We start from the raw sequence: 44,995 nt of genomic DNA on the forward strand, positions 1-44,995 counted from the left end.
AAGCGTTTTTGTTCTCCCCGAAAGGAAAACTATGTAAAACAACATTAATGTGAGTGTCCACACAAATTGCATGATAACTAATTGTTAAAGAAAAGAGGTCTTAGTCGCATTCGCTAAGTACCTTCGCTCCTTGCTAACGTTGCCGTTTGCCCGAAGCAGGATGCGCATTGTACGCCTCCGAGTTTTGATGTCAACGTTTATTTTAATTAAAAGTTAAGTGTTTTAAAACACTTTAAAACGTTTGCTTAAGTTAGCTGATTTACCTTAATAAGGCAGAGATAACTTATCAAAACAGTTCGTTGATGGTTCATTTTCCCTGAACCCCTTGGAACTGGATGCGCATTCTATAGAGTTTTGAGTGTAGCACAAGCGTTAATTTTACTTTTTTGTTGGTTCGATTACAAATGACACATAAAGTACAAAATATTAACAACGTGAAGAAAGTGTCAGCTTTCTTTACATGTACCCGCATAACTACCCACAAAGAACAAAATCACACAAAGACCTGCAAAAACAACCATATAAGGTCATAATATACAATATACAGCAAGGAATTCTGACTATTATTGCACTTTAAGCAAATATTTATGTAAACTTATTTTACACTGTTTACATTGTAGCAACTCCTTTGATCCTATACCTCACCCTTAAAGTACCAAAACAACACCACTTATTAACATTTGTGTAACAAAGGCACTATTATTGCTTATATATTTTACTCGCTATTTTTCATTGCGCTTTTGCCAATGAAGATAAAGAAAGTGTAATAAATATACACAGCGAAGATATAACAATAAACCGGAGATAAATATGTATTTTAAGAAATCCATAATTGGGAGTCTGATTACATTAGCACTCACTGCTGGCGCATCCAATGCAGTAGTAGCTAATGAAATTACTGGCGATATCAGTAAGTTCAAATCAGTAGGTAGTGAAATTAATAGCAAACATAAAACTACAGGCTATATTATTCAATTAAGGGGTAAGACTGGTATTGCTCAAGCACAAGATATTGGTGAGCTGTTACCCACCAATCAATTAGTTGCAAATACAGGTAATCGCTACAACGCTTATACCCCTGCAATGAAAGCTTATACACAAGCAATGGAAAACAAACAAAAGCAAGTAGCAAGTTCAATTGACTCACTTGAAATTTTGCATTCTTTTAAACATACTTATAATGGTTTCACCGCCAAACTTAATGCTAAGCAAAAAGCACAATTAGAATCTCACCCTGATGTTATTGGTATATGGGAAGATGAATTACATGTGGTAAACACAGCAAACACTCCTGAATTCCTTGGTTTAACCGGGCCTGGTGGACAACACACCCTGAATATAAAAGGTGAAGGTGTCATTATCGGGGTTATCGATACGGGTGTATGGCCGGAAAACCCTAGTTTTGCCGATGATGGCTCATATTCAGATCCAGCCGACCTTGGTTGGCAGGGTACTTGTGATACCGGCACTGATTTAGAATTTAGCTGTAATAATAAATTAATTGGTGCTCGTTATTTTGGTGCTAGCTTTAGCAGCCAATACGATATTCAATATAGCTTAGGGGAATTTGATTCTCCTCGTGATGCTGACGGTCATGGTAGCCATACGGCTAGTACTGCTGGTGGTAATGAAGGTGTAGCGGCTATACTTTCAGGAGCTCCAGCAGGTACAGTTTCAGGCATGGCACCTCGTGCTCGTATTGCGGTATATAAGGTTTGTTGGAATAGCGACTATGTTAGTCCTGAAGGCAATAAAGAACGTGGTTGTTTCGGTGGCGATACTATGGCAGCAATCGATGCTGCGGTCACTGATGGTGTAGATGTAATCAACTACTCAATTGGTGGAAGTAAAACTGACTTAACAGTGCCTGCATCTGCAGCCATGTTAAATGCTGCCGCTGCTGGTGTCTTCGTTGCTGTTTCTGCAGGTAATAGTGGTCCTGATAAAGAAACTGTTGGTACTCCTGCTCCTTGGGTTACCAGTGTCGCAGCATCTACTTATAATGGTACTTCTACTATTATTGGCAAAACACTTGATGTTACTTCTGGCACTCTAGCCGGAACTTCACTGATGTCAGTTCCTGCAGGTTTTGCTCCGGCAACAGCAGGTCTTGCCGGTGAACTTGCTTTAGCAGAACCCGTTGAAGCCTGTAATGATGCACCTTTAACTAATGCAGATGAATTAGTTGGTAAAATAGCACTTATTGCTCGTGGTTCATGTGCTTTTACTGAGAAGTTCATCAATGCGCAAAATGCTGGCGCCATAGGTGCACTTGTTTATACTTATGACGGCACCTCACCATTTTCTATGGGTGGTGAAGATCCCGCAGTAACTATTACGGGTTCAATGATCTCCTTTGCTGATGGCCAAGCTTTGACAGCAAGTGTTCTTGCTGAAAGTACTTCAGTAATCTTTACAGACACAGCGGCTTCTGGTGAAGTGGTTGAAGTGGGTAATACCATAGCGTCGTTCTCATCACGTGGTCCAAACTTAAACACTTACGACATTATCAAACCAGATATTACTGCTCCTGGTGTTAAAATATTAGCAGCAACTACATCTGCACCAATGTTTGGTACACAAGGTGAGACATTTAAATACCTGCAAGGTACATCTATGTCTAGCCCGCATATTGCAGGTTTAGCGGCGTTATTTAAAGAGTCGAATAGCTCTTGGACGCCTGCACAAATTAAATCAGCAATGATGACAACCGCTCGTCAAGACTTAACGAAAGAAAATGGTACTACGCAAGCAGACCCATATGATTTTGGTTCTGGTCATGTAGCACCTGTTTCAGCTTTAGATCCAGGTTTATTGTTTGATATTAACCTTGCTGATTACCTAGCCTTCCTTTGTGGTCAAGATAAAGAAAGCTTTGTGGCTGGTTACAATACAACTTGTGCTGAACTAACAAGCACGGGCTTTAGTACTGATGCTAGTCAATTGAACTTACCATCAATCGCTATTGCCGAGTTACTTGAAGCTGAAACTATTTTCAGAACAGTATCAAATGCAACGCTTGCAGCATCTTCTTACTCTGCAAAAATTGAAGCGCCTGCAGGTTTTGACGTAAGTATTCAAACGTTTGATGCCAATGGTGATGAAACGCCAACAACGAGTTTAGATGTTGATGCCGACGGTAAAGCGAGTTTTGCCTTAACGTTCAGTAAAACAGAAACCACAGAACTTAATGCTTGGAAATTTGGTGCTATTACTTGGACAGACAGTGCTGGTCACTCAGTACGTTTACCACTAGCAATTAAAGCGGTACCTACCGTTAAAATTGAAGTGCCGAAATTAATCTCTGGCGATCTTAGACGTGGTCGTTTCCGCTTCCCAGTTAAGATGCTTTACTCTGGTAGAACAAGCATTAAACATGCCGGTTTAGTGGCACCATTTGGAACAGCTGGTACTGTTGAAGCAGACCCAGCTAAAGAGTTTGAATTCTTAGGTGCTGGTACTAACTACCATATGTTCCATATCCCAGCTGGCACTCAAGTAGCTCGTTTTAGCTTATCGGATGCTTTAGTAACAGAAGCAGATAGCGATCTTGATCTATACGTTTACCGTTGTGATAAATGGAATTGTATTCAAGTAGCGAACTCACTTAACGCGGGTTCAAATGAAAATGTTATATTAACTAACCCAGAGCCACGGGCAGATGTGAGTGTTGGTGATGTTTATCTAACTATGATTCATGGTTACTCAACAGGCACAGCCTCAGAAACTGATTACACTATGGTTGGTTGGATTGCAGATCAAGCTGAAAGCACTACTCGTGTTATCTCAAGCCGTAGAGCCATTACAGGTCGTTTTAATTACACTACTATTATGACGAGAGGTTTACCAACAGGTACTACTTATATGGGTGCGGTAACTTACTTTAATGCTGATGGAGAAGCTGAAGGTACTACTGTCCTTGAATTAAATAACTAGTCTTAGTTACTCATTGTTCAATGCTAACGCTATTTATGCGTTAGCTAAATAATATTAGCAAAGCCCATTTAAATCATTTAAGTGGGCTTTTTATTTGCCTTGCTATTAAATGGCTTCTTTTCTCAATCTACTACTAACCTTCTTTTCATTAGCTCTCAATATTTACTTTTACAGTAGCCTAACTTTAAAATAGCTTAACCATGGCTGAAAATTTTAAACTTAAGCCATATCATATTCTACTAACGCCAACTCGGGATAAGAACAAAATAGCGATTGTCGTCATTACGGTAGTCATTTAAGCCGGAATCTATAGTTTAAGTGAATAGATTCCCGACAATAGACCTCGGGAATGACGAAACTATGGACTTCCAAGCTTTCACATAGTAACGGAATAGCTTACAACAGGAGTAATGGTTGATAGCCCAGACAAGTTTAGCTGCTAAGTCTCAAGGGACTAGTGCATGCAATTAAGAAGGTTTAAAAATCAGAGGGGATGAAATAAGGAATATGGGGGGTTAACTTGATACTTTTAACTTGCTTGTACTTTGGCAAGATAAATAACAGGCATAAAAAAGGCCTTACCTAAGTAAAGCCTTTATTAATTAAATACCGAGTAATGATGATTGCACGATATTTAAAACACCACTAAGAGGAAATTAGCTCTTTTTACGACGTGATGCTAAACCAGCAATAGCAGTTAAGAACAATACTAAGGTAGCAGGAGTAGGTACTACAGTTGCAGCACCAAAAGTAAGGGTTTCAGAGTAATATAGAACATCATTAGGACCGCCCCACACATCTGCATAATTTTCATTAATACTAGGTTCTGACCAATATGAAGAATCCACGATACTACCCGACCACCCAAAAAAACCATCAAAATCAGTTAAATCATAATCTAAAGTTAATAAACCTAAAGAAATATCATTATGATCAAAGCTAGCTTCAAAAAGTGGGTTTTCCAAATTGTAATCAGTTAAATCTAACAGCTGAAAGCCGAAGAAAGTAAATGATTCAAAGTTTGCAACATAAGAAGTAGAAGCATCCCATACAGTTGCATTATCAATATTGATAGTGACATTACCAACAACCGAGCCATTATCAAGAATATCTTGGCTGATTAGCGTTGCATTTGCTGCACCAGTAAAGCTAAAAGCTAACGATAGTGTGAATAAAGCGCGTAAAAATAATTTATTTAACATGTTACTTCCTATTTATATTATGGCTATTTTATTTTTATAGTATTAATAGCGGTGTTACTTAAGAAGTATTAAGCGACTAGTATAAGTAACTACCGACATTCCACTGTATAAAGCAATAATCACGCCTAAATATTATTTACTCTAAATTACAATGACTTATCCAAACAATAACACTTAGTTAACCAGCGCTTAACAACTAAGCATTCGAGTGTAAAAAAAACCGACACTCGAGTCAGTAAGCTAATAAAAAAGTAACTAATTGTCATTTTATAAATAATTTGCTAGCTTATGGTGACAAAAACAAAGCTATGCTTACAGCTTACTTAGCTCGATATAATGGCTATGCTATCCGTTGTACTATTAGCTATAAGTTACAGAATAAGGTTCGAATATGAGTATTAAAAAAACATCTTTCACTGGCATTTTATTAGCGGTAACACTAATTAGCTCATCGCTTATCAACAGTGCTTACGCAAAAAATATCGCTATCTATCGTTGGATTGATAAAAATAACATTGTGAATTTTAGTCAAAACCTTCCTCAAGGATACGATTATACTGAGCTAAGCACTATATCGTCATTTAGAGCCTTATCAAAAGATGAAAGACAAGCACTTGCTGAAAAAGATAAACTGGCACAAGTCATTGCACAGCAAGAGACTCTTCAAGACGATATTACCGCAAAAAACAAAGCAACTTTTACAAAGAACTGCAAAGCTGCTCGACTTAATATTAAGATGTTAACTTCGTTAGACGATGTTCATGTTAGTGAAGAAAAAAGCGATGGTAGCATAGGCAGTCGCCCATTAACGGCCGCTGAAAAGGCAGAAAAACTGACCTTAAGTAAAAAGCATGAAGGCCTTTACTGTAGTAAAAAAACATAGCCTCTCTAGTTAGTCCTACTTATCTAAGGCTAGTAGGACTAAGTACTGGCAACAAGGGATAATGATTCACTTAATTATTTACAAGCTGACAAAAGGCTATTGGTAGGTAAAGTTCAATTGATCCTCAACAACACTCACTAATATGGTACTGCCTTTGGCAAATTCACTACTGAGTATTTTTTGGGCTAATGGGTTTTCAACCATTTGTCGAATAGCACGTTTTAAAGGTCTTGCGCCAAAAACAGCATCGAAACCTGCGGCAGAAATTAGTGAAATTGCCTCATCAGTTATTTCTAAGTTGAGATCTTGTGCCGCTAATCTTTGTGCCAAAGCTTGAATTTGTATTTTAGCAATTTGTTTAATTTGTTCAGCGACCAGCGGATGAAAAACCACAGACTCATCAACACGATTAATAAACTCAGGCTTAAAGTATTGTCCTAAAATATTCATTACTTGTGTTTTCATTTGCTGATATTGACTCTCACCGGCAAACTCTTGAATGATATCTGAACCAATATTTGAGGTCATAATAATAACAGTGTTTTTGAAATCAACGGTGCGACCTTTGCCATCCGTTAATCTGCCATCATCGAGCACTTGTAATAGAATATTAAAAACATCAGGATGAGCTTTTTCTATTTCATCAAGTAAAATGACAGAATAGGGTTTTCTGCGTACCGCTTCGGTTAAATAACCACCCTCTTCGTAACCAACGTAGCCTGGTGGTGCACCAACTAAGCGTGCTACTGAGTGTTTTTCCATAAACTCAGACATATCTACACGAATTAAAGCATCCGGAGAGTCAAATAAAAATTCGGCAAGTGCTTTGGTTAACTCAGTTTTACCAACCCCCGTTGGTCCTAAAAATAAAAAAGAACCGATTGGCTGGTTAGGATCGCTCAAACCGGCCCGAGCTCGTCTAATAGCATTAGCCACTGACGTAACTGCCTCATGCTGACCAATAACACTCTGGTGTAAGTCATCTTCCATATGTAATAACTTATCACGCTCTTGCTCTAACATTTTAGCAACTGGAATACCGGTAGCACGACTGAGTACATCAGCAATTTCAACTTCAGTTACTTTATTGGCTAACAAGGTCATTTCTTGCATTTCAGCTTGGCTAGCTAAATCTAATTGCTTTTCAAGCTCGGGTAATTTGCCGTATTGCAATTCAGACATACGATTTAAATCACCGGTTCTTCTTGCCGCCTCAAGTTCAATACGTGCTTGTTCAAGTTCTTCTTTGATTGTGTGGGCACCATAAAGTGCTGCTTTTTCCGTGGTCCACACTTCATCTAATTCATCGTACTTTAGCTGTTTTTCGATAATTTGTTGCGAGATGATAGCCAAGCGCTTAATGGAAGCTTCATCTTCATCTTTTGCTAATGCCCTTTGCTCAAGCTTTAACTGAATTAATCGTCGTTCAAGCCTATCAAGATCTTCTGGCTTAGAGTCCATTTGTAAACGAATGCTCGATGCCGCTTCATCAATAAGATCAATGGCTTTATCCGGTAATTGTCTATCACTAATATAACGATGGGATAACGTTGCTGCCGCCACAATGGCAGGATCGGTAATATTGACTGAATGGTGTAACTCATAACGCTCTTTTAGACCACGCAATATAGCAATAGTATCTTCAACACTTGGCTCTTCAACTAAGATTTTTTGAAAACGTCGCTCAAGCGCAGCATCTTTTTCTATATATTTACGGTACTCATCAAGCGTAGTAGCGCCAACACAATGCAAGTCTCCACGGGCTAACGCCGGTTTTAACATATTGCCCGCATCCATGGCACCATCAGCTTTTCCTGCACCGACCATAGTATGTAATTCATCGATAAATAGAATGACTTGACCTTCTTCTTTTGCCAATTCATTCAGCACGGCTTTTAAACGCTCTTCAAATTCACCTCGATATTTTGCACCAGCAACCAGTGCTCCCATATCCAGTGATAATACCCGCTTATTTTTCAAACCTTCGGGCACTTCATGATTAACAATACGTTGGGCTAGACCTTCAACAATTGCCGTTTTACCAACACCGGGTAGCCCGATAAGAACTGGATTATTTTTAGTCCTACGCTGTAATACTTGCAATGTACGACGAATTTCATCATCACGACCAATAACGGGATCGAGCTTACCCTGCTCAGCGAGCTCGGTTAAATCAATGGTATATTTATTTAAGGCTTGGCGAACACCTTCAGCATTTTGTTCCTCAACCTTTTGACCACCACGAATATGTTCAATCGCCGACTTTATTCGTTGTTGATTGGCCCCTAAGTCGATGAGAATTATTCCTAAGGTGCCTTTATCTTCGATAGCAGACAATATAAACATTTCTGAAGAAATATATTTATCAGACATTTTTTGTGCATGTTTATCACATAGGTTTAAAATTCGGCCTGAGGCCGCTGATAATTTAACGTCTCCGCCGCTACCTTCCACTTGCGCTAATGAAGCTAAGCCAGCTTCAATTTTCTGACGCAAAGAGCGTACATCAATACCAGCACTTTTTAACAAGGCAATAACAGAGTTACCGTTTTGATTGAGCAAGGCTAACATCAAATGAATTGGTTCAATGAACTGATGATCTTTGCCTAAGGCAAGTGATTGTGCATCGGCTATGGATTCTTGAAATGATTGGGTAAAACGATCTAAGCGCATTTTTATCTCCTTAATACCAAGTGGATTAATTAATCCAATTAGTATGACTTATTCCCCTAACGTATAGTTATGTTATAAGGCTAAAAGATTATTTTTCAATGAAATTTGGATATTAGATTGATATAAAACAATAAGCTGTCGGTTAATTAACTAAAATATAAACCAGGGTAAATGATCTTTTGTAAATTAACGCCGACAAATAACACTCGCCATACGACCCGTTATTTGCTCCTTTCGATAGGAATAATATTGCTCTGTTGCTTGGTAGGTACATTCAGCTAAACATGAAATAGCAGTAACGCCCAAAGATTGTAACTGTAGTCGGGCAATTTTCTGTAAATCAGCCAAGTATTTACCACTAACTTGCTTTATGAAAGCATGATTAAAAATCACATCTTGCTGAGTAAACGCCTCTTTAACCTCACGACCCACTTCAAAAATATCTTTACCAATACAAGGGCCAAGCCAAGCAACCAGTTCAGCTGGCTTACTGTGCATTTTCTCTAGGGTTTTTTCAATAATATTCGCGGCTAATGGACGCCAACCACCGTGAATAGCAGCAATTTCACAGCCATCTTTATTGCTTAGTAGTATAGGCAGACAATCGGCAGTCATTATTGCCAAAGCAACATTTTTCTGACGAGTGATACTGGCATCGGCAGTTATTACCTGCCCATCTACGGTAGTAATTTCTACTACTCTATTGCCATGAACTTGCTCAAGCCACTGAATTTTAACTTCTTCGATTAACTGCTTACTTGGCGTAACTTGTTTATTGATCAATTGTTGGTTAATAAATTGCTTTAACACATTGCGATGAGAAGTAACTTGCTCAGCATTATCGCCGACATGAAAAGCTAAGTTAAAGGCATCAAAAGGCGTGGCGGTTGAAACTTGCCCGTTTTTCTTTAGTGACAATGGCTGTTGTGGAGGAAGACGTGTTGTTTGTAGCGCGAGAACTTTATCGCTTACTTGAGATGAAGTGCCAGATGAGGACTTATGTTTAGTTCTAGAGGTAGGTAAAGCTGGCCAATTTACCCTCTCAAATGTAGAGTGGGTAAATTGAAATGGCTCATGTACACCATGAGCCAGTTTACTAGGACTAGTATTCGTATTCGTCTTTGGCATTAAGCTTATTATCTTCTTGTAGAAGCTCAATTAGCTCAACAAAATCTGCTGGTAAATCAGCATGCCAAGTCATTTCCTCTCCGGTTATCGGATGAAATAAAGATAACATAGCCGCATGCAATGCTTGGCGTTTAAAATTACGCAATTTCATTAACAGCTCTGGTGTTGAGTTTTTTGGTGGACGAGGACGACCACCATACACAGGGTCACCCACTAGCGGATGAGTAATATGAGACATATGAACACGAATTTGATGCGTTCTTCCTGTTTCTAAACGTAAACGTAAACGGGTATGTAAACGGTATTTCTCCAAGACCCGATAATGGGTAACCGATGGTCGACCAACAAATGACACTGCCATTTGCGTACGCTTAGTAGAATGACGACCAATTGGCGCATCAACCACACCACCTGCGGTCATAACACCACAGGCAATCGCTTCATACTCACGAGTAATTTCACGTAATTGCATCGCTTCAACTAAGTTGGTTTGCGCGGCAATAGTTTTAGCGATAACCATTAGACCGGTAGTATCTTTATCAAGACGATGCACGATACCCGCTCTTGGCACTACGTCGATTTGTGGGTAGTGATGTAATAAAGCATTAAGCAAAGTCCCATTAGGATTACCGGCTCCAGGATGAACAACTAAACCTACAGGTTTATTTATCACTAAAATATCATCATCTTCATAGACAATATTTAAGGGGATATTTTGAGGTTCAAAACGTAACTCAGCTTCAACTTTAGCATTAATATCAACAACTTCACCACCATACATTTTTTCACGAGGACGGGTAAGTACTTTGCTATTAACCTGCACTTGTCCGGCTAAAATCCACTCTTTTATCCGTGAACGTGAATAATCAGGAAACATTATCGCTAATGTTTGGTCAAAGCGTTTACCTAAACATGATTCAGGTACAATACCTTTATGTTGAATGATTTCTGACATTAAACTCTCTTTAAACTCGATTAAACCTAGCGAATTAATCAAATTACCATTTGCACTGTGCAAGGTAAGATTGCTAGGGTAGAATGCATATTCTTAAATATAGAAACATTTTACCCGTTTACGCGGTGGTTTGATATTTATTTTAATTAAAACAAAGTAGCGATAATAAATTTCATGGAAAAATTAACAGTAAAAATTATTTTAACCGTTTTAGCTTTGGCCCTAACTGGCTGTTCTTCTTCTGGTAATGACATTGAAAAAGTTCCGGATAAGTCGGCACAATCATTATTTGTTGATGCTAGATCAGCACTTGATAATGGTTTATATCAAAAGGCCATTCAAATACTTGGCGCCATTGATTCTCGCTTTCCTTTTGGTCCTATTTCTCACCAAGTACAGCTAGATTTAATTTATGCTTACTATAAAAGTGGTGATGCAGCCCAAGGTATAGCTTTAACCGACAGGTTTTTAAGATTAAATCCAAATAACTCAAATATTGATTATGTTTATTATATGCGTGCACTGATCAATATATCTACCGAAGAAAACTTATTTCAAGACTTAGCCGGTATTGATCGTACCGATCGCGATCCAGAGGCTTCACGTAGCGCTTTTAAGGATTTTAAGAGCATAGTCACTGACTTTCCTGACAGCAAATATGCAGCCGATGCACGTAAGCGCATGATTTCGATAAAGTCTCGCCTAGCACAATACGAATTAGCCGTCGCAAAATATTACCTTAAACGCGAAGCTTATGCCTCAGCGGCAAATCGTGGTCGTTATATCCTTGAATATTTCGCGCCCAGCCCAGAGATAGAGCAAGCGTTAGAAATTATGATTGAGAGTTACGATAAGTTAGCGCTAAATGATTTAAAGAAAAATGCTCTGCAAGTGTTAGCGGCTAACTACCCCAATAACAAATTTGTGAACTAGTTAGAGTAACTAAAGCTACTTTATAAAGCTGTTCGTTAAGCGGCTCATTAAGTTAGAAGACAAATCAAAACGCTGAATCACCAAGGTAATTCAGCGTTTTTTTATTAAGTAATTTAAACGGTTAGCTTAAAAGTGTCAGCTTATTTAACACTTTATGCAAACTTATTTGATCTTATATTAAACCTATACTATATAGAAGCCATCGTTTAAAGCTTATAATAACGTATGTTTACTTTTAACACGTAGCACCAACAAAGCAACAGCTAACAACATCAACATTGTAGATTTTGGTTCTGGCATTTCAGTCGTAGTGATACCTGCAGGATCTCGCACCCAAACTGAGATATGAGAGATACCATGACCGTGGAAGGTATTGAATAAATTAAAAGTACCACCTATGTTATAAGGTGACTGTAAGGCTTCTTCCGCATTGCCACCTGGGAAACTATTGAATATATCAGTAAAATTAAAATCATAGATAGCAAATTGCGGACCTTCAAGCGCATCTATACAATCATTACTATTGTCTTTACCATTACCATTACCTTCGACATCATCTCCGTCGACTTGGGATGGGTGACAAACATTACCCGTTTTAAAGACCAAGGCTAAATGATCAAAAACACCATCGCCAAAAAGCTCTTCTAACTTATCTACGATATCGAAGTCAGGCATGATAGACCAAGTACCTATAGTACAGTCTTTTTCACCCTCACTATCACTATCACCCAAATTAAAGAAGCTCAAAGGATCAGATAAATCATCAAAGCAGGTAAATTTTATGTTTAATAGGTTTTCAATAGCAATGCCGGTCAAATTATTATAATTAGAATCATTCATATCTTCAATAAGGTTATTAACGATACCAACACCGGTATCAGAATATTGAAAACCATCACCCTGACCATCTTTATTACCTTCGGAATCCTTGATGTCACCATCATCTTTACCTAAGAAAACCCAACCAGGATCTGTTTTGTTGGTATTACCATCAGTATCATCTAAGTCTTGTAAATCTGTTTCAGGGTTAATAAATAGAATATTGTTAAATACGTTGCCATCTTGGGCTAGCGGACCATTTTCATTATAAAAAGGGTCAAACAATTTGTTATCAGGACTTAACCTGGAGTCTGGACTTGGATCCCAAACAGCGCCGTTGAGTAGACCATCTTGGTAGAGACCGATATTACCTCCTTTGTCTCCTGTGCTCCCTGTGGTTCCTGAAGGTATGGGCTGATCATTACCTAATAAAATTACACAATTAGTCGCTGATTCGTCAAGAATTATTGCAGGTAAGGCTTCAGACACTAGCTGAACAAAATCTAGTTTTACATCACTGGTGCTACACATAGCTGTAGCCAGAGCGGCTGAGCTAGCAAGCAACATGATAACTAAGCTCATTAATTGAATTAAAAATTTCATAACGTTTCCTCGTGTTATTGAATCACCATTCAACTGCTTTGGCATACTTCAAAAGAAAAATTCGTTATTAAAAAAGCTGCATAAACTGCACCAAAGTACAATTTAGTATATTTATTAACCAGTTGTTAATGAGGCGAATATAGACAGTGGCAAAAGTGTAAAAGAAGCCGACACTTTTAACTATTATTCACCCAACTTCTCGTGTTTTTTTGCACTGATAAGGAACAAACAACAAAAATGATTTCAATTTTATCGGCACTAAGACAGACAAAAGAAATACAGTATGTGGCTAGTAAATAAATGGGGGAAATATGGCAGTTTATAGCGAGAAAATTCAATTATAAAAATTACGATGTGATTAAATTCAATGAAGTTAAATGCGACAACAAGATAATTGCAGTCGCATTAAATTAGATAACTTAGGTGTTAAAGCTTTAAAATATTAACGCCCTAAATGGCTTCGTGGTTCTCTTCACCCGTACGGATACGAATAACACGCTCAACATCAGTAATGAAAATTTTACCATCACCAATCTTGCCAGTTTGCGCTGTTGCTAAAATAGCGTTAACACAACGTTCAACATCTTCTTTGGCAATTACAATTTCTAATTTTACTTTCGGTAAAAAATCAACCATGTATTCAGCACCACGGTAAAGTTCAGTGTGGCCTTTTTGACGGCCAAAACCTTTAACTTCTGATACAGTCATGCCTGTTACGCCAATTTCACCGAGAGCTTCCCTAACATCGTCCAATTTAAATGGCTTAATAATCGCTTCTATTTTTTTCATTTATGTTGCTCGTTAATTAATCGTTGAACTTAGTTAAGTAAAGTTAAGTTGATTTAGTTATTACAGCGCGTTTATTGGTAGATATCAATATCCAATTGGCTTTTAATTTTGTTAAACTAGTGAAAACACCCTACTTTACCCTCAAGCCTTGTTAGGAAGTCCAATGGATCAGCAAACCATCATTGCCGAAATGAAAGTTATCCCTGAAATAGATGTTCAATTTGAAATAAACCGTCGTATTAACTTTATCAAAAAACAACTAACGCAATCTGGGCTAAGTAATTTAGTGCTAGGCATTAGTGGCGGTGTTGACTCGTCTACTTGCGGCCGTCTTGCTCAACTTGCTGTCGATGAGTTAAATGAGCAACAATCAGAAGAAAACAATAGCAAAAGCTATCAATTTATCGCGGTACGTTTACCTTATGGAGTACAAGCCGATGAAGAAGATGCCCAACAAGCGATAAACTTTATTCAACCAAGCCATTGCTTAACCACTAATGTACAAGTGGGTGTTGATGGTATTCATCATGAGGTTTTACAGGCAATGAGTAAGGCAGAAATTTTAATAGCTAATGATGCTCATATAGATTTTTCTAAAGGTAATGTAAAGGCCAGAGCACGCATGGCAACACAATATCATATTGCCGGTATTGTTGGCGGCTTGGTACTAGGTACAGATCACAGTGCTGAAAACATCACTGGATTTTTCACTAAATGGGGTGATGGTGCTTGCGATTTAGCGCCACTTTTTGGTTTGTCAAAAAGACAAGTCAGAGCACTTGCTAGAGCGCTGGGTGCACCAAGTATATTAGTTGATAAAGTACCTACCGCTGATTTAGAAGAACTAGAGCCGGGTAAAACAGACGAAGATGCCTTAGGGATAACTTATGAGCAACTGGATAACTTCTTAGAAGGAAAAGAAGTGAGCACTGTAGTTAGTGAACATATCATCAATCTTTATAAAAAAACGCAACATAAAAGACAAACAATACCAACCATTTACGGTTAATTTTTTGTTGAAATCCTTTTAGGCTTAGCTAAACCCATTTTTATTATCTATAACTGAATAACAGAAGGCAGTTAATAAAAATGGATTTTTATGCTTAATACTCAGCCGTATGGTAAAAATACTAAATCGACTAGCAACCCGCTAACGCGTTATCCAGCTAAGTTATGCCAAGGAATGACATTAATCGAATTAATGCTCAGTATAGGTATTACTTCGATACTCACTACCCTCGCCTTACCTAACTTTAACGACTTTATTGTCCAACTCAGAGTGGATAATGAAATTTCACGGCTATCACGCTTGTTACTCACCGCGCGTTATCACGCTATTAGCAGTGACACTAATGTTATAATCTGCCCAATAGCAAGCAATGGCGCATGTTCAAGCAACTGGCACGAAGAACTGAGCGTATTTATTGATAGTAATGGCCCAATAAAGTCTGGTGATGTACTAACCTATGCAAAAAACAGAACTAAAATAACCTATCAGCCAACCGGGCATTTATTTGGTTTAAGTAATGGCACACTGCGTTATTGCCCGAAAGGTTATCAAGATAAATCTAGAGCGATAGTGGTCGCGCGATCTGGCAGGTTTTACGCCACCACAGATAACAACCATGATGGTAAAGATGAAACCCGCAGTAATCAGCTCATTAAGTGTGATTAACGGTCAACAGACAAAGTTAATTTTTGTTCGCTTGTGGGACGTTAAATACCTTAGTTAAGTTTTAATCGTGAAAAATAATGGCTTATTTACTGATAAGCTAAATTGTGAAAAGTCATAATATTCTAGCTGTTTGTTATTTTGCCTCTAAGTAAAATCATGGTAAAAACAGAGATTTCACCCAATTAAAGGCATAACTAGCCTTAAGTGAGTAATTTATTTAGAAGGGGAATATTGATTAATGGTTAAGCCAGCAACTTTTGGCAAATTAACACCGTTGCTCGTTTTTTCAAATGTTGGTGTTCACAAAAATCCGTAAGTGCTTGCGCCCTACCCACTGCGCTATGAAAACATTGTCTAAACTGAGTGGTTAATACTAACCAGTTTTGGGTACTAATGCCTAAGCGGCTTAATATTTCAGGTTGGGCTTTGTCTATATAACCGCGTTTATCGGCTCGAATACAGCGGCCGGTTAAATCAAGCAATTGGATATAGTCACTTAATTCAAACGGTAAACCTGTAGGCATGTTCTTTCTTGGGTTACCGATAAAGGGCAGTAGTTGTTGGGCTTGTTGCCCTTTAACTGCGGCTTTTATCCGTCGTTGAATACTGGTGTACTTGGATGTTTCTGGGGTTTTAGCTATCTTAGCTCTAGGTAGAATAAAGGTCATTTTGATAAGACCTAAAATTTTCTACGAAGGCTATTAACAAAATAAAGCTTAAAGATAAAAAGCCCTAGCAACTTTCGTCGGCTAGGGTTTTATAGGTTATTGCTTAGCTATTTATTTGTCGCTAATTATAAGGCTCTATTTTGTATGTGCCTTTTGCTCAAGCTGTTCAATTTCATTAGCGATAGCTTGCGGTGAACTGGTATTACGACATAACCAGTAATAAGCACCCGGCACAATAAACAAGGTAAAGACACTCGCTAATGATACACCGGCAAAAATAACCACACCAATAACCATGCGGCTCTCTGCACCTGGCCCTACCGCTAACACTAAAGGAATAGCACTGGTTACTGTGGTAAATGTAGTCATCACTATCGGACGGAGTCTTTGTTTAGAAGCATTAATTAAGGCATCTTCAAAAGCAATACCTTTATCACGTAACTGGTTAGCAAATTCGACAATTAAAATACCATTTTTTGCCGCTAAACCAATGAGCATGACAATACCTATTTGGCTATAGATGTTTAAACTCATGCCCATCAATTCCAGTCCGGCCAGCGCACCTACCAGCGCTAACGGTACGGTAAGTAAAATAACGAAAGGATGAATAAAGCTTTCAAACTGCGCGGCTAATACCAAGTAAGTAATTAACAATGCCAGCAAGAAAACAAACAAGATGGAGTTACCCGATTCTTTTAGCAATAAAGACTCACCTTTATAATCAATTTGCACATGTTCAGGCAGCTTGTTTTTGGTAACAGCCACTAAAAAGTCTAAGGCATCACCCAAGGCGTAACCATCGGCTAAATTCGCTGTGATGGTAATACTACGTAATCGGTTATAACGATTTAGTCGTGACGAGGTGGCATTTTCACCAATAGTTAATAAGTTAGCTAATGGTATTAACTTACCCGTAGTGCGAGAGCGAACATAAAGGTTATCGATATCCGTTGGGCTTTGAAATTGCTTTTTATCACCTTCAACAATGACGTCATATTCTTCGCCTCTATCAACAAAGGTAGTGACGCGGCGCTGACCTAACATGGTTTCTAACGTTTCGGCGATATCACCAACTGGCACACCTAAATCATAAGCTCGTTCACGGTCGATTTGCACGAGTAACTGAGGGTATGTTTCTTTATAGTCACTATTTATATTGGACAAGTTAGGGTTCTTTTGCGCTTCGGTGAGCAAAATATCACGCCACAGAGCCAATTCAGCAAAGGTATTACCTTGTAACACAAAAGACACTGGGGTATTACCACCACCGCCGCCACCAATACCTCGACGCATAATGGCAAAGGCGCGGACATCGGTAACACTTTGCACATCGCGGTTTATTTTATTAATAAAGCTAAAGGTATCAATACTACGTTTATCCCACTCAGGTAAGCCGACAATGGCAATACCACCCGTGCCACCAAAACCGGGCACACGTACAATGACCCGGTCTAATTCGCCTTTTGCTTGGTAGCCTAAAAGTTTCTCTTCAATTTTATGCATGTTTTTTACATTACTTTCATAACTGGCGCCTTCAGCGCTTTGCATAATTAAGAAGAAATTACCGCGATCCTCTTTAGGCGTGTATTCCGACGGTAATTTATTAAACAATAAAAATACCGCTGCTAACGATAAGCCCAGTACCAGCACAATAAGCATAGGTTGATGAATACTATTTTTAAGGGCACGGCCATAAGCCGCTTCAAAGCGGGAAAAAGCACGATCAAGCTTTTGACCAAAAGAGGAACTGCGCTCTCGGTGTTTTAACAATTTTGAACACATCATGGGTGTCAGTGACAAAGCTGTTATGCTTGAAAAAACGACGGCAGCAGCAATGGCAATGGCAAATTCAGTAAAGAGTCGTCCCATATTGCCCGATAAAAATATTAAAGGCACAAACACTGAAACCAGTACTAAGGTGGTGGCAACAACAGCAAAAGCGACTTCCCTGCCCCCTTCATAGGCAGCTATTAAAGGTGTTTGACCGTTTTCGATGCGGCGGTAAATATTTTCTAATACCACAATGGCATCGTCCACTACTAGACCGATAGCCAAGACTAAAGCCAACAGTGTTAATAGGTTAATGGAAAAACCAAACCAAGATAACACCATCATAGAGCCAATTAAGGCGACAGGTACAGTAACCGCAGGAATTAAGGTGGCGCGCACATTACCTAAGAATAAAAAGATAACCAATACCACCATTAACATGGCAATAATTAAGGTGCTATAGACCTCATCAATTGAGCCTTGAATAAAAACCGAGCTATCATAACTATTGGTAATAGTTGTGCCCACAGGCAAAGAGTTACGGATAGTGACCATCTCTTTTCTAGCGGATTTAACTACGTCCAAGGTATTGGCTTTTGATTGTTTGATAACGCCCAAGCCAACCATGTTTTTACCATTGCCGCGGAACATATTTTCGTCGTTTTGCGCGCCAATGAAAACTTCGGCAACATCACCTAAACGCACCACAGCATTACTGGCTGAATTACCATCTGAGTGACTAATGACCATATTGGCAAAATCTTGCACGGTTAAGTAACTACGCTCTACTCGAATAGAGAAATCTCTGTCTATTGACTCGATACGCCCCGCCGGTAATTCCACATTTTCATCGCGTAAGGTACCTTCTATATCTTGCACGGTAATATTACGCGCGGCCATGGAGACACGATTAAGGCGTATTTTCATGGCATAAGTACGGCCACCACCCACTTGTACTCGGGCAACACCATCAACCACAGCAAAACGATCAACAATATAGCGATTAGCGTAATCGGTTAGCTCTAACGTACTCATGGTTTCGCTTTGTAATACGAACCAAACAATGACATTTTCATCGTCATTGGCTTTAGAGACTTCCGGTGGTTCAGCTTGCTCGGGTAAGTTATTTAGCGCTCGGGAAATACGGTCACGAACATCATTGGTGGCAGCATCAATATCACGGTCTAAATTAAATTCAATGGTAATACTGGAGCGACCTACACGACTACTGGAATTAATGCTTTTCACCCCTTCAATGCCACTTATTCTGTCTTCAAGTAGCTGGGTAATTTTAGTTTCAACAATGGCCGCAGAAGCCCCCGGATAATTGGTACTGATATTAACTATCGGTGGATCAATATCGGGGTATTCTCTTAATGGCAACATTAAAAAAGCAACAATACCAAAAGTGATAATAAGTAAGTTTAATACCGTGGCAAAAACCGGTCGTTTTACCGATAAATCAGATAAGATCACTCGCTCTTGCTCCCATGCTCAGCCGTAGACTTTGCTTTAGCTGATTTTTCTTCGCTATTCGCTGCTGCTTTGTCTGCAGTTTCTTCACCTATGATACTTACCGCAGAGCCATCACGCAGTTTAAGTGCCCCTTCAACGACGACTTGCTCACCAGCCACTAAGCCTGAGACAACCTCCACCATACCAGGATGACGACGGCCAATTTTTATCGCTTTACGCACGGCTTTACCGTCCTTTTCGACAAAGACATAATGTTTATCTTCAATAGGGATAATACTGCTTTCAGGTAATTGTAAGATGTTTTCGACTTGCAACAACACGCTAATATTAAGTAACATTCCAGGACGTAGTTTTAACGCTTTATTGTTGATGGTGGCGCGGACCTTAAGACTACGAGTACCGACATCAATGCGACTATCAATGGCGGAAATTTTGCCAATAAACACTTTATCACGGTAAGCACTATTAACCGCGCTGATTTGTTGACCGACATGAAGATGGGTTAACAAGCGCTCGGGTAAATGAAAGTCGACTTTTATAATACTCAAGTCATCCAAGCTAGTGATCACACTACCGGCATCAATATAAGCCCCTTTACTCACCTCACGAAAGCCAAGAACACCGGTAAATGGTGCACGAATAGTTAAGTCATTGAACTTAGCCTCAGCACTTACTAGCTGCGCTTCAATCGCCTTAGTTTTTGCTTCTTGTTGCTCCACTAAAGATTCAGAGGTGGCTCGACTGACCAGTAACTCAGCTAAACGCTGTAAATGCGCCTTTGATTCAGACAAGTTGGCTTTTAACTCATTAACCTTTGCTAACTCTTCTTGATTATTCAGCTGAACTAACACAGCACCCTTGTTAACTTTTTGACCATCGTCAAAATAGACTTCATCAACAATATCTGAATATTTACTGGTGATCATCACCTGCTCATTTGCTCGCGCTGTACCTACCGCTTCAACACTTTCAATAAACTCGGCCAGTACCACGGATACCATTTTCACCGCAACGACTCGTTTAAATGAACTTTTTTCTTGCTGGGCTTCAGGCCATTGTACATAAGTAATTAAGGCCACTAAAATGGCAATTATACTGAGTAAAGGTAAACGGCGGGTAATAGCCGAAGGGTTTGTGGCCGTAGTAGACACAGACTTATTTGACATAAAAAGGTTCTCTAATTGCATAGTAATAGTGTGGCGAAAATAGTGCGTTTGACGTATATTAGACGGATAATTACACACAAACACTATAACCTATAGGCTAGTGAATAGCATTTACCTAGCGGGTAACTTAGCTTAAAATATTAACCACTTAACGCAAATTAACGCCAAAGAGAAAAACACTTGAATAAATTAGCCCTACTAGCCTTTGCCATACTATTATTTTTAAGCAGCCTATTATGGTATCTCGCCAATGGCTCTTTAAATGAATACCTAAAAAGCCAAGTTCTTTTACAAAGTCATTACTATAGCGGCCAAAAGACCCAGTTACTTAGCGCAGACTTTTCAAATAATACTGGCATTACTCACTTTACCGACTTATCTATTGCCAATATCGATGGTTTAACTCAGCCTCAACTGATTAAAGTCGATAACATCAGTGTGCATTTAGCAGAGCTTGCTACTAGCCAATTTGACGCACCCAGCGTAGCGAAAAAAACCACTACCTTAGTACATGTTAAGCAGCTTCGTTTCAATAAGTTGCACGCTTGGTCCGAGGTGACTAAAACTGGTCAAACAAATCTCGAAGTATTGTATAAAAAAATCGAAATTCAACTAGCCACTGATTACCCCGCTTTATACCCACAACTAAGCGCGGAGCTATACGCAAAAATGTACCCTGAGCGTAGCGAAAAAGTGGCCTTGGAAAATATTGATAGCCGCCCCAAAACACCCAAAATTGAAACCAACAAAGCAATAATCGCCTCCAAGGAAGCTAAACAGAAAAAGCGCCTCTTAGGTAAGGCACAAACCCGCGTTAGCGTCAGGTCAGTACTTATTGAAGAATTAACCCTGACCATGATTAAAGATAATAAAGTGCTTACCAAACGCTTTGATAATATCGAGTTAGGCCGCCTTGGTGACGAAAATGGCTTAGATAGCAATCAGTTGGGCGGAGAATTACTTAGACGTTTACTCGGTGAGTTAATCCGTATAGAAAAAGACAACTCGATGGCAAGCTTGGCTAATGAGCTTGAGCAGCAGGAATAAATACAACGGATACATTAGCGACTGTTACTATTTCGAGATGATTTTTACCACAGTTCCCTTGATATTTAGAGTAAATATAGTATGGGTGTAGCTACCTCAACGGGCATAACCTCGAATCATATAACTTGCTATATATATGCCCGCAAACGCTGCACCTTATTTAAACCACTGAAAAGTCTTTAATTGCCGCTAATTTTTGCGGGTGTATTATTTTATTTTTAACGGCTCGCTGAAACCTGCTAGCTGGACGGATAAAATAGCACGGTGTTTACTTGACTTAAAAAATCTGGGCCTAAGAGTAGTACCTTTAGGTAACAGCAATTCCCGTTAAAAATATGGTTCGCTAAACTAATAAGGCTCATTGCTACAGTTAGCCCCTTGATTACTATGATCAGCACAAACGTTGGCTAAACGGTCTTTAGCTACCACTTCCCCCTTGCCTGTCACATTTACGTTATAAATCCTTCATCCTTCCTTCATTTTTAATTTACCAAACTGTCATTTTTAGTCACTAGCATAGCGATGATGTTAATGCCGCTGCGTTAGCAAAAATTATTACCCGAATAAATAACCTTAACTATTAACCTTTATTTTTCACTTAATACCTAACCAAAGGAAGCACTATGAAGTCAATGTGGGTTTCACTTTCAGCTTTGTCATCACTTTTACTCGCTAGCGTCGCTGACGCTGGCGTTTTGCCCAATGTGCAAAAAGAAAGTCAGTGGTTTGTTGATGGCCAACAAAGCGTTATGACTAAAACCAAGCTAACGACACGTAATAAAGCAAAAAATGTCATTTTATTTGTCGGCGACGGTATGGGATTATCAACCTTAACCGCGGCACGAATTTTAGCCGGACAAAATGAAGGAAAACTGGGTGAGGAAGGATATTTAAGTTTTGAAAGATTCCCTTATTCTGCCCAAGTTAAAACCTACAATGTAGACGCACAAACCCCAGACTCTGCAGGAACTATGACCGCAATGATGTCAGGGGTCAAAACCGATGTCGGTGTTATTGGTGTTGATGAAGATATTGTTCGTGGTGATTGCGCAACCGTTGCCGGTAATGAATTAGTCACCTTATTGGAAGCCGCTGAAATTAAAGGTTTGTCGACAGGAATTATTTCCACGGCCCGCATAACTCATGCAACCCCAGCGGCAGCTTATGCAAAGTCTGCCGAGCGCAACTGGGAAGACATATCAGATATGCCTGAAGCCGCTATAACGGCTGGCTGTACAGATATTGCTACCCAGCTCATTGATTTTGAAAAAAATTTAGAGCAGCGTTTTCCTGGCGTTGATGTCAATGGTATTGAAGTTGTTTTTGGTGGTGGACGTCGGCACTTCCTTCCCAAAGATGCAAGCTACAACAGCGCAGATGCTAGCAGTGCTATTGAAGGCGACCGTAGTGATGGTGTTGACTTAACAGCAAAATGGCAAGAGCAATATCCAAGTGGTAAATATGTTATTGATCAAGCTGGCTTTGATGCCATTGATGCCAGTAGCACGACGCGCGTATTGGGACTATTTAATGAATCTCATATGCACTATGAAGCGGATCGTAAAAATGATATTGCTGGTGAGCCTTCCCTCACTGAAATGACCCGTAAAGCTATTGATATTTTGGATAACAATGACAAAGGTTTTTTTCTAGTGGTTGAATCTGGACGCATTGACCACGCTCATCATGCGGGCTCAGCATACAATGCACTAACCGATACCATAGAGTTCTCTAATGCGGTACAAGCAGCTATCGATAATACCAACCCAGAAGAGACTTTAATTTTAGTTACTGCTGATCATAGTCATGTATTTACCATTGCTGGTTACCCCAAACGTGGCAATCCCATTTTAGGTAAGGTTGTTAATGTCGGTGAAACAGAGCCTGCACTTGCCAGTGACGGCATGCCATACACCACAGTCGGTTATACCAACGGTAAAGGCTTTCGCAATTTAGTGAATGAGACCAATGCCGACCTTACTTATAACGACGATGCGGTTGCTGGTCGCCAAGACCTAACAATGATTGATACAAGATCAACAGGTTTCCATCAAGAAGCAGCTATACCATTGGGCTCTGAAACTCATGCCGGCGAAGATATTAGCTTACATGCTATCGGTCCTGGCGCTCATTTAGCACAAGGTGTTATTGAGCAAAGTGTTATTTTTCATATCATCAACCAATCTCTTGGCTTAATTGCTCACTAACTTGCTAATCGAAAGGAATTAACAATGAAAACATTAAATTTAATATCATTAGCCGTGTTAGCCACATTAGCGGGTTGCGAAGGCAGCGACGGCAATGACGGCACTAGCGGTGATAAGGGTGTAAACAGTTTGATTAAGCAAACTTTAGTCAGTGTTGGCCATGAGCAGTGCCTGAACGGTGGCGTGAAAATTGACTCAGGCTTAGATAATGATGGCTCTGGTACTTTAGACGCTAGCGAGATTGAGGCAACTGAGTTTGTTTGTACACCAACAATTACCAAAATTCAAGGTTCAGCATTAACGGCTACCACCAATAACCTTTGGTATGAGCAAGGGCAAAGTGTGTTAGCACAGGCGAAATTGAATACTAAATCCTTGGTTAATACCCGGGGAAAAGCCAAAAATATCATATTATTTGTCGGTGATGGTATGGGCATATCAACCGTTACCGCCGCGCGTATTTTAGCTGGCCAACAATTAGGTAAATTGGGTGAAGAACATCAGTTAAGTTTTGACAAATTCCCCTATTCTGGTTTTGCTAAAACCTACAATGTTGATGCACAAACACCCGATTCTGCCGGCACAATGACAGCAATGATGTCAGGGGTGAAAACAGATGTCGGCGTCATTGGTGTTAGTGAAGCCATTAGTCGCGGCGATTGCTCGACACTCTTTGGTAATGAGTTGGTGACCGCCTTAGAACTGGCCGAACTAGCAGGAAAATCAACCGGCATTATATCGACTGCACGTATTACGCATGCGACACCAGCCGCAACCTATGCTAAATCTGCGGAAAGAAATTGGGAAGATATTTCCGATATGCCTGCCGAAGCCATTGCCGCGGGTTGTCAGGATATAGCCTCACAACTGATCAACTTTGAAAGCAATATTGAAAGTCGTTTTCCTGGCGCAGATGTTGACGGTCTTGAAGTGGTATTAGGGGGTGGCAGACGCCATTTCTTGCCAAAAGATGCGGCATTTAATAGTCCAGATGCGAGCAGTGCTGTTGAAGGTGATAGAACCGATGGTCGAGACTTAACCGCTGAATGGCAAGTGCAATATCCCACGGGCAGTTATGTTATTGACCAAGCGGGCTTTGATGCGGTTGATGCCAATACCACATCACACTTATTTGGTTTATTTAATGAATCACATATGCACTATGAAGCAGATCGTAAAAATGATATTTTAGGTGAACCGTCTTTACGTGAAATGACCAGTAAAGCTATCGATATACTGGATAATAATGAAGAAGGTTTCTTCTTAATGGTTGAAGCGGGTCGAATCGATCATGCTCACCATGCGGGCAGTGCTTATGGGGCATTAACCGATACTATTGCCTTTGCCGATGCCGTTCAAGCAGCTGTTGAGGCAACCAACCCTGCAGAGACCTTAATTATTGTTACTGCCGATCATAGCCATGTATTTACTATGGCTGGTTATCCAAAGCGTGGTAATCCAATTTTAGGCAAGGTGGTAGCGGTAGGAGAAACTGAACCAAGCCTAGCAAAGGATGGCATGCCTTACACCACATTAGGTTATACCAACGGCAAAGGTTTTAGAGATTTAGGCGCTGAAACTAATGCCGATGCAGGCTATAACGGTGATGCAGTAACTGGCCGTCAAGATCTTACCCTGGTTGATACTAATACTAGCGGTTTTCACCAAGAAACTCTGGTACCCCGAGGCTCTGAGACACATGCCGGTGAAGATGTCGGTATTTATGCCATGGGCCCTGGCGCACATTTAATTACCGGTACCAATGAGCAAAGTATTATTTTCCACGTAATGGATTATGCCGCTGACTTGGTAAAAAAAGCTGAAATGGCCATGGATTAACGAGGATTTATCAGCGTTATCTTTACTATCAGCGCTAAAAAGATAAGGAGTCTGCCCTGTTTAGCACAAAACATGCAGCTTCTTTATCTTTATTTTACTCACTGCCTTATTAGCATCAAAATGAACTTATTATGAAAATTATCACTTTATTACTGTCAACAATATTCCTGTTAACGCTATCGTTCAGCAGTAGCGCCAGTGAATGTAACATTTCGCCCAACTTACTCAGTGCTTATTATGATGTTAGCCAGCAAGTATCGAGCAAGCAGGGACGAAGAAACACACCAATGCAAGCAGTACCACAGAAAAAAACCTTTGAATTACACCGCCAGAAGAATCAAGTGCTACAACGAGATATTAGCCAAGGCATTAATGATATTTGGTCGTTAAAAGCTAATCGCTTGTCGTTAAGCCGAGCCTTTGAACAATATCAACATGCCATAGAGTATCAGGCCAATGAATTGCGCTATCAGCCACAGTGGCGAAATATTTATCAATTAGTAGTAACGCCTAAGCTCGAGGAGATGCAACTGGTCGAACAAAAAAAGTCGGGCTGTCAATTAGAGCAACACTATGTACTTAAAAGTAAACACACTGAATATCAATTAGTGTGGTTACCTAAACTGCAATTGATCAAGTTCTTCCAAGCCAAAAGCAGCACATTGACTCACCAATGGAAATTAACTAATTACCACGCTGACGCGGCACAAATCACCGCACTATTTAAGCAGTATTCTAGTTATCAAAGTACCGATTATGCTGATGTTGGTGATAACCAATCAATGCCTTTTCTAGCCGCTATGATTAATCAGGGTTTTTCCGCCTCACAAAAAACTCAAAATAGACACAAACATCAGCCTAATATTTCACGGTGAAGATGATTATATTTCCCCTCATGATGTCAGTGTTGAGCATAGTGCAAGGCAAAGTGTGCCAACATGGAATTACGCAAAAGTGCATGTTAGAGGTCAGGTTACTGAGGTAACTAACCTTGATGATAAATACCAACACATGCTGACCAGCAGTGATCATTTTGAGCAAGTAAAGGTACTACAAGGCTTAACATCATCTGAGAAAAATACCCCTTGGTCCCTTGCTGCTGCATATAGCAACGGCAGTGGCAATAGCGATGCCAATGAAAACGAAAACGCTATTAAACACATGCTACAGGCGATAACCGTTTTTACCCTCACCATTAGCAGCATTGAGGGTCACTTAAAATTTAATCAAAAAAAACCGCTTACCTTAAGAGCGCAATTAGCAGAACAAGTAGCAAGGCGAAATAAGCCTCTTTTGGCTGAGCTAATACGCTTTTTTTGACCGATAACTTATTTAGCAAACCTCCTAATAGCGAATTGGCGGCAACTTACATTTTCTGATATCTTATTTACCAATGATTAACATTTTATCCAAGTGTTAATCTTACTTATCAATAATAAATAGTTATACCAGCAATAATAATACAAAAAGGACGTTACCATGAAAAAGACATTAGTCTCTTTAACCGTGCTCATAGGGTTAATGGGCTGCAATAATAGCAATAACTTAAACGCATCAATTGATGAGAATAGCGGCCCCGTGCTTATTTCAGGGCTAAATATTACGGCCATAGATACCACAGTAAAACCTGGCGATGACTTTAACCTTTATGCGAATGGCAATTGGATAAAGCAAACCAAAATTCCAGCTGACAAATCATCTTATGGTGTAGGCACCATAGTGCACGAGCAATCTCAAAGTGACGTTAGAGCGATTATCGAAGCGGCTTCTAGTGGTGACTTTGTCCAAGGCTCAAATGAGCAAAAAGTTGGTGATTTATATCAATCTTATATTGATTGGGATACCCGTAATAAAATTGGTTTAGCACCTATTCATCATGAGTTTAGCCAAATAGATAACATTAGCAATTATGATGAATTAGCGATACATTTTGCCGTGGCGAATAAACTCGGTTATGCCATTCCATTTAATCTTGCTCAATATGTCGATTTTAAAAATCCAAACTCTTATATGAGATATACCTGGCAATCAGGTTTGGGTTTACCGGACAGAGAGTATTATTTATTAGATGACGATGCCTCAAAAGAGCTCAGAGCAAGTTACCTTACTCACATAGAAAAAATGCTAAGCCTAGCCGGATTAGCCAATCCAAAAGCAGCCGCTAAAGATATCTTTGCCTTAGAAACAAAATTGGCTAGTCAGCAGATGAAAAAAGAGCAAACGCGCGATATGGTTGCTCTTTATAATAAGATACCGACCAAAGAGTTAAGCAAACTCATGCCTGATTTCAACTGGAGCGGTTTCTTAGCACAAGCTGGCATTAGCGATATCGATGGCGTTGTTATTACGCAAATGGACTACATGAAAGCGCTGAATAACATCATCAAAGAGACACCAATATATACCTGGCATGTCTACTTAAAGTGGGGCGTTATTAATAGTACGGCAACTAGATTGACCCAAGAGATAGACCAACAAAACTTTGAATTTTATGGCAAAACATTACGTGGCGTAAAAACACAACTGCCGATGTGGCGCCGTGGTGTTAGCGTAGTGAATCAAAATATAGGTGAAGTAGTTGGCAAGGTTTATGTAAAAAAACACTTCCCACCGCAAGCTAAAGCACGTATGGAAGAATTGGTGAATAATCTAATCAAAGCGTATAAAGTTAGCATTGAAAACCTTGATTGGATGACCGCTGAAACCAAAAAGCAGGCGTTAGATAAGTTAGCTAAGTTTACCACTAAAATTGGTTACCCGGAGATCTGGAAAGATTACTCAGCCTTAACCATCAAAAAAGATGATTTGTTTGGTAACTTAAAACGCTCTGCTTTAGTAGTTTACCAACAGGGTTTAGATAAACAAAATGGCCCGGTACAAAAACATGAGTGGGCTATGACGCCACAAACGGTTAATGCTTATTACAACCCTCCGTTAAACGAAATAGTGTTTCCTGCGGCAATATTACAACCACCATTTTTCAACTTAAATGCCGAAGATGCTGTTAATTATGGGGCTATCGGCGCCGTTATTGGTCATGAAATTGGTCATGGTTTTGATGATGCTGGCAGTGCTTTTGACGGTGATGGTGTTTTACGTAACTGGTGGACAGATGCCGATAAAGCTGAGTTTAAAAGCAGAACTAACAAGTTAGTGGCCCAATACGATGAGTTTGAACCCCTTGAAAATGTTCATGTTAATGGTACTTTCACCTTGGGTGAAAACATTGGCGACCTTGGTGGCTTAAGCATTTCACTGCTGGCATATAAAATGTCCTTAGCAGATAAACCTTCGCCTGTTATTGATGACTTTACTGGTGAACAACGTGTTTTCTTGGGCTACGCACAAAGCTGGAGTAAAAAGTATCGTGAAAAAGCATTAAAACATCAAATCAGTACCGATCCCCACTCACCTGCCATGTATCGAGTGAATGGTGTGGTCCGTAATGTCCCTGAATTTTATCAGCTGTTTGATGTAAAAGAAGGCGATAAACTTTACTTAGCACCAGAGCAACGCGTGAAAATTTGGTAGTTTAATTTTTAAATTTAAAGACTAACTAAGCTCATAAAAGCGCTGCGTTGACTTAATCAACTCAGCGCTTTTATTTTCTAAACTAAGAAAAGAAAATATCATGCACTTGGAACATGAATTCGGGTGATTATACTTTTCTGCGGCAACGACCATGGCTAATAGTGCCGGTACATTCTTAAATAAATTAAAATTAGCAATATCTTAAAAATACGTTAAAAGTAATAACCAACGTTAATATTAAACCTTGTTTGCCAGTCATCACTATCCCCTGCCATGGTGCCGCCAACGAAAGGCTGATTTTTTGCTCTAACTAAATCGACATAGGTATAAAGTGCGCCGGCTGAAATAGCGACCCCTAATACGTTCATAATAGTGTCATTATTAAAATCGCCTGATTTATCAGTCATCATGTTGTAGTTGTTATAAAAATTTAATGAGCTGATGGGGCCAAATTCGACCGGCTTTAAATAGGCAACATTAACAGTATAAAGTTTAGCTTCGCTGGGAATAGAATCATAAAAACTATAAGCACCAACGGCTATTTGTGGTGAGTAACTATCAAAATCATATTTATAATCAGTATATTGTAGTTTTACATTCCAACGATTAAATTGCGCGTCAGTGTGTATGGCAAAGGCGGTACGATCACCTATTGATGATGTCGCATCTCGTATGTCTCCTGATAACCAAGAAAAACCCAATTCAACATTAGCTAACTGATAGGCATAACGTACATTGAAGGTGTTGTGCTCAGCAGCCTCTAGGCTAGGTTGCTGATAAATTCCCTCGTCACTTGCACGTACACCAACTATATCGTAAGAATACCTATCGGTTCGATTGTCTACATAACCATCTATACCGCCCATTTCATCGGTAAAGAAAAAGGCCAGCCGTAAATCATGTGTAGCCGTTTTTCTAATAAATTTGATACCGGCATCATAGTCATCTTCTAAACCAACGTAGTAATTACTACTAAAGAAATAATTGTGAGAGTTATAATTTAAGTTGCCAAATGGCACCCGTGTTATACCTATTTGTCCTTGCCAGTGCTCGTCAAAATCATAACCAAGCCAAGCATGATGAATAACATTCATGTATTGAAACCAGCGATATTGCGCAGATAATATCACCCCACCAATCTGACCATTTAAATCAAGGCGAAATAGATCAAAGTCTAAGTCTCCGCCTCGACTGGTATTGGCATCGTTGTAATCTTCATATACGTATTGAAAACGCACCGCTCCACCCAGAGTAATGCCAGCATCTTCTTCTGCAACGGGTTTTTTACCCGCAGTTTTTTTTTCTGCAGTAATGTTACCCGCTGCATTTACTGCCTTTTTTAGTTGCTGTATTTCTATTTCAAGTTGCTTTACTTTGTTGCTCAGCTCTTCTTTTTCAGTAGAAAAACATACCTGAGAAAAGCATAAGGGCAATAAAAAAATTGTTAGCTTTTTCATAATATCTACCTAATTAGCTTGCTAATAATATGATTTACCGCTAAAAAACTTATAGCTTTTATGGTTAGTGATGTAATTGATTAATTGCTTTCAACTGGCCACTTCTCACCGTTACTATCTGGAATATAATAAGAAATTGGACGCAATTTTTTTAACTTAGTAAAACCTTGGTTAAACTTATCTCTGAAATACTCGGCATTGGGGTGCTCTTTAGAACAGAGTAAATAGTTTAACTGTGACTTTAAGGGCTTAGGATGGGTGGTAACCAGCTTTATTGTGGCTTCACTATAAAGTTGTCGCAATTGATACCAACCGGTTTTTACACTGGGGAAAATATCAATTCTGCCGGCCATTAACATTTGCCAGTTTTGCTTATCTCTGGCAACCCAGTGAACACTTAATGCTTGTTGATCTGCCAGCCGATGAAACTCCTCACTGTAGGTGTAGCTCAATGTTGCCCCAATGATATATCGAGATAAGTCAGTTAACTTTGTCCATTCAACTGGGGTCTTTTTTAAGTGAAAGAAAAGCCACTCTTCTTCAAATAGAGGCTCACTAAAAATAAAATCTTTAATTCTATCGGGTGTTTTTCCGTAATACATAATACAAGCTTCATGGCCCAACCTTGTCATTCGCAAACCCCGCGCCCAGGGCACAAAGATAAATTTAGTTTTGATGCCCTCTAAAGCAAAAGCATCGGCAACGAGCCGAGAAACATAACCTTTATCCTCATCAGCCTCGTTGATAGCTGGCGGGTAATTTCCAGTAACAATAACTAGGGAGGTTAAATCATCTTTTTCCGCCGTAATACCTGCAGTAACCATGCATAAGAAAACACAATAAAAACATAGCTTAAAATATTTCATCATAAATAAACTTACTTTATTCACATGGTTACTAGGATGCTGTCAATATATAGTTTTAATTAAAAAAAACGCTTCATTTAGTTTTAGCCTTGCATCTATTTTTATAGCTTATATAAGAAATTATGCAATATTCCCCTGAAGAGGCAGAGGTATTCGCTAGGTTATTAGCAAGCTAAACCAGGGTTTTCTGACAACGGTAATATCGGGATTAATAACTCAGTTTTCCCGCTTAATGCTTTTTCAGCTCGTTGGCTTTTAATAGCATGGATTTACTTTCTTCTAGAAAGTCACCGGCATAATCACCAAACCAATCTGAGACATGATTAAACATATCAACAAAGGCATCTTTATCATCAAGGCTGACATCTTCGAGTAACTCTAAGAATCGATAAGCAAATCGTTTCATCATGCTGACATTGTCTTTGTTAGCAAAGATAATGTCAGCATATAGGGTCGGATCTTGGGCAAATAACCGGCCAACCATGATCAACTCTAATCGATAAATAGGCGAGCTCATTGCCACCAACTTTTCAATATCCACACCTTCTGCCATTAAATGATAACCATAAACAATGGTAGAAAAATGTCGCATCACTTGTACCATGGACATGGCTTGATCATGTTCGTGGGCTTCAACCGGGTAAATTTTCGCGCCCCACACTTCAAATTGCTCGAGTAACCACTGATATTTTTCAGGGTAGCGACCTTGACAACTAATAATGGTTTGTTTAATTAAACCAGTAACATCAGGACCAAACATCGGGTGTAAACCTACCACAGGACCTGAGTGTGCCTTTTTCATTTCAAATATAGGTGACTCTTTAATACTGGTTAAGTCGGCCAGGATACAATCTTTTGGCAAGTTATTCAGGTGATGAATAACCATGGTGGTTAGACGAATAGGCACAGCAACAAGGACCACGCTGGCATCAGCTAAAATAGCCGCACTGTTGGGCCAATCGTTTTGCTCAATAATCTCAACTTGGTAATCAGAGCGCCGAAACAGGTCAACAAAAATAGCACCTAACTGTCCTTTACCGCCAACCACAACAATCTTTTTACACTCAGGGTTTACACAGCGATAACCACTAGCATCTTGGCTGACATAAGAGTCTCGCATTAAACGACGTAACACATCTTCAATTAAGTCAGGAGATAGCCCAGCTTCACTGGCTTGTAAACGCCTTTTAGCAAATAAACTTGCTTCACGTACTGGGTCATAAATAGGTTTACCGACACTACTTTTTAATTGCCCTACTTTACTGGTAACGTTAAGTCGCCTTTGTAATAGCTGAACTAAATCACTATCAATTTCATCAATTTCATCACGTAAGCTGGTTAATTTTTTATCAAAGTCGGGATCTGAATTCGTCATTGCTCTCTCTTCTATAAACATTTTATCTAAAGCATATTATCTAAAATATATTCTTTAATATTATTGCTCAAAGCCTTTAAAATAGAAAACGCGACATAAGTCGCGTTTAATACCTTAGCTACATACCTTAGTTAAAGAACCGGTCGGCAAAACTTTTAGGCAATGCGCGCGGTTAAACAAGCCGATAGGCGTGCATCGATATCGGCTAATAATCGTTCGGTTTCAGCAAAGTCAATGCAAGCATCGGTAACCGAGACACCGTAAGCCAAGTCTGCTTTGGCTAAATCACTGCTTTGATTACCAGCATTTATATTACTTTCTAACATTATACCAATAATCGATTTATTACCCGTACAAATTTGCTCAACCACATCTAGGGCAACTAATGGCTGACGAGTGTAATCTTTGTTCGAGTTACCATGGCTACAGTCAACTATGATACCGGCATCAATGGCTTGTTTAGCTAATACTACTTCGCACTCGGCAATACTAGCGGCATCATAGTTTGGCGTCGCGCCACCACGTAAAATAACATGACCATCCGGGTTACCTCGGGTTTGAATCAAGGCAACCTGCCCTTGACGGTTTATGCCCATAAAGTGATGCGGAGAAGCGGCTGATTGCAATGCATTGACTGCCACACCTAAACTACCATTAGTACCGTTTTTAAAACCGATTGGCATGGATAAACCACTGGCCATTTCTCGGTGAGTTTGCGACTCGGTAGTACGAGCGCCAATCGCTGACCAACTAAATACTTCAGCCAAGTATTGTGGGCTAATAGGATCAAGTGCTTCGGTTGCCAATGGTAAACCAAGCTCTGTTAAGTAAAGAATCAATTCACGGGCTTTGCGCAGGCCAGTTTCAACATCAAACGAGCCATCCATATGTGGGTCGTTAATTAGACCTTTCCAACCCACTGTGGTACGCGGCTTTTCAAAATACACACGCATAACCACATACAAAGAGCCTTTATGCTTGTTCTGTAATGCTTTTAGTTGACGTGCGTAGTCTTTCGCCGCTTCAACATCATGAACAGAGCATGGACCTGAAATTACCAATAAACGCGGATCACGTTTGTGAATAATAGCTGAAATAGTTTTACGTGATTGTTGCACAAAGTCACGTCCTGCTGCTGACAAAGGTAACTCAGCGCGTAACGCATCCGGGGTAATTAATACATGCTCGGCATTAACATGAATGTCATTTGAGCTTGTTGGCACTGCGCTTAATTCGCTAGTTGTTGTCATGACTTTTCCTTAATTAATCTATTTTCCACCAAGTGGACTTTTAAAGTGGGTGTACGCTAGCTAAATAAACAGATTAAACATGTGAAATTCAAGGAAGGAGAACAGCGATTAATAAGGGCTACAGCTCAACCAAAAACAAAAACAAGAAATCGTAAAGATTTAAATACGCGATTTGTATTGATATAGTTACACTCTTTTTAACTTATGTATAGTGTTAAATCGTAATAAGTAAGAATAAATCGTCGTAGGGATGGATGGTAGTAAATAGTGAACAGTTCAAACAGGAAATTGCAGCATTAACAACAAGGCGAATGCTGCAACATCAAAGAGGAAGTGCAAAAGAAAAGCAGGATCTTCCCTAATTTTATAGCATAACTAATCTGCCCCTTGTGAGGCTAGAGCAAGGTTAGTTAGCTGTTTATTTTATTTAATCTCAGATCTTTGACTGATCAACACGGGTTCACCGTCAATGACCAATTCAAAAGTAACATCAACCGCATTAGGCTTGGCTTTAGCGCCTGATTTTACAGTAAACTTATGACTAAACTGACGAATTTCGTAAGGTGCCATGGTAATTTCTTCTTCATAATATGACGTTTCAAAAATATCTGAAGGGTACGCTTGTACCATTATTTTACCTTTAGTTTCTCCTGCATGTGGCCCTCTAAATTCACTGGTAATTAATACTTCTTTGCCAATGACTTTTGCATCTTCAACGATTGCCATGGACGACCAAGGATAGACACGAGCACCTTGAGTTACCGTTAGCACAATTAACTGCCCCTGCCATTCAACAGTTGCCTTGGCAGTTATCGCCTTTTTGCTGGTACGAGTCGCTAACGTAGTCGTTAAGTCTTGTATGGTTTTATCGCCACTGGCTAACACAAGGTCTTTAGTAAAGCTGTTATTGCCTTCTTGGCTCAATACTATGTTCGCATTAGCAACTGCAGCACCTTGGTTACGCAATACTGCTGAAACAACTTGCTCACCATTGGCCTTTTCTTGACGCCACTCTAAACGCAGGTGTAAGCCAGATAGCTCTTCTAAAGCATGATTAACCTTCTCTTTAGTAGCGCCTGAATTAACAATGGCCGTAACTAAGCTAGCACTAGCAGCATTCAATTTAGCTAAAGAAGCTAATTGAGTTTTACGGTCTTTTGGTGTGGCATCTATCATATATTCATACATGACTGATAACTCACTAGGAACCTTATCTCCTAAGCGCCACATGGCTCTAAATAAACGACTAATAGCACGATCCGCTGGATTAGCCCACGGGTTAACTTCTAGATTAGTGGTTAGGTCTCTCGGTACAGGGTTAAGGTCTCTACCATCATCAAAAAAGGCCGTGAGTCTATGCTCGGCATTTTCCGCCAATATTGCCATATGTCTATCAAGTAACTTAGTGCGCACATCATTCGATATGGAAAAGTTCACCTTATACTCACTCGCTTTCGATTTAAGTAAAATAGTTAAATGGTCCGCATTAATAGTAACCGACAGACCCAACTTAGGTTTTAATTGTGCTTCTAAATCAGCAACCATCTGCGGTGATATAGAATAACTAATATCTTCTCCACCCAAAGAACTTGCATTAACCACAATAGTATTGCCTTTAACTATTTTTATTTGCAGTAATTCATCTTCGTCAGGTTTATACGATTTTTGCTTAAAGGTGCCAACTTTTTTATCCGCTGTTAATCTCTGCTGATTTTCATCACTGATCTTTAAACCTAAACCAATGCCAGCATGACCACGATGTAAATGATCAGCTAAATAATCTATCGTTAATGCTACCGTAGGATTATCATTGCCACGGACAGGTTTAATGATTAATGACGACATTTCACCTACAGGCTGGTCAAATTTAAATGACTTATAGCTAGGTTTTTCACCCGGTTTTAAGCGGACATCCATACGAGGAGAGCCATGTTCGTAGCTATTATTTAATACCCGTACCCATAATTTATTGCCATCTTGTTCCCAAGGCCCAGCAGCGGTATTAAATGTTTTATCAATGCTGGCAACATATTCAACAAACTGCGCTTCTACCTTGTCCCAATCGCCAAAAATATCCATCATCAACTGATGAGATAATGCTTTACCACTACCATAATCCGATTGACGTTTTGCCGCCATTTCATCGCGATACGCTTTAAATTTATGTGATCTGTCTGGATCGTCTAACATAAAATGCACAATGAAAAAGTTTATGCCACGATACAAACTCGGGTTATTAGTCATGTCCTCAATACTTGGGCTATTTAAGGCTTCATATTGTTTTAAACCTAGGCGCACATAATCCATGGGTGATGCGCGATCAAATACCATCACTTTCAACTGTTTTTTCTCAGGATCATAATAATGATGCGCCAAGGCGTCAGCAGTGCCTTCGGTAAACCAAGTAGGTAACCAACCCGGATAGTCCATTAACGACATTTGAAAAACATGACCTTGCTCATGTACGACAATATATCGTTGATGTTGCTCACGCGCACTGGGGAAACTATAACCTACAAGGTTATAAAACATCGCTTCGCCACCCGCACTGATGCCTCGGGTTATGTTATCGTCAGTTACAAATATTTTAGTTTCTTTTTTACTGGAACCATAAACGGCTGCCATGCGTTTATTTTCCATATCTGGCGGTGTCATGCCAAATAGTTCAATATAGTGTGGAAAAGAACTTTCCAGTAATTCCATATACAAGAGCACTTGAGCTTCTGGCCGGTTACTTTTAAGGGCAAAATGTTTACTGACGTACCAGTCAAACCCTGGGGTATTATTTACCCGACCTGAACTGTAGGTATAAGGAATATTTTTACCAACCTTAACTACCTCTATGCTATTTAGCGTTGATACTCTGCCACTAGCCGTAATATCAACACTCATATCTGATGGATGTGGGATCACACTTGCTACCGGTATTAAAGAGCCCTGTGCTGTTGTTAACTCGGCAGAAGTTGCTGGTGACTTAGTCGCGTGTTTATCTGTAGTGGCATTACAACCGGATAAAATTGCACTGGTAATCACCAATGAGAGTAACGTTGGCTTTAAGTTCATGCTTAACCTTATAAATGAGAAATTATAATTATTTAGATGAGTAACACTATATATGTATATTGTATACACGCAAGGGGAATAGCTAAGGAGTTGTAACAAAAACAAATGAAAGTAAAAAAAATGGCTATTCCCTTGGGTTAAAGGCTATTTTATCAAAGAAAAAGTACAATGATAGCCTGATATTATTACTTGTATTTGTTATGGGTGGCAGAGTTTATTGTTATGGACAGCAGAGTTAATTACTGTTGATTAACTGCCGTATAACTTATAATTAACCTGCCAGATAACTAAAATGTTGGACCAGGTCAGAATATTAGCTTAGTTCGACCAGGAACAGCATCAACTGGTGGTTTACTGCTGGTAAAACAATAACTAGGAAAAAAATTTTAAATGAAATACTTATCTTTAACGGCTCTTGCCGTAACGTCAGTCCTTTCGGGCATGGCACAGGCTGCAACACTATCTAACGCTGCGACGATCGATTTTAATCAAGGCGCAATCAATTCAATGACTGCTCAACCAACTGCCCTAACAGGTCTTGGTTTTAAAGCTGTCAAAACAGTGACCTTGACCAATGGCACTAAAAAGACTCGCTATCAACAGCTTTACATGGGCGTGCCAGTATATGGTACTTCGGTAGTGGCTCCAACTGCTGTTCCTGGCATCATGAGCATGACATCGACTATCGGTAGCACCGCTCAAGGTAATATTTTGACCGGTATCGCTGGTGATATTAAGAACACAAAAGCTAAATATTCAGATAAAGCAGCGTTAAATATTTTACGCGCTAGCAATAACATTAATAATGTTAGCTTGGTTCAAGTGAGAACTGAAAATGAACAAAGCGAATTGTTTGTTTATCTTGATGACAATGGCGTAGCGCGTTTGGTTTACCTAACGTCTTATTTTGTACATCAGCCAACCCCAAGTCGTCCATATGCGATTATTGATGCCAACACTGGTGAGATAATCAAAAAGTGGGAAGGCTTAACCATGCGTCAGGCAACTGGCCCAGGTGGCAATACTAAAACTGGTCGTTATGTTTATGGCGTCGATTACCCAGCGTTAACCGTTGATGAAAATTGTCGTATGAGCACTTCGAATGTTAATACTATCGATATGAATCATCAAACATGGGGCGGCAGCATTTTTCAATTTAACTGCCCAGAAAATAATTACAAAAGCATTAATGGTGCTTTTTCACCATTAAACGATGCCCATTACTTTGGTAATGTTATATTTGATATGTATCAAGATTGGTTTAATGCTGCACCGCTTAACTTTAAGCTGACCATGAAAGTGCATTACGGGTATAACTACCAAAATGCATTTTGGAATGGTCGTGAAATGACCTTTGGCGACGGTGGTTCGGTGATGTACCCAATGGTTACATTGGATGTGTCGGCTCATGAAGTCAGCCATGGTTTTACCGAACAAAACTCTGGACTAGTTTATATGGGTCATTCAGGTGGCATGAACGAATCATTCTCTGATATGGCAGGTGAAGCGGCAGAGTATTTCATGAAAGGCACCAACGATTGGATTATTGGCGGCGAGCTAATGAAGTTTTCTGATGGCATGCGCTTTTTAGATGATCCAACTAAAGACAACCGTTCAATTGCTCATATTAATGATTATTACGATGGCATCGACGTTCACCACAGCTCGGGTCTTTATAATAAAGTATTTTATACCTTAGCTCACAAAGCTGGTTGGAACACTCGCACTGCGTTTGAAGTCTTCACTTTAGCCAACCAACTATACTGGACTGCTAACTCAACCTTTACCGCCGGTGCTCAAGGGGTATGTTCTGCTGCAATCGATAAAGGGTTGAGTGTACAAGATATTCAAGACTCATTTGCCGTGGTTGGTATTGATTCTGGCTGTGCGACAACCGCTCCGATACCAACAGACGCTACCGAGTTAGTTAACGGTGTTAGATTGACTGGTCAAAGTGCCGAACGCGGTAGTGAAGTTTTCTACACCGTGACTGTGCCTGAAAATTCTACCAGCCTAGATATTGCGATCACTGGTGGTAGCGGTGATGCCGACATCTATACCCGTTTTGGTGTGGTACCAACAACTAAGAGCTTCGATTGTCGTCCTTTTGTCACTGGTAATGAAGAATCATGTCAAATAGCTGAACCAACAGCTGGTGTTTACCATGTAATGCTTAAAGCATTCACAAGCTATGACAACATGACTATCACAGCAACATTTGATACGTCAACCACGACACCAATACCAATACCAGCAGACAATGTGCTAGTTAACGGTGTACCGGTAACAGGTTTAACGGCTGGAACAGGCGAGAGTGTACGTTATACGTTACAAGTTACTGAAGGTGCAACAGCGTTAAGCTTTGTTACTTCTGGTGGCCAAGGCGATGCTGATCTTTATGTAGCTTTTGATCGTGAACCGACTAAATCAGAATACGATTATCGTCCTTATGAAAGTGGTAATGATGAAACAGTGACAATTGCCTTGCCAAAAACAGGTACTTATCATGTGATGGTTCGAGCTTATTCTGAATTTAGTGATGTGGCACTAATGGCAGCATACACGCCAGCGGTACCAACTGATTCATTACCAAATGCATGTGTAAGTCAAGAGCCTCTTGGTTATAACAAAGTGGAAGACGGTCAAGCGATCTGTACCACTGCGAACAGCGGTGACTTCTTTATTTACATAGATAGTGATGTGACTACGGTAACAATCCGCACCGGTGGTGGTACCGGTAACGTTGATCTATACGCTAGCTACGGCAACTGGCCATCACCGACTGATCATCAATACAAATCGACTAACATGTCTAACAATGAAAAAATTGTCGTGACTGGTCAGCAAGGTTGGTTGATGATCAACACCCATAGCAATGGTAGCAGTACAAATGTTACCTTACAGGTTGATTTAGATTAATCTGATGGTTTGATGCCGAACCCGAACATAGCAATATGTTCGGTTTTTTTTACTTAAATAGTTGCGTATTCAGCGTTCGCGCATATGAGGACAATGAATTTATCTCCTGCTGATACTCAGTTTTAATTAGCACAAATCTTATATGTGGTCGCTGGTATACCTCAAGGAATATTGGACACTCAAAAACTTTAGCTCCAAAAACAAACCTAACCGGAATTAATTATTTTGGTTATGAATAAGTAAAGTAAGAACCTTGGGGAGCTTACTACGGTCTTTAAATGGGATTTATTAGCCAGATATTTTTACTTGTCATTATTATTATGGGTGGCAGAGTTAAAAAGCGACAAACATAAAAAAGCGCCTTACGGTAATGCAGATCAGTTAAGAAATTTTTAAGATCCATTGACCGATCTTCTGGTTAGGTTATAAAGGCTTCTGAATTTATTCAGGAGCCTTTTCTTTTGCAGCTATCTACCGCTTTATCACAAGTTTCACAAAACAATTTCACCGAGTTTACTGCACTAAGTGAGCTATTAGAGCCTAGCCTCGTTGCTGATGCATTAGCACAATCTGGAGTTGCTACCATCAGGAAACGTAAACTCCCCATGGAACAGAAATAAATAGAAATAATCGGACACCCATACTTTAATAAGTATTACTCACTGCAATACCCGTTCGCGCGTTCAATTCGGCTTTTGTTGCTTTGCTCCCCAAGGAACTAGCTACGTCTTTAGCTAAAACACCTGGCTGGGAAGCGAGTAAAACAGCATGAAGTTTATACGCTAATGAATATTGATCGTAATGACGTTTTCTTGTATATCCCATGATTAACCTCTTTGGTAACAATTAAATAAATAACTGTCCACCAAAGTGGTACAAGATCAAAGCGGAACCTAACCAACTGTTTTTGTTCCGTTTGAAGTGCTTGTATGGATAATATACCCTATTTTGTCTTTAGAACAACGATCAATGCCTTACCACCAAACCCATGTTTATTACATTTAGCTCTTACTATTACCTTAGAAATTTCTGATGGAATTTTGATTTTACAACGACTACGTGTAACTGGTTGCTCATTATCGTGAGGGTGACCAAGTGAACGGTATCCGAGTTGATTGCCCTCTAAATCTAAAACCTCCCATTTATCTGCGTAATGATCCCAGCCTTCGTCATTGTGTCGAACTGAAGTATCAAAACACCAACTACCGCTAGCTCTTTGAGTTGCTTCAACATGCGTAACCTGAGCAAAGTCTAAAGAGGTAGAATAAGTATCTATGTCAAATTTTGATGCCAATGCAGATGATGCAAACATCGATAATATTAGTAACAGTTTCATGTAAACTCCATTTCACCTAACGCCTTGCTAAGCGGAAAATAATGGTTGGCTATAATCGCGAAGCGATGCCCAACTGTTATTTTTCCGTTTGATGTTCTTGTAGAGGTTTGAAAGCACCTCTACTTATTAAACTGTCTTTCGCACGGAATACCATCACCGTCGCCATCCATTTTCGTATTGGGGCAATAGCGGATAAAGTATTTCGCTTCTTCATATGATGTCATTTGAGAGCAATGTTGTCTGCCATCGCATTTATAGGTAACCTTAGGCTTAGCTATCTCTTTAGCTTGAGCTAAGGTTTTCATAGCGTCACTGTTTGAGAATTCTGAAACAGCTTTTGTATGAGTTGATTCGACAAGAGTACTGTCTTTAAAGTAGAACTGCCAAGCAGCAGCACAAATAACTATGAGAATAATTAAATTTTTCAATTGAACACCATCCTTGATAAAACCTCTAACGCCCTAATAACAGGCTAAGTAATAGTTGGCTAAAATTGTGTAGCGAAGCGAAACGTAGCCAACTGTTACGTGTCCTTGTTTATTTACTTGTTATACGTTTTTATACAGGTCGTGTAATAATTCATTCTCTGTCTCGTTGAGAAGAGTATTACCATGAGTTAACTTAAGGTTATTGGAATCCCCAGATTTAGAGATTGATCTCACTCCATCTAATACACAAAGAAAGCCAAAAACAGATTCATTTACAGCATCAGATATAATACTTTTAACCATATTCTTATCAGAATTACTCAACGAGTTAAACCAAACCGATTTTTTAACTAAATTTTCATCTGGCTTTCTACCAGGAGGCGAACCTAAATTATCTATAGTATCTTCAATCGCAGATGTGGAAACAACATCTTCGATTATTGTAATAAACTCTGAGTTATTCACCAAACCTCCTGAAACGTATAGACATAATGACTCCCACGAGGTGCTAGCCTCCAGATTCGTGGGTTAGTAAAACCAGAGCCATAATATATGTGTTAAACAATATAAACTGGAGGCTAACATGTACAAACATAACATACTTTTCATTGGCTTAGATACCCATAAAATCTCAACAGAAGTGGCGCACATAGAAGACCAACGTGGCGCAAAGCCCATTCATTATGGCAAAGTAAAAACCACCAAAGCAGCCATTACAAAATTGGCGCGGCAATATCAATCCAAATACCCACAGGCAACGCTACATTTTGTTTATGAAGCAAGCCCCTGTGGCTATTGTTGCACTTCAAACTTGATACTAGGTTTTTTTACACTCTTCAATGTTAATATGTGACTTCAATATTTCGGCCATTTTTGGGCGCATTCGCCAAAATTTATCTGGTATATAGTTTGTTGCAAATGCAATCGAGGCATTGCATTCTGGTATAACCAGCAAATATGCAGTTGAAGCTTTATCTGTTACCCCACCATGATGTAAAACCGTCCATGTCTGTTTATCATTATCGTTTAATCTTATTGAGCCAACACGCCAACCAAGTGAGTATTTGTCAGAATTAACTTCACCATTTCTTAATTTTGTCGGAGTATATATTTCCTGTCTCACTTCTTTTGACAAATAATTACCACTATATGTTGCTTGTGCCATATTGACTAAATCAATGGGTGTCGATATAAACCCACCACCGCCAAAAAGAAAGCTTCTATCTCGATTTGTGGTTGACATGACATATTTACCATCAGTTTTGTAATCAGAGTAGTAAGTCGCTTCATGCTTTTCCCCCGCAAATGACGTATCAAGTTCCGTGCTTTTCATTCCAAATTTTGACCACAATGAAGATTGAAGAAAATCAACGTAATTCATATTTGCTGCTTGCTCAATAACCGCAGACAACAAAATATATCCATTAGATGAGTATTTATACTCAGTGCCGGGTTTGAATAAAAGTGAATGGGAAGAAAACACATAGAATGCGTCAAACGGGCTTTTGTGATCTTTTGTATTTACAAATTCAGCTTCGTCACGCTCTGGGGTATCGTGTGGGATACCTGCTATATGAGACGCTAATTCTCTTACAGTGAAAGAATCTGTGTAGTCAGGCATTTTAATATACTGGCTGACTAATGAGTCTAAACTAATCTTCCCTAAATCAACCAATTTAGCTAATGCGATACCTGTCATCGGTTTTGCAAGGCTACCTACCGAGTATTGAGTCTCTACAGTAGCTTTTTTGCCTTCCTCTATATCTGCGTACCCTATTGCACCAGCAAAAACTAATCTATTGTCAATGTTAATAGCAAGTGATAAAGAAGGTAGTTTATATTCTTGTTTTAATATTTTCATTTCATTTAACACCCCTTCATTTTTAGGGTGAGAATGCACTGAGGTGGAAATTACCCCGACAAGCAGAAAAACAATACGGAATAAATTTGTTAATCGTATCACGATACTTCCTTTAAAAGCTAACGCCCACTTAAGCGGACGAAGATTGTTGGTTAAAATGTGTAGCGAAGTGGAACCTAACCAACTGTTTTTGTTCCGTTTAAAGTGCTTGTTAGTTTTAAAATTTAAATACATCGTTAAATTTCTCACCATCTCGGATCTTAGCTAGGTTTTTATATAACGAAGTCCTATCAAGATCATCCACTGCAAGGCGGGCTGCTAAATAGTTTTCATAAGTATTACCATCTGTAAAAAAATCTAAACCTTTTAACTTAACACCTTCGACTTTATCTCTTGTTAAGGAGATATTTTTAACTAATATGTGTTCTCTATGATCAACTATTGTTGCAATACCTTCACCAAACCAAAATGGTATATTAAACATATAGTTAATCCATCCAACTCTATGTATAACCTCAGCATGAAGTAGTTCATGTGAAACAACATCTGTATTTTGTCCATCAGGACCAATCACAACACATTGTCCTATTGGCGAAGGGTACGTTTGTCCAACTGAGTTTATCGCAAAGCTAGCCACTTCATTTTTATTCATGACAATCACTATCTTAGGAAAAGAAACCATTGCTCCATAAGTACTAGTTATTCGTTTTTTTCCAGCACTAATTATGGATAAAATTTCTATATGTTTATTTCTTTGTGCTTCTGGGCTAATAAAAACATTAGGGCTAATCTCAACGTAATTTGAAAGTCCAATCAATTCACATGATAAGGCATGTCTCTGACTAACCACTCCACTGATAACGAATATTAAGATAATTGCAGTAACAAATATCTTAAATTTTGACATCAATACATTCCTGTAAAACTAACGCCCACTTAAGCGGACAAAAATTGTTGGTTATAATGTGAAGCGAAGCGGAACCTAACCAACTGTTTTTGTTCCGTTTGAAGTGCTTGTATGGATAATATACCCATCTTTTAATTCTATTGTAAAACAAGTTTAGGTAAAGTGAGGCCCAAGCTTTGGCTGCAACCAAAGCCTTTTTATACGGTAGTTCGATGAAGTTCTGGCTCCTCTGT

33 protein-coding genes and 1 pseudogene are annotated in these 44,995 nt (G+C 39.4%); 14 read left to right on the plus strand and 20 right to left on the minus strand.

Features of this window, described 5'->3' with window-relative positions:
* Positions 1–810: 810 nt before the first annotated feature.
* A complete protein-coding gene (locus ASU03_RS13235; protein ID WP_057832280.1) occupies positions 811–3,936 on the plus strand; it encodes a S8 family serine peptidase in 3,126 nt (1,041 codons plus the stop codon).
* Positions 3,937–4,592: 656 nt separating this feature from the next.
* Here ASU03_RS13235 and ASU03_RS13240 read toward each other — a convergent pair.
* Entirely contained in the window at positions 4,593–5,138 is a 546-nt protein-coding gene (locus ASU03_RS13240; protein WP_057832281.1) for a PEP-CTERM sorting domain-containing protein, read from the minus strand.
* Positions 5,139–5,529: 391 nt separating this feature from the next.
* On the opposite strand from ASU03_RS13240, the gene ASU03_RS13245 reads away from it, so the two are divergent.
* Positions 5,530–6,021 (plus strand): hypothetical protein, encoded by a 492-nt coding sequence (locus tag ASU03_RS13245; protein WP_057832282.1) that lies wholly within the window; start codon positions 5,530–5,532, stop codon positions 6,019–6,021.
* A gap of 96 nt (positions 6,022–6,117) precedes the next feature.
* On the opposite strand, the gene clpB is transcribed toward ASU03_RS13245, so the two are convergent.
* The 3 genes from clpB to rluD form a co-directional block, all read right to left on the minus strand.
* Entirely contained in the window at positions 6,118–8,694 is a 2,577-nt protein-coding gene (gene clpB / locus ASU03_RS13250; protein ID WP_057832283.1) for an ATP-dependent chaperone ClpB, read from the minus strand.
* Between the two features lie 186 nt (positions 8,695–8,880).
* The gene (gene pgeF, locus ASU03_RS13255; protein ID WP_057832284.1) at positions 8,881–9,822 is read right to left on the minus strand and encodes a peptidoglycan editing factor PgeF; all 942 of its coding nucleotides are present in this window, start codon (positions 9,820–9,822) and stop codon (positions 8,881–8,883) included.
* A complete protein-coding gene (gene rluD, locus ASU03_RS13260) occupies positions 9,797–10,777 on the minus strand; it encodes a 23S rRNA pseudouridine(1911/1915/1917) synthase RluD (protein WP_057832312.1) in 981 nt (326 codons plus the stop codon). Before rluD ends, pgeF begins: the two co-directional genes overlap by 26 nt.
* Before the next feature lie 174 nt (positions 10,778–10,951).
* Between rluD and ASU03_RS13265 the strand changes: the two genes are divergently transcribed.
* Positions 10,952–11,710, plus strand: coding sequence for an outer membrane protein assembly factor BamD (locus tag ASU03_RS13265; protein ID WP_057832285.1), 759 nt, complete (start codon positions 10,952–10,954; stop codon positions 11,708–11,710).
* Between the two features lie 213 nt (positions 11,711–11,923).
* Here the strand turns inward: ASU03_RS13265 and ASU03_RS13270 are convergent, their stop codons facing one another.
* Entirely contained in the window at positions 11,924–13,132 is a 1,209-nt protein-coding gene (locus tag ASU03_RS13270) for a hypothetical protein (RefSeq protein WP_057832286.1), read from the minus strand.
* Between the two features lie 450 nt (positions 13,133–13,582).
* Positions 13,583–13,921 carry a nitrogen regulatory protein P-II gene (gene glnB / locus ASU03_RS13275; protein ID WP_057832287.1) on the minus strand — a complete coding sequence of 113 codons (339 nt, stop codon included), beginning with the start codon at positions 13,919–13,921 and terminating at the stop codon, positions 13,583–13,585.
* 163 nt (positions 13,922–14,084) lie between these two features.
* Here glnB and nadE point away from each other — a divergent pair, with 163 nt between their 5' ends.
* Together nadE and ASU03_RS13285 are read left to right on the plus strand one after the other, a co-directional pair.
* Positions 14,085–14,930, plus strand: a complete 846-nt coding sequence (gene nadE, locus ASU03_RS13280) for an ammonia-dependent NAD(+) synthetase (RefSeq protein WP_057832288.1) — start codon at positions 14,085–14,087, stop codon at positions 14,928–14,930.
* 90 nt (positions 14,931–15,020) lie between these two features.
* Entirely contained in the window at positions 15,021–15,596 is a 576-nt protein-coding gene (locus tag ASU03_RS13285) for a GspH/FimT family pseudopilin (protein WP_057832289.1), read from the plus strand.
* A 242-nt stretch (positions 15,597–15,838) separates the two neighbouring features.
* On the opposite strand, the gene ASU03_RS13290 is transcribed toward ASU03_RS13285, so the two are convergent.
* The 3 genes from ASU03_RS13290 to ASU03_RS13300 all read right to left on the minus strand — a co-directional run bounded on the left by ASU03_RS13290 (position 15,839) and on the right by ASU03_RS13300 (position 20,676).
* Positions 15,839–16,264: a hypothetical protein gene (locus ASU03_RS13290; protein ID WP_057832290.1), complete on the minus strand. Its 426-nt coding sequence runs from the start codon at positions 16,262–16,264 to the stop codon at positions 15,839–15,841.
* Between the two features lie 135 nt (positions 16,265–16,399).
* Complete coding sequence (locus tag ASU03_RS13295; protein ID WP_057832291.1) at positions 16,400–19,510, minus strand: efflux RND transporter permease subunit; 3,111 nt, start codon at positions 19,508–19,510, stop codon at positions 16,400–16,402.
* Entirely contained in the window at positions 19,507–20,676 is a 1,170-nt protein-coding gene (locus tag ASU03_RS13300) for an efflux RND transporter periplasmic adaptor subunit (protein ID WP_057832292.1), read from the minus strand. Before ASU03_RS13300 ends, ASU03_RS13295 begins: the two co-directional genes overlap by 4 nt.
* A 180-nt stretch (positions 20,677–20,856) precedes the next feature.
* Here ASU03_RS13300 and ASU03_RS13305 point away from each other — a divergent pair, with 180 nt between their 5' ends.
* From ASU03_RS13305 to ASU03_RS13330, 6 genes are all read left to right on the plus strand, one after another.
* Positions 20,857–21,723 carry a hypothetical protein gene (locus ASU03_RS13305; protein ID WP_057832293.1) on the plus strand — a complete coding sequence of 289 codons (867 nt, stop codon included), beginning with the start codon at positions 20,857–20,859 and terminating at the stop codon, positions 21,721–21,723.
* 623 nt (positions 21,724–22,346) lie between these two features.
* On the plus strand, positions 22,347–23,930 hold the full coding sequence (locus ASU03_RS13310) for an alkaline phosphatase (RefSeq protein WP_057832294.1): 1,584 nt from the start codon (positions 22,347–22,349) through the stop codon (positions 23,928–23,930).
* Between the two features lie 24 nt (positions 23,931–23,954).
* The gene (locus ASU03_RS13315; RefSeq protein ID WP_057832295.1) at positions 23,955–25,769 is read left to right on the plus strand and encodes an alkaline phosphatase; all 1,815 of its coding nucleotides are present in this window, start codon (positions 23,955–23,957) and stop codon (positions 25,767–25,769) included.
* Between the two features lie 131 nt (positions 25,770–25,900).
* Entirely contained in the window at positions 25,901–26,644 is a 744-nt protein-coding gene (locus tag ASU03_RS13320) for a hypothetical protein (protein WP_057832296.1), read from the plus strand.
* Positions 26,645–26,654: 10 nt separating this feature from the next.
* Positions 26,655–27,089 carry an FMN-binding negative transcriptional regulator gene (locus ASU03_RS13325; RefSeq protein WP_231731588.1) on the plus strand — a complete coding sequence of 145 codons (435 nt, stop codon included), beginning with the start codon at positions 26,655–26,657 and terminating at the stop codon, positions 27,087–27,089.
* A gap of 159 nt (positions 27,090–27,248) precedes the next feature.
* A complete protein-coding gene (locus tag ASU03_RS13330; RefSeq protein WP_057832298.1) occupies positions 27,249–29,300 on the plus strand; it encodes a M13 family metallopeptidase in 2,052 nt (683 codons plus the stop codon).
* A 212-nt stretch (positions 29,301–29,512) separates the two neighbouring features.
* On the opposite strand, the gene ASU03_RS13335 is transcribed toward ASU03_RS13330, so the two are convergent.
* From ASU03_RS13335 to ASU03_RS13355, 5 genes are all read right to left on the minus strand, one after another.
* On the minus strand, positions 29,513–30,757 hold the full coding sequence (locus ASU03_RS13335; protein ID WP_057832299.1) for a hypothetical protein: 1,245 nt from the start codon (positions 30,755–30,757) through the stop codon (positions 29,513–29,515).
* A gap of 80 nt (positions 30,758–30,837) precedes the next feature.
* Positions 30,838–31,626, minus strand: coding sequence for a substrate-binding periplasmic protein (locus ASU03_RS13340; protein ID WP_082627280.1), 789 nt, complete (start codon positions 31,624–31,626; stop codon positions 30,838–30,840).
* Positions 31,627–31,852: 226 nt separating this feature from the next.
* On the minus strand, positions 31,853–32,998 hold the full coding sequence (gene tyrA / locus ASU03_RS13345) for a bifunctional chorismate mutase/prephenate dehydrogenase (protein ID WP_057832301.1): 1,146 nt from the start codon (positions 32,996–32,998) through the stop codon (positions 31,853–31,855).
* Positions 32,999–33,153: 155 nt separating this feature from the next.
* Positions 33,154–34,248, minus strand: a complete 1,095-nt coding sequence (locus ASU03_RS13350) for a 3-deoxy-7-phosphoheptulonate synthase (RefSeq protein WP_057832302.1) — start codon at positions 34,246–34,248, stop codon at positions 33,154–33,156.
* 423 nt (positions 34,249–34,671) lie between these two features.
* Positions 34,672–37,311, minus strand: a complete 2,640-nt coding sequence (locus ASU03_RS13355; protein WP_057832303.1) for a hypothetical protein — start codon at positions 37,309–37,311, stop codon at positions 34,672–34,674.
* A gap of 390 nt (positions 37,312–37,701) precedes the next feature.
* Here ASU03_RS13355 and ASU03_RS13360 point away from each other — a divergent pair, with 390 nt between their 5' ends.
* Positions 37,702–40,230, plus strand: coding sequence for a M4 family metallopeptidase (locus ASU03_RS13360; RefSeq protein ID WP_057832304.1), 2,529 nt, complete (start codon positions 37,702–37,704; stop codon positions 40,228–40,230).
* 461 nt (positions 40,231–40,691) lie between these two features.
* Entirely contained in the window at positions 40,692–40,850 is a 159-nt protein-coding gene (locus ASU03_RS20000; protein ID WP_197411252.1) for a transposase domain-containing protein, read from the plus strand.
* 25 nt (positions 40,851–40,875) lie between these two features.
* Here the strand turns inward: ASU03_RS20000 and ASU03_RS13365 are convergent, their stop codons facing one another.
* From ASU03_RS13365 to ASU03_RS13380, 4 genes are all read right to left on the minus strand, one after another.
* The gene (locus ASU03_RS13365) at positions 40,876–41,055 is read right to left on the minus strand and encodes a hypothetical protein (protein WP_057832305.1); all 180 of its coding nucleotides are present in this window, start codon (positions 41,053–41,055) and stop codon (positions 40,876–40,878) included.
* 118 nt (positions 41,056–41,173) lie between these two features.
* Positions 41,174–41,566: a hypothetical protein gene (locus ASU03_RS13370; protein WP_057832306.1), complete on the minus strand. Its 393-nt coding sequence runs from the start codon at positions 41,564–41,566 to the stop codon at positions 41,174–41,176.
* Positions 41,567–41,685: 119 nt separating this feature from the next.
* Positions 41,686–41,994: an excalibur calcium-binding domain-containing protein gene (locus ASU03_RS22115; protein ID WP_057832307.1), complete on the minus strand. Its 309-nt coding sequence runs from the start codon at positions 41,992–41,994 to the stop codon at positions 41,686–41,688.
* A gap of 120 nt (positions 41,995–42,114) precedes the next feature.
* Entirely contained in the window at positions 42,115–42,459 is a 345-nt protein-coding gene (locus ASU03_RS13380) for a hypothetical protein (protein WP_057832308.1), read from the minus strand.
* Between the two features lie 118 nt (positions 42,460–42,577).
* On the opposite strand from ASU03_RS13380, the pseudogene ASU03_RS13385 reads away from it, so the two are divergent.
* A pseudogene (locus ASU03_RS13385) lies at positions 42,578–42,790 on the plus strand (IS110 family transposase); the annotation flags it as partial.
* A gap of 21 nt (positions 42,791–42,811) precedes the next feature.
* Here ASU03_RS13385 and ASU03_RS13390 read toward each other — a convergent pair.
* Together ASU03_RS13390 and ASU03_RS13395 are read right to left on the minus strand one after the other, a co-directional pair.
* Positions 42,812–44,107 (minus strand): serine hydrolase domain-containing protein, encoded by a 1,296-nt coding sequence (locus tag ASU03_RS13390; RefSeq protein WP_082627282.1) that lies wholly within the window; start codon positions 44,105–44,107, stop codon positions 42,812–42,814.
* Positions 44,073–44,762: a hypothetical protein gene (locus tag ASU03_RS13395; RefSeq protein WP_057832311.1), complete on the minus strand. Its 690-nt coding sequence runs from the start codon at positions 44,760–44,762 to the stop codon at positions 44,073–44,075. The genes ASU03_RS13390 and ASU03_RS13395 overlap by 35 nt, the downstream gene beginning before the upstream one ends.
* Positions 44,763–44,995: the final 233 nt, after the last annotated feature.

This window comes from Colwellia sp. TT2012 (assembly GCF_001440345.1).
In the GTDB taxonomy this organism is placed as follows: Bacteria; Pseudomonadota; Gammaproteobacteria; order Enterobacterales; family Alteromonadaceae; genus Colwellia.

Coding starts and splice junctions, on each gene's coding strand:
- ASU03_RS13235 (WP_057832280.1), top strand. CDS start 811: ATGTATTTTAAGAAATCCATAATTGGGAGTCTGATTACATTAGCACTC.
- ASU03_RS13240 (WP_057832281.1), bottom strand. CDS start 5,138: ATGTTAAATAAATTATTTTTACGCGCTTTATTCACACTATCGTTAGCT.
- ASU03_RS13245 (WP_057832282.1), top strand. CDS start 5,530: ATGAGTATTAAAAAAACATCTTTCACTGGCATTTTATTAGCGGTAACA.
- clpB (WP_057832283.1), bottom strand. CDS start 8,694: ATGCGCTTAGATCGTTTTACCCAATCATTTCAAGAATCCATAGCCGAT.
- pgeF (WP_057832284.1), bottom strand. CDS start 9,822: ATGCCAAAGACGAATACGAATACTAGTCCTAGTAAACTGGCTCATGGT.
- rluD (WP_057832312.1), bottom strand. CDS start 10,777: ATGTCAGAAATCATTCAACATAAAGGTATTGTACCTGAATCATGTTTA.
- ASU03_RS13265 (WP_057832285.1), top strand. CDS start 10,952: ATGGAAAAATTAACAGTAAAAATTATTTTAACCGTTTTAGCTTTGGCC.
- ASU03_RS13270 (WP_057832286.1), bottom strand. CDS start 13,132: ATGAAATTTTTAATTCAATTAATGAGCTTAGTTATCATGTTGCTTGCT.
- glnB (WP_057832287.1), bottom strand. CDS start 13,921: ATGAAAAAAATAGAAGCGATTATTAAGCCATTTAAATTGGACGATGTT.
- nadE (WP_057832288.1), top strand. CDS start 14,085: ATGGATCAGCAAACCATCATTGCCGAAATGAAAGTTATCCCTGAAATA.
- ASU03_RS13285 (WP_057832289.1), top strand. CDS start 15,021: ATGCTTAATACTCAGCCGTATGGTAAAAATACTAAATCGACTAGCAAC.
- ASU03_RS13290 (WP_057832290.1), bottom strand. CDS start 16,264: ATGACCTTTATTCTACCTAGAGCTAAGATAGCTAAAACCCCAGAAACA.
- ASU03_RS13300 (WP_057832292.1), bottom strand. CDS start 20,676: ATGTCAAATAAGTCTGTGTCTACTACGGCCACAAACCCTTCGGCTATT.
- ASU03_RS13310 (WP_057832294.1), top strand. CDS start 22,347: ATGAAGTCAATGTGGGTTTCACTTTCAGCTTTGTCATCACTTTTACTC.
- ASU03_RS13315 (WP_057832295.1), top strand. CDS start 23,955: ATGAAAACATTAAATTTAATATCATTAGCCGTGTTAGCCACATTAGCG.
- ASU03_RS13320 (WP_057832296.1), top strand. CDS start 25,901: ATGAAAATTATCACTTTATTACTGTCAACAATATTCCTGTTAACGCTA.
- ASU03_RS13330 (WP_057832298.1), top strand. CDS start 27,249: ATGAAAAAGACATTAGTCTCTTTAACCGTGCTCATAGGGTTAATGGGC.
- ASU03_RS13335 (WP_057832299.1), bottom strand. CDS start 30,757: ATGAAAAAGCTAACAATTTTTTTATTGCCCTTATGCTTTTCTCAGGTA.
- ASU03_RS13340 (WP_082627280.1), bottom strand. CDS start 31,626: ATGATGAAATATTTTAAGCTATGTTTTTATTGTGTTTTCTTATGCATG.
- tyrA (WP_057832301.1), bottom strand. CDS start 32,998: ATGACGAATTCAGATCCCGACTTTGATAAAAAATTAACCAGCTTACGT.
- ASU03_RS13350 (WP_057832302.1), bottom strand. CDS start 34,248: ATGACAACAACTAGCGAATTAAGCGCAGTGCCAACAAGCTCAAATGAC.
- ASU03_RS13355 (WP_057832303.1), bottom strand. CDS start 37,311: ATGAACTTAAAGCCAACGTTACTCTCATTGGTGATTACCAGTGCAATT.
- ASU03_RS13360 (WP_057832304.1), top strand. CDS start 37,702: ATGAAATACTTATCTTTAACGGCTCTTGCCGTAACGTCAGTCCTTTCG.
- ASU03_RS13365 (WP_057832305.1), bottom strand. CDS start 41,055: ATGGGATATACAAGAAAACGTCATTACGATCAATATTCATTAGCGTAT.
- ASU03_RS13370 (WP_057832306.1), bottom strand. CDS start 41,566: ATGAAACTGTTACTAATATTATCGATGTTTGCATCATCTGCATTGGCA.
- ASU03_RS13390 (WP_082627282.1), bottom strand. CDS start 44,107: ATGGTGAGAAATTTAACGATGTATTTAAATTTTAAAACTAACAAGCAC.
- ASU03_RS13395 (WP_057832311.1), bottom strand. CDS start 44,762: ATGTCAAAATTTAAGATATTTGTTACTGCAATTATCTTAATATTCGTT.